Origin of the sequence: Vibrio tritonius, assembly GCF_001547935.1 — a bacterium.
In the GTDB taxonomy this organism is placed as follows: domain Bacteria; phylum Pseudomonadota; class Gammaproteobacteria; order Enterobacterales; family Vibrionaceae; genus Vibrio; species Vibrio tritonius.
The window spans coordinates 1,441,789-1,499,459 of the sequence record NZ_AP014636.1; the positions used below are offsets into that span (position 1 = coordinate 1,441,789).

Annotated in this window: 48 protein-coding genes and 1 pseudogene (2 of these 49 only partly in view); 25 read left to right on the top strand and 24 right to left on the bottom strand. The window is 44.0% G+C overall.

Annotation, left to right across the window (positions count from 1 at the left end; translation table 11 throughout):
• Nucleotides 1–1,142 carry the 3' portion of a beta-ketoacyl-ACP synthase II gene (gene fabF / locus JCM16456_RS21735; protein ID WP_068718411.1) on the top strand. 124 nt of this gene lie to the left of the window's left edge, so the window shows 1,142 of its 1,266 coding nt (coding positions 125–1,266); its start codon lies off the left edge, out of view; its stop codon occupies nucleotides 1,140–1,142.
• 92 nt (nucleotides 1,143–1,234) lie between these two features.
• On the opposite strand, the gene JCM16456_RS21740 is transcribed toward fabF, so the two are convergent.
• The gene (locus tag JCM16456_RS21740; RefSeq protein ID WP_068718413.1) at nucleotides 1,235–2,056 is read right to left on the bottom strand and encodes a transporter substrate-binding domain-containing protein; all 822 of its coding nucleotides are present in this window, start codon (nucleotides 2,054–2,056) and stop codon (nucleotides 1,235–1,237) included.
• Nucleotides 2,057–2,474: 418 nt separating this feature from the next.
• Here JCM16456_RS21740 and JCM16456_RS21745 point away from each other — a divergent pair, with 418 nt between their 5' ends.
• The 3 genes from JCM16456_RS21745 to JCM16456_RS21755 all read left to right on the top strand — a co-directional run bounded on the left by JCM16456_RS21745 (nucleotide 2,475) and on the right by JCM16456_RS21755 (nucleotide 4,961).
• On the top strand, nucleotides 2,475–2,840 hold the full coding sequence (locus tag JCM16456_RS21745; RefSeq protein ID WP_068718415.1) for a hypothetical protein: 366 nt from the start codon (nucleotides 2,475–2,477) through the stop codon (nucleotides 2,838–2,840).
• Nucleotides 2,841–2,958: 118 nt separating this feature from the next.
• On the top strand, nucleotides 2,959–4,332 hold the full coding sequence (locus JCM16456_RS21750; RefSeq protein WP_231894461.1) for a sensor histidine kinase: 1,374 nt from the start codon (nucleotides 2,959–2,961) through the stop codon (nucleotides 4,330–4,332).
• Nucleotides 4,329–4,961 carry a response regulator gene (locus JCM16456_RS21755; protein WP_068718419.1) on the top strand — a complete coding sequence of 211 codons (633 nt, stop codon included), beginning with the start codon at nucleotides 4,329–4,331 and terminating at the stop codon, nucleotides 4,959–4,961. Before JCM16456_RS21750 ends, JCM16456_RS21755 begins: the two co-directional genes overlap by 4 nt.
• 77 nt (nucleotides 4,962–5,038) lie before the next feature.
• On the opposite strand, the gene JCM16456_RS21760 is transcribed toward JCM16456_RS21755, so the two are convergent.
• A complete protein-coding gene (locus tag JCM16456_RS21760) occupies nucleotides 5,039–5,551 on the bottom strand; it encodes a nicotinate-nicotinamide nucleotide adenylyltransferase (protein ID WP_068718421.1) in 513 nt (170 codons plus the stop codon).
• Between the two features lie 105 nt (nucleotides 5,552–5,656).
• On the opposite strand from JCM16456_RS21760, the gene nadE reads away from it, so the two are divergent.
• The gene (nadE, locus tag JCM16456_RS21765) at nucleotides 5,657–6,487 is read left to right on the top strand and encodes an ammonia-dependent NAD(+) synthetase (protein WP_068718423.1); all 831 of its coding nucleotides are present in this window, start codon (nucleotides 5,657–5,659) and stop codon (nucleotides 6,485–6,487) included.
• Between the two features lie 292 nt (nucleotides 6,488–6,779).
• Nucleotides 6,780–8,111 (top strand): anaerobic C4-dicarboxylate transporter, encoded by a 1,332-nt coding sequence (locus JCM16456_RS21770; protein ID WP_068718425.1) that lies wholly within the window; start codon nucleotides 6,780–6,782, stop codon nucleotides 8,109–8,111.
• An 89-nt stretch (nucleotides 8,112–8,200) separates the two neighbouring features.
• Here JCM16456_RS21770 and JCM16456_RS21775 read toward each other — a convergent pair whose 3' ends face one another.
• Together JCM16456_RS21775 and ompW are read right to left on the bottom strand one after the other, a co-directional pair.
• Nucleotides 8,201–9,109 (bottom strand): aldo/keto reductase, encoded by a 909-nt coding sequence (locus tag JCM16456_RS21775; RefSeq protein WP_068718427.1) that lies wholly within the window; start codon nucleotides 9,107–9,109, stop codon nucleotides 8,201–8,203.
• A 215-nt stretch (nucleotides 9,110–9,324) separates the two neighbouring features.
• Nucleotides 9,325–9,966, bottom strand: coding sequence for an outer membrane protein OmpW (ompW, locus tag JCM16456_RS21780; protein ID WP_068718429.1), 642 nt, complete (start codon nucleotides 9,964–9,966; stop codon nucleotides 9,325–9,327).
• Between the two features lie 309 nt (nucleotides 9,967–10,275).
• On the opposite strand from ompW, the gene JCM16456_RS21785 reads away from it, so the two are divergent.
• The 3 genes from JCM16456_RS21785 (at nucleotide 10,276) to JCM16456_RS23935 (ending at nucleotide 13,208) form a co-directional block, all read left to right on the top strand.
• Entirely contained in the window at nucleotides 10,276–10,698 is a 423-nt protein-coding gene (locus JCM16456_RS21785; protein WP_068718431.1) for an Hsp20/alpha crystallin family protein, read from the top strand.
• A 299-nt stretch (nucleotides 10,699–10,997) separates the two neighbouring features.
• Entirely contained in the window at nucleotides 10,998–12,962 is a 1,965-nt protein-coding gene (locus JCM16456_RS21790) for a glycoside hydrolase family 3 protein (RefSeq protein ID WP_068718433.1), read from the top strand.
• 78 nt (nucleotides 12,963–13,040) lie between these two features.
• A complete protein-coding gene (locus tag JCM16456_RS23935; RefSeq protein WP_156430590.1) occupies nucleotides 13,041–13,208 on the top strand; it encodes a hypothetical protein in 168 nt (55 codons plus the stop codon).
• Between the two features lie 89 nt (nucleotides 13,209–13,297).
• On the opposite strand, the gene JCM16456_RS21795 is transcribed toward JCM16456_RS23935, so the two are convergent.
• The 6 genes from JCM16456_RS21795 to JCM16456_RS21825 form a co-directional block, all read right to left on the bottom strand.
• Entirely contained in the window at nucleotides 13,298–14,467 is a 1,170-nt protein-coding gene (locus tag JCM16456_RS21795) for a response regulator (RefSeq protein WP_068718435.1), read from the bottom strand.
• A gap of 48 nt (nucleotides 14,468–14,515) precedes the next feature.
• Nucleotides 14,516–19,309 carry a PAS domain S-box protein gene (locus JCM16456_RS21800; protein ID WP_082712412.1) on the bottom strand — a complete coding sequence of 1,598 codons (4,794 nt, stop codon included), beginning with the start codon at nucleotides 19,307–19,309 and terminating at the stop codon, nucleotides 14,516–14,518.
• 282 nt (nucleotides 19,310–19,591) lie between these two features.
• Nucleotides 19,592–20,062, bottom strand: a complete 471-nt coding sequence (locus JCM16456_RS21810; protein WP_068718441.1) for a hypothetical protein — start codon at nucleotides 20,060–20,062, stop codon at nucleotides 19,592–19,594.
• 93 nt (nucleotides 20,063–20,155) lie between these two features.
• The gene (locus JCM16456_RS21815) at nucleotides 20,156–21,043 is read right to left on the bottom strand and encodes a hypothetical protein (protein WP_068718443.1); all 888 of its coding nucleotides are present in this window, start codon (nucleotides 21,041–21,043) and stop codon (nucleotides 20,156–20,158) included.
• Nucleotides 21,044–21,265: 222 nt separating this feature from the next.
• On the bottom strand, nucleotides 21,266–23,137 hold the full coding sequence (locus JCM16456_RS21820) for an Lnb N-terminal periplasmic domain-containing protein (protein WP_068718445.1): 1,872 nt from the start codon (nucleotides 23,135–23,137) through the stop codon (nucleotides 21,266–21,268).
• Nucleotides 23,138–23,265: 128 nt separating this feature from the next.
• A complete protein-coding gene (locus JCM16456_RS21825) occupies nucleotides 23,266–23,751 on the bottom strand; it encodes a DUF3015 family protein (RefSeq protein WP_068718447.1) in 486 nt (161 codons plus the stop codon).
• A 190-nt stretch (nucleotides 23,752–23,941) separates the two neighbouring features.
• Between JCM16456_RS21825 and JCM16456_RS21830 the strand changes: the two genes are divergently transcribed.
• From JCM16456_RS21830 to JCM16456_RS21835, 3 genes are all read left to right on the top strand, one after another.
• Nucleotides 23,942–24,808: a TraB/GumN family protein gene (locus JCM16456_RS21830; protein ID WP_068718449.1), complete on the top strand. Its 867-nt coding sequence runs from the start codon at nucleotides 23,942–23,944 to the stop codon at nucleotides 24,806–24,808.
• Between the two features lie 32 nt (nucleotides 24,809–24,840).
• The gene (locus JCM16456_RS23940) at nucleotides 24,841–25,008 is read left to right on the top strand and encodes a hypothetical protein (RefSeq protein ID WP_156430590.1); all 168 of its coding nucleotides are present in this window, start codon (nucleotides 24,841–24,843) and stop codon (nucleotides 25,006–25,008) included.
• Nucleotides 25,009–25,247: 239 nt separating this feature from the next.
• On the top strand, nucleotides 25,248–25,931 hold the full coding sequence (locus JCM16456_RS21835; protein WP_082712413.1) for an expansin EXLX1 family cellulose-binding protein: 684 nt from the start codon (nucleotides 25,248–25,250) through the stop codon (nucleotides 25,929–25,931).
• Nucleotides 25,932–26,036: 105 nt separating this feature from the next.
• Here JCM16456_RS21835 and JCM16456_RS24515 read toward each other — a convergent pair whose 3' ends face one another.
• Both JCM16456_RS24515 and JCM16456_RS24520 read right to left on the bottom strand, forming a co-directional pair.
• Nucleotides 26,037–26,540: a methyl-accepting chemotaxis protein gene (locus tag JCM16456_RS24515; protein WP_231894483.1), complete on the bottom strand. Its 504-nt coding sequence runs from the start codon at nucleotides 26,538–26,540 to the stop codon at nucleotides 26,037–26,039.
• Between the two features lie 33 nt (nucleotides 26,541–26,573).
• Nucleotides 26,574–27,347: pseudogene (locus JCM16456_RS24520) on the bottom strand (PAS domain-containing protein); the annotation flags it as partial.
• Nucleotides 27,348–27,719: 372 nt separating this feature from the next.
• On the opposite strand from JCM16456_RS24520, the gene JCM16456_RS21845 reads away from it, so the two are divergent.
• Together JCM16456_RS21845 and JCM16456_RS21850 are read left to right on the top strand one after the other, a co-directional pair.
• The gene (locus JCM16456_RS21845) at nucleotides 27,720–27,938 is read left to right on the top strand and encodes a hypothetical protein (protein WP_068718455.1); all 219 of its coding nucleotides are present in this window, start codon (nucleotides 27,720–27,722) and stop codon (nucleotides 27,936–27,938) included.
• Nucleotides 27,935–28,384 carry an NUDIX hydrolase gene (locus JCM16456_RS21850; RefSeq protein WP_068718456.1) on the top strand — a complete coding sequence of 150 codons (450 nt, stop codon included), beginning with the start codon at nucleotides 27,935–27,937 and terminating at the stop codon, nucleotides 28,382–28,384. The genes JCM16456_RS21845 and JCM16456_RS21850 overlap by 4 nt, the downstream gene beginning before the upstream one ends.
• Before the next feature lie 63 nt (nucleotides 28,385–28,447).
• Here the strand turns inward: JCM16456_RS21850 and tdh are convergent, their stop codons facing one another.
• The 3 genes from tdh to exaC all read right to left on the bottom strand — a co-directional run bounded on the left by tdh (nucleotide 28,448) and on the right by exaC (nucleotide 32,454).
• The gene (gene tdh / locus JCM16456_RS21855) at nucleotides 28,448–29,479 is read right to left on the bottom strand and encodes an L-threonine 3-dehydrogenase (RefSeq protein WP_068718458.1); all 1,032 of its coding nucleotides are present in this window, start codon (nucleotides 29,477–29,479) and stop codon (nucleotides 28,448–28,450) included.
• An 11-nt stretch (nucleotides 29,480–29,490) separates the two neighbouring features.
• Nucleotides 29,491–30,684 carry a glycine C-acetyltransferase gene (locus JCM16456_RS21860; RefSeq protein ID WP_068718461.1) on the bottom strand — a complete coding sequence of 398 codons (1,194 nt, stop codon included), beginning with the start codon at nucleotides 30,682–30,684 and terminating at the stop codon, nucleotides 29,491–29,493.
• 249 nt (nucleotides 30,685–30,933) lie between these two features.
• Nucleotides 30,934–32,454, bottom strand: coding sequence for an acetaldehyde dehydrogenase ExaC (gene exaC / locus JCM16456_RS21865; RefSeq protein WP_068718463.1), 1,521 nt, complete (start codon nucleotides 32,452–32,454; stop codon nucleotides 30,934–30,936).
• A gap of 248 nt (nucleotides 32,455–32,702) precedes the next feature.
• Here exaC and JCM16456_RS21870 point away from each other — a divergent pair, with 248 nt between their 5' ends.
• The 3 genes from JCM16456_RS21870 to gloA2 all read left to right on the top strand — a co-directional run bounded on the left by JCM16456_RS21870 (nucleotide 32,703) and on the right by gloA2 (nucleotide 35,888).
• Entirely contained in the window at nucleotides 32,703–34,457 is a 1,755-nt protein-coding gene (locus JCM16456_RS21870) for a sigma-54-dependent Fis family transcriptional regulator (protein ID WP_068718465.1), read from the top strand.
• A gap of 104 nt (nucleotides 34,458–34,561) precedes the next feature.
• Nucleotides 34,562–35,494 (top strand): LysR family transcriptional regulator, encoded by a 933-nt coding sequence (locus JCM16456_RS21875; RefSeq protein ID WP_068718467.1) that lies wholly within the window; start codon nucleotides 34,562–34,564, stop codon nucleotides 35,492–35,494.
• Nucleotide 35,495: 1 nt separating this feature from the next.
• A complete protein-coding gene (gene gloA2 / locus JCM16456_RS21880) occupies nucleotides 35,496–35,888 on the top strand; it encodes an SMU1112c/YaeR family gloxylase I-like metalloprotein (RefSeq protein ID WP_068718469.1) in 393 nt (130 codons plus the stop codon).
• 60 nt (nucleotides 35,889–35,948) lie between these two features.
• Here the strand turns inward: gloA2 and JCM16456_RS21885 are convergent, their stop codons facing one another.
• Together JCM16456_RS21885 and JCM16456_RS21890 are read right to left on the bottom strand one after the other, a co-directional pair.
• On the bottom strand, nucleotides 35,949–36,308 hold the full coding sequence (locus JCM16456_RS21885) for a cytochrome b562 (RefSeq protein WP_068718471.1): 360 nt from the start codon (nucleotides 36,306–36,308) through the stop codon (nucleotides 35,949–35,951).
• Between the two features lie 76 nt (nucleotides 36,309–36,384).
• Nucleotides 36,385–37,131 (bottom strand): phosphatase, encoded by a 747-nt coding sequence (locus tag JCM16456_RS21890; RefSeq protein ID WP_068718473.1) that lies wholly within the window; start codon nucleotides 37,129–37,131, stop codon nucleotides 36,385–36,387.
• Between the two features lie 280 nt (nucleotides 37,132–37,411).
• Between JCM16456_RS21890 and JCM16456_RS21895 the strand changes: the two genes are divergently transcribed.
• The 5 genes from JCM16456_RS21895 to JCM16456_RS23945 all read left to right on the top strand — a co-directional run bounded on the left by JCM16456_RS21895 (nucleotide 37,412) and on the right by JCM16456_RS23945 (nucleotide 44,563).
• Nucleotides 37,412–40,285: an HD domain-containing phosphohydrolase gene (locus tag JCM16456_RS21895; RefSeq protein WP_068718475.1), complete on the top strand. Its 2,874-nt coding sequence runs from the start codon at nucleotides 37,412–37,414 to the stop codon at nucleotides 40,283–40,285.
• A 332-nt stretch (nucleotides 40,286–40,617) separates the two neighbouring features.
• On the top strand, nucleotides 40,618–42,120 hold the full coding sequence (gene zwf, locus JCM16456_RS21900; protein ID WP_068718477.1) for a glucose-6-phosphate dehydrogenase: 1,503 nt from the start codon (nucleotides 40,618–40,620) through the stop codon (nucleotides 42,118–42,120).
• Complete coding sequence (gene pgl, locus JCM16456_RS21905) at nucleotides 42,117–42,833, top strand: 6-phosphogluconolactonase (RefSeq protein ID WP_068718478.1); 717 nt, start codon at nucleotides 42,117–42,119, stop codon at nucleotides 42,831–42,833. Before zwf ends, pgl begins: the two co-directional genes overlap by 4 nt.
• A gap of 10 nt (nucleotides 42,834–42,843) precedes the next feature.
• Entirely contained in the window at nucleotides 42,844–44,292 is a 1,449-nt protein-coding gene (gene gnd / locus JCM16456_RS21910; protein ID WP_068718480.1) for a decarboxylating NADP(+)-dependent phosphogluconate dehydrogenase, read from the top strand.
• A gap of 118 nt (nucleotides 44,293–44,410) precedes the next feature.
• Nucleotides 44,411–44,563, top strand: a complete 153-nt coding sequence (locus tag JCM16456_RS23945) for a hypothetical protein (RefSeq protein ID WP_156430625.1) — start codon at nucleotides 44,411–44,413, stop codon at nucleotides 44,561–44,563.
• Between the two features lie 113 nt (nucleotides 44,564–44,676).
• Here JCM16456_RS23945 and JCM16456_RS21915 read toward each other — a convergent pair whose 3' ends face one another.
• Nucleotides 44,677–46,416, bottom strand: a complete 1,740-nt coding sequence (locus JCM16456_RS21915; protein ID WP_068718482.1) for a methyl-accepting chemotaxis protein — start codon at nucleotides 46,414–46,416, stop codon at nucleotides 44,677–44,679.
• 142 nt (nucleotides 46,417–46,558) lie between these two features.
• Nucleotides 46,559–46,726 carry a hypothetical protein gene (locus JCM16456_RS23950; protein WP_156430581.1) on the bottom strand — a complete coding sequence of 56 codons (168 nt, stop codon included), beginning with the start codon at nucleotides 46,724–46,726 and terminating at the stop codon, nucleotides 46,559–46,561.
• A gap of 685 nt (nucleotides 46,727–47,411) precedes the next feature.
• Between JCM16456_RS23950 and JCM16456_RS21920 the strand changes: the two genes are divergently transcribed.
• Both JCM16456_RS21920 and JCM16456_RS21925 read left to right on the top strand, forming a co-directional pair.
• The gene (locus tag JCM16456_RS21920; RefSeq protein ID WP_179946810.1) at nucleotides 47,412–48,338 is read left to right on the top strand and encodes a homocysteine S-methyltransferase family protein; all 927 of its coding nucleotides are present in this window, start codon (nucleotides 47,412–47,414) and stop codon (nucleotides 48,336–48,338) included.
• A gap of 456 nt (nucleotides 48,339–48,794) precedes the next feature.
• A complete protein-coding gene (locus JCM16456_RS21925; protein WP_068718485.1) occupies nucleotides 48,795–49,898 on the top strand; it encodes a CdaR family transcriptional regulator in 1,104 nt (367 codons plus the stop codon).
• 72 nt (nucleotides 49,899–49,970) lie between these two features.
• Here JCM16456_RS21925 and garD read toward each other — a convergent pair whose 3' ends face one another.
• A complete protein-coding gene (gene garD, locus JCM16456_RS21930; RefSeq protein WP_068718487.1) occupies nucleotides 49,971–51,518 on the bottom strand; it encodes a galactarate dehydratase in 1,548 nt (515 codons plus the stop codon).
• 559 nt (nucleotides 51,519–52,077) lie between these two features.
• Between garD and JCM16456_RS21935 the strand changes: the two genes are divergently transcribed.
• Nucleotides 52,078–54,114: a methyl-accepting chemotaxis protein gene (locus JCM16456_RS21935; protein ID WP_068718490.1), complete on the top strand. Its 2,037-nt coding sequence runs from the start codon at nucleotides 52,078–52,080 to the stop codon at nucleotides 54,112–54,114.
• 78 nt (nucleotides 54,115–54,192) lie between these two features.
• Here the strand turns inward: JCM16456_RS21935 and JCM16456_RS21940 are convergent, their stop codons facing one another.
• The 4 genes from JCM16456_RS21940 to hutW form a co-directional block, all read right to left on the bottom strand.
• Nucleotides 54,193–55,839, bottom strand: a complete 1,647-nt coding sequence (locus tag JCM16456_RS21940; RefSeq protein WP_082712414.1) for a methyl-accepting chemotaxis protein — start codon at nucleotides 55,837–55,839, stop codon at nucleotides 54,193–54,195.
• 230 nt (nucleotides 55,840–56,069) lie between these two features.
• Entirely contained in the window at nucleotides 56,070–56,603 is a 534-nt protein-coding gene (hutZ, locus tag JCM16456_RS21945) for a heme utilization protein HutZ (RefSeq protein WP_068718493.1), read from the bottom strand.
• Between the two features lie 3 nt (nucleotides 56,604–56,606).
• Nucleotides 56,607–57,122 (bottom strand): heme utilization cystosolic carrier protein HutX, encoded by a 516-nt coding sequence (gene hutX, locus JCM16456_RS21950; RefSeq protein WP_068718495.1) that lies wholly within the window; start codon nucleotides 57,120–57,122, stop codon nucleotides 56,607–56,609.
• 18 nt (nucleotides 57,123–57,140) lie between these two features.
• Nucleotides 57,141–57,671, bottom strand: the end of a protein-coding gene (gene hutW, locus JCM16456_RS21955) for a heme anaerobic degradation radical SAM methyltransferase ChuW/HutW (RefSeq protein ID WP_068718497.1). Its footprint extends 831 nt past the window's final position; the window shows 531 of its 1,362 coding nt (coding positions 832–1,362); its start codon lies off the right edge, out of view; its stop codon occupies nucleotides 57,141–57,143.

The window sequence follows — 57,671 nt, forward strand, 5'->3', positions numbered from 1 at the left end:
CTGAAGACCTTCCAGTCACCGTCGCAGGACAAGTACCCACCATAGATCAAGACTCCATCGGTGGATTTGACGTTGATAACTATATTGAAAAAAAAGAACAGAAGAAATTAGACCGTTTCACCATGTTTGCGCTTGCGGCTGCACAACAAGCGCTAACTCAAGCTAATTGGTTTCCGCAAGATGTTGCAGACCAAGAAGCAACCGCAACAATTATCGGTTCGGGGATTGGTGGTTTTCGCACGATCACCCAAGCGCAAGAAACCATGAAATCCCGTGGCTACAAAAAATTGTCTCCTTTTACGGTTCCCGCCTTTCTAGCCAATTTGGCGGCAGGAAACATCTCCATTAAATACGGGTTTAAAGGCCCCATTGGTTGCCCGGTGACCGCCTGCGCAGCCGGTGTTCAAGCGATTGGTGATGGCATGCGCATGATTCGCAATGGCGAAGCAGAAGTGGCCGTCGTCGGAGGTGCTGAAGCCTGTATCGACCCTTTATCACTAGCCAGTTTTAACGCGTTAAAAGCGTTATCAACCAACACAGAACCTCAAACCGCTTCTCGTCCATTTGATCAAGACCGCAACGGTTTTGTCATGGGGGAAGGCTCTGGTGTATTAGTGATTGAAACTCTCGAACATGCACTTAAACGCGGTGCAAAACCGTTAGCCATCATCAGTGGCTATGGCACCAGTAGCGATGCACATCATATTACCGCTGGACCTGAAGATGGTTCAGGTGCTGCACATGCTATTCGCCGTGCACTTCGCTCCGCAGATTTGACTATTGAAGATATCGATTACGTGAATGCTCATGCCACTTCAACCCCAGTGGGTGACAACGCGGAAATCGCCAGCCTACGCAATGTGTTTGGCGCGCATTTACCCAAGGTTCCTATTTCTGCGACCAAATCCGCAACGGGTCATTTACTCGGTGCGGCTGGTGGTGTGGAAAGTATCTTCACTGCCATGGCGGTTATTCATGGCGTGATACCTGCGACGCAAAACCTTGAACATGTAGATGAATCGATGCAAGACTTAGATTTAGTACCATTACAAGCTCGCCATCAGCCAGTATCTCACGCATTGTGTAATGGATTTGGCTTCGGTGGTGTAAATGCCGCGGTACTCATTAGCCGTTATGAATAAGGTAAAATCAGGGTTAAACGTGTAATTCGAAAAGACTAACCTACAATAAAGCCGGACACGGTCCGGCTTTGTTATAAGGTCATTTAGGTAGATTACTGGACTTTAGAAAGCCATTTATCTGATTTAAACCATTTTGCATAAATACGGTCGTAAGTACCATCACCACGAATCTGTTTCATATAGTTGTTAAGCAGATTCAAAAAGTCATGATCGCCACGGCGAATTGCCCAGCCCATCGGTTCAAAAGTGAATGGCTTATCAAGGTGAATCACTTGGTCTTTATGTTGCGCAGCGTACATCGCGTTATAAGGTAAGTCGTACACAAACGCGTCCGCTTTACCATTCATCACCTGAAGAACCGCATCAGCCGAAGTGTCGTAAAGGTCGACACGAGCATTAAATAGGTACTTTTCTGCACCAATTGCACTGCTGGTTCCCATTTGAGTGGCTACTGTGTAGTTCTTATTGTTCAAATCTCGGTAAGAGTGGATTTTATCTTTAAGTTTTGGCGAGATAAGAATAGTTTGCCCCATTTTCAAATAGTCGTCGGCAAACAATACGCTTAAGTTACGCTCTGGTGTCACTGTCATGCCAGCAATAAAGTCACATTTATTGGTTTTCAACGCAGGCACAATCCCATCCCATGCCGTATTCACTGGAACAAATTTAACGCCTAATGAACGAGCTAAGTGCTTTGCAACATCGATATCAAAACCAACGTATTGCCCATTTTTAGCGGTCATTTCAAAGGGGATATACCCTGCTTCGAAGCACAATCTTAGTTCACCTGACTTAAGGATTTGATCAACAGTATTTGATTCCGCAGAGGCTGAAACGCTAGTTGCAGCAGAGGCGATAAGCGCAGCACCAATAAAAGTACGACGAATTGCGGTTGTTATTTTTTTAGATGTCATGTTTGTTAAATTCCATTCTTGCTCTGTATTCCTCATTGAGTGCCCATAAACTAACGAAATTTGCGTACTAATAAAAGAGAGAACTGCTCTAAAAACGAGCAGTTGAAAGAGTGATGCTTATCGATATTGTGCTTGTGTTACAGTCATCCGTCGGATATAGACAAGCCGTTCCTCTCTTTTATGCGAATTTAATTGCGGTTAGCTCACAATAAATAGAGGAGAAAGTCATTAGAGAGGAGTAAACAAGTCCCAAAAACGTGATATTTGCATCAAGTTTCACTAAAACTGTATGTAGCATCGCATTCCTTGGGATTGACCAAGTAAATGCATATGAGTGCACCTATGCTCAACAAAAGGTTAGAAAACATTACGCTAACCCATCGTATTTCTAAGTCCTGCAACAACACTTGGGTATCTTATGAATATTCATACTAAATTTACTATCGGTACCATTGATTCTATTTTGAAACACATTGGTAATGATACATGCCGTTTTTTTAGTCACTCCTCCTTTCGTCTACTGCCCGCAGAAGACAAATTCAACAAATATGCAGGTTTAGAAATCCATCTCGGTAATGGCTACTCTTTAGTTATTACATCCTCCACTTGGCAAGACAACGAACACTCTGTGATCGGTTTTGATGACGAAGAATCCGTTTTTCGCCGCCTCTACTTAAAAAATCTAGGTGGTGACATGTTTGAGTGTGACCGAGAAAATTTGTGTTTTTTCATTGACGGTGTTATTGCCAAACTGGCGGAAATCGACGAGCTAATCGTCTACTAAACAAAAAGTTACCCTGACATAGCGTGATTTAACCGCAGGGTGAAATCTAACTTACTGAATTTGTTTATTAGCACCCATTGATAGTGAGCAACGGCTCGATTAAACTCGCGCCATGGACATGCTGATACTATTCAAGTTTTACCTCATTTTTGGCTTGGCGTTTTTCGCTATCTTTTTTGCAATCTTTTTTCGCAACTTAAAAAATAGCCGCATCACCATCGCGCGTTACCTGCCTATGTTTGCCGTTTTCGGTTTACTTCAGGGATTTCATGTTTGGTCTGATTTCTACCTCGTACTTTATGAGCATGAACTCGTATCATCCAAAGGGGTTGACACATTTCGTGCGCTAAAAGTATGGGGATCGTTTCTTACCTTAGGCACTTTTGCCTGGAGGATGATGGATCACACCAATTGGAAACGAATCGTCTTCATCCGTCTAACCATGATCATCGTCTTAGCCACCTTCTCTTTAGGCTTGTTATATCGCTATACGCAGATGGACTATGCAGCCTTTATCAATCAAACCCTGAATCAAATTCGCTGGATCTTTGGCATGGGGTCGAGTGTGTTAGCCGGAGCAACTGTTTACACCTACGCAAAACGCATTGAGGGTGAGGGCTTTGGTAGTGCTCAACCGTTCCAATGGTTGGGTATCTCACTCATTAGTTACGGTTTCAGTGTTGGCTTTATCGATTCTGGCATGAGTATTTGGTTCCAAACCTTACGTCTGCTGTGCGCCTATGGCATGCTGCTTGCGCTATGGTATGCGCTGCGCGTGTTTGATGAAGAACGCGACAATCAATTGCAATCGACAATTCAACTCTCTCAACAAGAAGCGAAATTAATCGAATTAGGTGAGTTAACTTCGGCCGTCGCCCACGAAATAAAAACGCCGATAAGCAGTGCTATGATGAGTTGTGATTTGCTTGAAATGCAGCTTTCGCACGACGATAAATGCAAAAAACAGATCGACAGAATACGATACGGTTTGACTCGTGCTTCCGAAATCAGTCAAGAAGTTTTAAACTATGCGCATCACAAACAGATTAAACGCGTACCACTCGAGTTGCATGAAATTGTGGCATCAGCCCTTTCTTTAAATCAATTTCGCCTCGAAACGTTTAATCTAGATATAGCGATAGATAACAAACTCCAAATTTCCGGCGATGCAGGATTACTTGAAGAGGTGTTTAGTAACATCATCAGTAATGCTGTTGATGCAAGTAGCAGCGAAAAAGTTCTGCATATTCGTGGATATCAGGACAAATTGTTTGCCATTATCACCTTTTCTGATCACGGCGGCGGTATGCCTGAACAGGTGCTGAAAAAAGCAACACAACCCTTCTTTACAACGAAAACCAAAGGGGAAGGTACGGGAATGGGATTGGCTTTGTGCAAACAAATCATTTTGCAACACAACGGTGAACTTCGTCTTTATAACCAAGATCAAGGGTTAACAGTCGAAGTAAAACTACCAAGGAATACTCAATGAATTTACAACTACTCCTCGCGGAGGACGATCCTCAATTGCGCGAAGTGTTGATAGAAGCACTCACTATAGAAGGTTTTGACGTCACCGCGTGTGATAATGCTGAAGACGCACTAGATAGCGCGGCGAATCAGCATTTTGATTTAGCTCTTTTTGATGTCGTCATGGGTGGGATGACCGGCATTGATGCGCTAACGACCTTACGTCGATTGCAGCCCAATATCGGGATTATAATTACCACCGCTTTCGCCACAGTGAATATTGCCGTAGATGCGATGAAAAAAGGCGCCGATGAGTTTTTGACCAAGCCTTTCAATCTAGCGGCACTGTCCGTTACGTTAAAACGTGTTCACGCTGAACATGCGCCCAAAGCCGCTATTGACGAAAGTGAACATGACCTGATTTTCAGTGCGTTATCCAACCCCATTCGTCGTTCCGTTGTCAAACAACTTAAAGTACACCGTAAACTCAAATTTATGGATTTGTGTCGCGTTGTTGGGATAGAAGATCACACCAAGTTCAACTTTCATTTACGTCAATTAGTGAATAGTGGATTAGTGGTCAAAGAAGAGGGGCGGGTCTATTCACTAACGACACAAGGTCAGCAAATCTACTCAAGTTTACTGCAGTAATTCCATTCAAAGGCATGTTCGCCTTTATGCTCGTAACGAGGGAGCACTCTCCCTCGTGCTATTTTGGCCAAAACGACTTAATAGAATTTGTTCTGTAGCAGCATCGCTTCCACAGAAGGAGTGGTTAGCCCAGTGATCGATTGATGCTGGCTCAGTTTGTTGCGAATATCTGTGCTGCGTATCGCCAAACGCTGCGGACATGCCATTACAGACCAGCGTTCTAATATTTCTTGCGCACGATAGAATTTGCCAAAACTAAACAGATTGTCAGGACCCATTACAAAAGTCAGCTCTGCATCTGGATTTTGGGCTTGCAATGCATCAAGTACAGCGTAGGTGGTTACGCCCTCTTTGGGCTGCATGAGTGATGACTCAATGTTTGAGATCTCCAACTTACCCCACTGAATGTCTTGAATAAAAGCCTGCAGAAGTTGGCAGCGTTCTTGATAATCCAGCATATTTTTCCCCCAAGCATGGGAGATACTGGGCACCAACAAAATGCGATCAAAGTGTCCTAATGAATCAATGACACTTTTATGCCCCAGTGTTGGTGGGTTAAAAGCGCTACCAAAAACAGCAATTTTCTGCATATTTTCCTCTATTCGATGAGAAATCTATCTTCTCGTTTTTCTAATTTACTGATTAAGGTATGATACTACGATAGTTTTGTATTGCTTGCAGGAAAAGGAACCGTAATGGAACAAATTATTCGCGAACAGATGCATGTACTGGCGAGCATCGACCCAAAATTCGAAATTGAACGCCGTATTGGCTTTATAAAACGCAAATTACAAGAGTCAGGCTGTAAATCATTGGTGCTAGGTATTAGTGGCGGTGTTGACTCAACCACATGCGGCCGTCTAGCTCAACTGGCAGTAGAATCACTGAATGAAGAACACAAAACTGACGCTTATCAGTTTATTGCCGTTCGTCTACCTTATGGTGAACAAAAAGACGAAGATGAAGCACAACTGGCACTCTCTTTTATCAAACCAACTCACTCTGTTTCCGTAAATGTGAAAGCAGGTGTAGACGGCATTCATGCTGCAACACATGACGCATTAGGCGATACAGGCCTGCTACCAAAAGATGAATCAAAAGTTGATTTCGTAAAAGGCAATGTAAAAGCGCGAGCGCGTATGGTGGCACAATATGAAATCGCAGGTTACGTAGGTGGCCTAGTGCTAGGTACTGACCATTCTGCAGAAAACATCACTGGCTTTTATACCAAATACGGTGATGGCGCATGTGACCTTGCCCCTTTGTTTGGCTTGAGCAAACGTCAAGTACGCCAAGTTGCTGCAACCCTTGGTGCACCAGAGTTATTGGTACACAAAACACCGACTGCGGATCTTGAAGAACTCGCCCCACAAAAAGCCGACGAAGACGCTCTTAACTTAACTTACGACCAAATCGATGATTTCTTAGAAGGTAAACCAGTACCAGCCGAAGTCAGCGCACGAATCGTGGCCATTTTTACGGCGACAGAGCATAAGCGTCAACCGATTCCAACCATCTACGACTAATGAATGTTTTTCTATTCATGAACTAGATGAGTATTGGAATACCAAAGCACGTAATAGCCAACCAAATAGGTTGGCTATTTTTTACCCTAAACAACGAAGAAATAAACAAATTCACAACAAAATAGATCGAATTAATTCACTAATCAAAACAATAACGTGAAGTCATTCATAAACGCTGAAAATACTTTTTTATACATTATTTTGTGTGAACAGTACTTCATATTTTTTGTTATCAACATCGCAAAATGGTCTCAGATTTTTCATTTAACTCCTACCCTAGAGAGCAATGCTTATGTTGTATTTGGAATTTTTTTTCCTTTTGCTGATGTTGTATACAGGTTCCCGTTATGGTGGTATCGGACTAGGTGTCGTGTCCGGTGTTGGTCTGGCAATTGAAGTCTTTATCTTCAAGATGCCACCTTCTAATCCACCGATTACGGTGATGCTAATCATCTTATCTGTTGTCACCTGTGCATCCATTTTGGAAGCCGCTGGTGGTCTAAAGTACATGTTACAAATCGCAGAACGTCTACTGCGTAAAAACCCTAAACGCGTTACCTTAATTGCCCCCTTTGTTACCTACGCCATGACCATGATGCTCGGTACAGGCCATGCGGTTTACTCCATCATGCCCATCATTGGTGACGTCGCTCTGAAAAACAACATCCGCCCAGAACGTCCTATGGCTGCGGCTTCTGTTGCTTCTCAAGTGGGGATCACCGCCTCACCAATCTCTGCGGCTGTGGTTTACTATTTAGCTCAAGTCTCTGAAATCAATCATAACATTACTCTTCTTTCCATTTTGATGGTTACGATTCCAGCGACACTGTTTGGCGTTCTCTTAATGGCTTTGTACAGCATGCGCCGTGGGAAAGAGTTGGACGACGATCCAGAATATCAAGCACGCTTGAAAGATCCTGAATTCAAAGCTCGTATTGAAAGCACAACCGCAACAACACTGAATGAAAAACTGCCATCTTCAGCACGCAATGCTGTATTGCTGTTCATTCTTTCTCTGTTAACCATTGTCTTTATCGCCATGTTCCCTAGCGTGCGTACCATTGATATTGCGAGCAAACCAATTTCAATGACGGTGATCATCCAGATGATGATGCTCTGTTTTGGTGGTTTGATTTTGCTGATTACCAAAACTGATCCGAAAAACGTACCAAACGGTGTTGTGTTTAAATCGGGGATGGTGGCTGCGATTTCTATCTACGGTATCGCTTGGATGTCGGATACGTATTTCCAATACGCAATGCCTTCTTTCCGCGAAGGTATTATTGAGATGGTGACCGCCTACCCTTGGACCTTCGCACTGGCACTCTTTATTGTATCGGTTGTGGTGAACTCTCAAGCCGTGGTCGCTCGTATGATGCTACCGGTAGGTTTAGGCCTAGGTTTATCACCAGCGCTAGTGGTTGGTTTGATGCCAGCGTTGTACGGTTACTTCTTTATTCCTAACTACCCATCAGATATCGCTACGGTGAACTTTGATATCACGGGCACCACCAAAATTGGTAAGTGGTACTTTAACCACTCCTTCATGTCCATCGGTTTAATCGCCGTGATTGGCGGTTGCTGTATGGGGTATGTGTTAGGCCAGATTGTGATTGGCGGCTAATTAACCTTATCAAGAAAAGCAAAGGCGAGCCTAGCTCGCCTTTTTTATTACTCTTTGTTGTCTATCTTTCGCGCGTATCTAAGCACTGGTTAAGCCACATCTTGCCCCGTAGATGCACGCCAAACACGATACCACTGCTCACGAGTCAGCTCTAATGAAAGCCCATCTACCACATTTTTCACTCGTTCAAGATTACCTGAACCAATAATTGGCAGAGGTTTCGATGGGAAACGACGTACCCAAGCGTAAATTACCTGTTCACGATTAGCTGCCCCAGTTTCTTCTACCAAAGCATCAAGTTCAGTGAGTAATCGGGCTGTTCTCTTATCTGTGGCTTTAAAAAGGTGCCCACCAGCCAAACATGACCATGCCATTGGACGAACGCGTAAACGCTGCAACTGATCCAATGTGCCATCGTCTGCCACAGCAAAGTTAAGCGGGTTAATTTCGACTTGATTGGTGATAAGACCATTTGGCATGCGTGATTGGAGTAACTCAAATTGGCTTGGTGTGAAATTAGACACACCAAAATGAGCCACTTTGCCACTCTGCTGCAAGCGTTCAAAACATTGCGCCACTTCATCAGCATCCAAAAGCAGATCTGGACGATGGATTAAAAGCGCATCGATCTGTTCTACACCAAGGCTAGCAAGAGAACGTTCGACCGAAGCGGTGATATGAGCCGCTCCCGTATCATAATGCTTAATTTTGCTGGTCGGAAAGGCATCGCATGGCACGATAATATCGCATTTGGTGACAATCTGAATTTGCTGGCGAAGCTCTGGTTTTAACGCCAGCGCTTGACCAAAATTGGCTTCACAGTGGTACAACCCATAAATGTCGGCCAGGTCGACTGTCGTAATACCCAGATCAATATGTTGTTCTAAAAAACGAGTTCGTTCTTGAACCGACATATTCCAGTCATCTAAACGCCAATATCCTTGTACTAACTCTGAAAACAATGGGCCTGACGGCGCCATTTTTACCTGTTCAACCATATGAATCTCCTATTTTTTCCAATAGTAAAGACGCACACGAACAATCACAAAACCAATCAATAACTCTGCTTGTTAACTCACAATTTCACTTTACACCACACATTTTGTTACAGCGTCACTTAAAATTGGCATTTATTGGAATTTATCACCCACAACAAAAAAGCGTGCCCTAAAGGCACGCTTCGACATTGCTCAACATATTCGTTGAATAAGACTTAGAAGGTGTAACCAACCGACGCCATAAAGACAACAGGGTTGATGTCTACGTCAGTTGATACTTTCGTGCTACCAAGCTTGTAGTGCGCAGTGGTATCAATGTCTGCGTACCAAAGTGATGCGTTCACAAACCATGTGTCGTTCACTTGATAATCAACACCGATATTCGCTGCTAGACCCCAAGAATCGTCTAGATCCAAGTCTGATAGACCTGCTGTATGACCATTATTGTTAAAATGAGCGTCATAAAAGTTAGTGTAATTCACACCCACACCCGCGTATGGCTGCCATTTTGCCGCAGGTTCATTGAAGTAGTATTCAACCATCAATGTTGGTGGCAACTGTTTAGTCGTTGCGATATCGCGATTTAGCAGGTCAGTAGAAATATCGTGTGAAAACGGTGTTGCTGCTAAAAGAGAAAGACCAACATGATCAGTTAGCATGTAATCAAACGTTAAACCAAGTTGAGTATTGGTGTTAACAGCAAGTTTACTTGTTGTACCTGTGATGTCATCACTATCGTCTAGAGGGATTACTGATGCGATACCCGCACGCATAAAGAAATCACCTTGTTGGTGAGCAAGTACGTTAGTTGATGCTAGGGCAGAAAGGACTGCTAATCCACATAATGCTTTTTTCATTTGTTATTTTCCTTTATCAGGGCTAGTAATTATTTTTCTGCGCGCAGAGTAGCACACCAAAAACACGCCGTTTTGACTGAAATCAATTTGTAACAATCCAACCCTATAAAAATAACTATATGCAACTTCCATCACCATTTTTCGAACAATATTCAACGCTATTACAACTAGTTATCAATTGGTTAATTTATTTTTATTTTCTGTTCTTGAAAAGACATAAGTGAACCCTAATATAGAAATTGGGTTGGATATAACACCAACCCATACAATGTGACTAGAAAGCACTAATTCTCAAACAGGAGGTATATTATGAGCTTGATTCCACGTGATTCTTGGTCAGACTTCAATCGTTTGTTTAATAATGCGTTTCCGTCTATTCGACCACGTTTCGAAGCCGAATTCTTTTCTCCACGCGTTGATGTAATAGAAAAAGAAAACGCTTTTGAAATCATTGCCGACTTACCCGGAGTCGCCAAAGAAGACGTCACAGTCACCTGCCACAACGGCACCTTGACTATTGAAGCCCAAACCAAAAAAGAACAAGAGAAAAAAGAAGGTGACCAAATGATTCACCGTGAACGTTATCACGGGAAAATGGTTCGCAGTTTCTCTTTGGGTGACAATATTAATGACAAAGAGATATTTGCAGAATTCAACAATGGTGAATTACATGTGAATATCCCTAAAATGGAAGCTCAATCAGAAAACGCGAGAACCATTACCATCAACTGATAAATACGTCATTGGTCCGCGCAATAGAGAGGCATAATAATAATGCCTCTCTGCTGAACAGCTAATACTAATAATAGAAGGCAAGCCTACAATATGGGGCTCGCCTTTTTTTTGATTGCGAAGCGTGATCGCGGTTGCATATTAGTCCGCTTAAACTCTTTAAACTCGTTCGTACTGGATTGTTACTGTTTCGACAGGCAAAACCTGGAGGCTTTCTTAACGCCCCCAGGTTTTTTTATGTCCAAATTTTGAGTTCTAACCATTGGTTACACCATTAACGATAACAAAGAGACCCTACGATGATAAAACCACTAATGGCACTGCCTCTTGCCCTATTACCTTTGAGTATTATGGCTGCTACACAGCAACCCAAGTTGACCTATGAGAACGCACCTATCCTTACCGTCAATCAGCTGCAATTCAAAGATTTAAATCGTGACGGCATCCTCAATCCATATGAAGATTGGCGCCAATCTATTGAGGTTAGAGCTAAAGATTTGGTTGCACGCATGACGTTAGCCGAAAAAGCAGGCGCAATGATGCACGCCTCAGCGCCCTCACCTGAAAGTGTACTCGGTCGTGGTCCAGTCTATGACTTCACACAGCTAACCAAGATGATTCAGCAAGACAATGTGAATGCCATGATCACTCGTCTTGATGGCGATGATCCAGCCCGCTTTGCCACGCAAAACAACAAACTGCAAGCGCTAGCAGAACAGAGCCGTTTAGGCATTCCCGTTACCGTCAGTACCGACCCTCGTAATGCATACCACTATTCAACCCACGATGATATTGATAGTGCCGCGGCGGGTAAATTCTCCCAATGGCCTGAATCACCTGGCTTCGGTGCAATTAACGACCCCGAACTTACCCGCCAATACGCTGATATTTTACGTCAAGAGTATCGTGCAGTTGGCATTACTGAAGCCCTATCACCTCAAGCCGATATAGCTTCAGAGCCTCGTTGGGCGCGCATTAATGGCACCTTTGGCGAAGACCCTCAAGTCATTCACGATATGGTAGAAGCGTATGTTGAAGGAATGCAAAACGGCCGCACCGGTCTAAATGCGGGCAGTGTGATTACAGTGGTGAAACACTGGGTTGGATATGGCGCAGCCAAAGATGGTTGGGATAGCCATAACTCCTATGGCCGCTTTGCTGACTTTGAAGATAACAATCTGCAAGAGCACATTTATCCGTTTGAAGGCGCATTTGATGCAAATGTTGCCAGTATCATGCCTACTTACTCGATTTTGCAAGGGGTGAAAGTTGATGGCAAACCGATTGAACAAGTGGGTGCTGGTTTTAGCCATTATTTACTCTCTGAGCTATTGCGGGATCAATATCACTTCAAAGGCGTAGTACTGAGCGACTGGCTAATCACAGCAGATTGTAATGACTCTTGCCAACAAGGAGCCCCAAAAGGAAAAGAGGGCCGTCCTGAAGATCTTGGCATGTCATGGGGAGTGGGCGAGCTTTCCATCGAACAACGCTTTGCCAAAGCCGTTAAAGCGGGCGTCGACCAATTTGGTGGCGTAGCCGATCCACAGCCAATCATTCAAAGCGTCAAAGATGGTCTACTGACTCAACATGACATCGACCATGCCGTGACTAAAATCATGGAGCAAAAATTTGCTACTGGCTTATTTGAAGCCCCATTTGTCGATGCGAGTATCGCTAGTAAAAGCTTAGGCGCACCACAAAATCAGGCGATTGCTGATGAGGCACAAGCTCGCTCATTGGTTCTACTGAAAAATGATCATTTGCTACCTTTAACCTCTGGCACCAAAGTGTATCTTTACAATATTGAACCCGAAGCCGCCACAGCAGCCGGTTTAACCGTTGTAACCACACCAGAAGCCGCTGATGTAGCATTAGTCCGTGCAGAGGCGCCATTTACTCATCCACATCCAAACTATTTCTTTGGTGTGCGCCAACACGAAGGACCATTGAATTTCGATAGTAGCAATCCTGATTACAAGATGATTCAATCACTAAGCAAAAAGTTACCTACTGTTGTCAATATCTATCTTGATCGCCCTGCCATTTTAAGTCAAATCCAACCTTCCTCTAGTGCAATTTTGGCGAACTTTGGTGCTAATGATCAGGTGTTAATGAATGCGATAACAGGCAAACATACCGTCTCAGGAAAACTGCCTTTTGAATTACCAAGTTCAATGAAATCAGTTAAGGCGCAACATTCTGATAAACCGCACGATTCAAGCAATCCTCTCTACCCGATTGGGTTTGGATTAACCTTGTAAGTTTATGGATAAAGTCGCTATAGGGGCGCTCCGCGCCCCTTATGAGGTCATTTGGGTATATACCCAAATGACCTCAAGATGCAGACTTCAGAGCTTCATCAACAAGCACAGGTCAAGCTCAATGACGGAAGGAATGGTCATTCCCTTTCAACGTCATTGGGCGCTGAAATGGGCTTGTTGATGAGCTCCCAAAGGGCGAGTTGTATTCGCTCCTATGCTGCGTTACCGATTTTCTACGTAGAATAACTAGGTATTCAAATCGGTGCCTTGCCTATGAGCGAATACATTCTCGCTGAAACCGCATCTTGAGGTTACTTGGGTATATCATGTTAATATCACTCGGCAGCGACGATGTATGGTGTTATCTTACGGATTAAGATCTCCGCATTGGTCGGTTTGACAATATAATCCACCGCGCCAGATTTAATCGACTTGCTAAACACTTCCTTGTCTGAAAAGCTGGTGAGCATAATCACCGGAATGGTGGCTAGTGCAGGCGTGCTTTTTAGGAGAGTTAATGTCTCAAAACCATTCATGACCGGCATATCAATATCGAGCAAAATAAGGTCTGGCTCTGTGGATTGGGATTTAAGCAGCACTTCAACCCCATGATTGGCCAATTCCACTTGATAACCTCTAGGTTCTAAAATCGAACGAATAATTCGCTGCATTACCGGTTGGTCATCAGCTACGATAACCACTGGCAAATTCATTTTATCAACGTGAAGCTTGGGTTTTGCCCGTTCGATACTATTTTCAAAACTGGCAAACATTTTTTGTTGAAAAGCCATCAATTGAGACAGTTGTGCCTTGTTATTGTTGGGGGGCAACAAAGTATTTAAATTAGACTTATCTTTTTCCGTCAAGCCATCAATAACCTCAGAAAACAGGTTTTCCCAATATTGGTCACCGAGTGTCTCCGTATTAGGTTCTCTGTCTAATATACTCTGTAACAGCAGAGCGCTTTCGTTGCGATGAGTGATGGTACTCTCCAATAGACGATTGAGTTCTTCATTGCTTTTCGCAATCTCATTGGTCATCGTACGACTTTCTAACTCCGCATAATAAAGGTCAGCACGGGTCATGGCATGTTGACTAACTCGATTTAGCATCAACTGAACTTTACCCAAATCGTAAATCGGGCGCATCGTCTCATAACTGTAAAAAAGATTATTGCGACACATTGTAAACGCCGATGCCCGTTTGTGTTTGTCACAAATCAGTACTGCTTCACTAGGGTACTTCTTCCAAAGAGAGGGGGACTCTTCGTCTTGGTTTTCGACAGCACGAATAAAATTCAATGCTGTAGTTGGCGACCCACACGCAAAGACGAAAACAGCGCTGTAATGGGCGTCCTTCATCAATCTAAAAAAGCGTGGCATGTCGTGCTCCATACTCAATTCATAGATAGAGTGAAAACACGGCATTACAACCGGCTTAATAATATCGAGCACATCCAGTGTGTCATAAAACAAAAATGCACTTAATTTGGCATCAGCTTTCATCACTTCTCCTAATACACTGGTTGTTTATCATGGCGTAATATTTTGAGGTCATTTAGGTATAACCCCTTTGCCCTTCAAATGTAGTTCAAGTTGTGACATCTGTTCATCAAGTTGTTTTAGCCAACCAACAATCTCTTGAAAAGAGTCAGATTGCTTCTCGATAAAAGCAAATAATTGACTCATACCAGCTACGCAACTCGAAGCAGCTGCACCTTTACAACCATGAGCAATGCGACGAATTTTTTCTTGATTTTGGTCGGCCAACGCTTGCTCTAGCAGTTCTCGCTCAATTAGTAAATTATCCCAAAACATCAATAAAATAGCGTCAATCAGCTCCTGATCATCAGAGCCAATAACCTGAGTTAACGCAGTATAATCCACCGGAATGGCTAAGCTATCATGCTCTACTGATGCGACCACTGGAGCCTTGATGTCACTCGCTACGTGGTCATCCTCCAACGAAAACAACGTTGTAGATAATGTATCATCAGCTTTTACTTCATTTAACCGCATGACCTGCTGATTAAGCACTTTACGCAAAACTTTCAATTCAACAGGCTTGCTGATGTAATCATCCATCCCTTGAGCCAAACAACGCTCTGCTTCCCCTGCCATGGCATTAGCAGTTACGGCAATAATAGGAATCGGCGTTTTATTATGCTTATGTTCCCAATCACGAATTGAACGAGTAAGCTCATAACCATCCATCACCGGCATATGGCAATCGGTTAACACCAAAGCAAAATCACCTTGAATAAAGGCGTTAAAAGCGTCTTCGCCATTGCTTTCCATTTGATAAGAAAAACCGAGTTGTTCTAGTTGTTTTGCAAGAACCAATTGGTTGGTCGGCTGGTCCTCAGCACATAAAATCCGCACATTCTGACTATGCTTAATTGGTATTAGCTGCTGAGTCTCTTTTGGCTCTTCACGCCATTCCACATCTGGGCTTTCCAATCCACATAAGACGGCTAAACCAAATTGCAATTCTGAAGGCTTAAGTGGCTGACTTTCAATATGATAATCACTATTTGTTTGCGTCTCTTCCTTAGCAGAAATGCACAAACGATGACCGAGAGAGCCATCCACAGCTCTGTCATGGTCAGTGATCAAGATGTCTGCTCCATTGTTCCCATACAGCACCATGTCAAAACCAAGCAATGCCGTCATACGTTGACACAAACGCTGCCATACAGGGTTATCACAATCAATCAGAACGGATTTCTCAGGGAAAGAATACGCTGGTTTACTTTTTTCATGCTCTCGAACAGGCAACACCACACTAAACGTACTGCCAATATCAAGCTCACTCTCCACTAAAATTCGTCCGCCCATCATTTCGGCAAACGATTTAGAAATCGTCAAACCTAATCCTGTACCACCATATTTACGCGTAGTTGAAGAGTCAGCTTGGGTAAATGGCTTAAACAAACCAGCAATTTGGCTATCCGTCATACCAATGCCATTGTCTTGTACGTTAATCCATACTTCACCTTGCTCATCATCGTAGTGACTACTTACTTCAATACAGCCACGCTTGTGTAATGCCCCTGAAAACTTAATGGCATTACCTAATAAATTCATCAAAATCTGTCGTAGACGTACCGCGTCAAGTTCAAGCAGTTCGGGCAGATGAAAATCGTGCTCAATGTAGATATCAACATTCTTGTTGAGAGCACTTACCCACAGAGCTTCTACGCTTTTTTCCATAATGCGCAAAACAGACGTAGGTGACATATCCAGATCCATCTGTCCTGATTCAATCTTAGAAAAATCCAATACGTCGTTAATCACTTCAAGCAATGAGAATGATGAATCCCGAACGGTGCGAACCATACGTTTTTGCTCATCATCTAATAACGTGCTTTGCAACAAATCAATCATGCCGATCACCCCATTCATTGGCGTGCGAATTTCATGACTCATCGTCGCCAAGAAACGAGATTTGGCGTCGTTCGCCTGTTTAGCTGAACGGGTTTCATTCTCTAATTCACCACGAATACGATGCTCTTCAGTCACATCCACATTTAGGCCATACACATGCTGAGGTTTGCCTTCATCATCTGTTACCACATAAGCTGCAGCTTTTACCCAATGCTCTTTTAAGGTGCGATTGTTGATAATACGAAATTCGTATTTATACGTTAGTCCCTCACCTTGACTCAAAGTGTATTGAAACGCCTTTTCGGCGCCTGCTCGGTCATCCGGATGAACACTATGACGCCAATCGTCGTTTGTGATGGTTTTACTCGAGTCAAAACCATACAAACGATACATATTTTCATCCCAAATAAGTTCGTTTTTGGCAAAATTATAGGACCAATTACAAATCCCCCCAGCCTGAGAGGCGAGCTCAAGACCTTTAAGTAATGTATAGCGCTCGTCGTTTGCATCTTTTAACTGCTTTTCAAAGGCCTTACGTTCCGTGATATCTTCTAACACGGCAATCGCATACAAAGGATCGCCATTGCTGTCTTTCACCATGGATACGGACAAGGTTGCCCAAAACGGTTCTCCACCTTTTCGAAGATACCGTTTATCTAAGCTAAAGTTCGTCACTTCACCGGCCATCAATCTATCTAAATGAGCATTAACCACATCGAGATCTTCTTCATAGGAGAGTAAGCGCAACTTTTGTCCTAATAATTCATATTCTTGGTAGCCAAAGCTAGCACACAGTTTACTGTTCACCTCGATCAACTCACCGGTTAAGGTCACCCGAGCAATCCCTATCGCTGCATTACTAAATGCAGCACGGTAAATAACTTCTCTTTCATACAGTTCCTGTTGTAATTGCCTTTCGCGAGCTGCGATACACTCTTGCTCGGTGATATCACGAATAACACCAACATACGTCGTCTCACCGTTATCAAAACTCGCACCAAATGTGACTTCAACAGGGAATTGTCGTCCTGACCGATGTCGTGCTGTTAGCTGGTGCAAAATACCCAAAGTTTTCTTGTCAAACAGTGTCATTTCCGTTGTCGCTGTTAAAGCATTCTCATCTAGTCCTATCGACGGCAATAATAGATCCAGTTTTTCTCCGATGATCTCATGTCGTTGGCGACCAAAAATCAGCTCTAACGCTCGATTAATTTCCAACACTTGCCCCGCTTCACTGACAACCACCATGCCATCAATTGCCGTATCAAACACAGCACGTAAGCGGTTTTCAGCTTCACGACTCGATAGTGTTCGCTCTTCAACCTCTCGTTCTAACTCCCATTTTCGCTGGTCTTCTTGGCGTTTAAATTCCGTCATATCATGTGAAACACCAATGTAATGGGTAATGATGCGCTCTTCATTAAAGACGGGGTCGAGACGCAAATGGTTGTAAAACAGTGAGCCGTCTTTTTTGTAGTTACGCACAATCACAGTACAGGACGAGCCTGTACTGATCGCATGTTTGATCTGAGCTAACTCCTCTTGATTTGGATCTTCCCTATGCAAGAAACCAATGCTACGACCAAGGAACTCATCAGCACCATAACCAGTAAGCATCTCCATCGCTCGGTTAACAAACACCACTGGGTGATGTCGCTCCGTGACATCACAAATCACCATGCCCGAAGTCGTAGAGTCCATTGCGCGCTTTTGTAGACGCATCACTTGCTGTAATTGGTCGTTAATCAACATTTGTTGGTCTTGCGATCTCAGTATCATGTTGATTCCAGCCATAGCTCGGCTTAAATCACCAATTTCGTCGGTTCGTTCTGTACCATCAATAGGTAATTTTCGTTGCCCCTGCTCCATCAAACGACTCGCCGTTATTAATTGTCGAAGAGCCAGTGAATGGTGAAAAATGAGATACGCGACCGTCAGCAATATCGCGAACAGTATCACCAACAAAATCACTAGGGAGTTAGATTGTAATTGCTGGGTTTTGGCAAATGCCTCAGAGCTATTAATACGAATCAAGGCAGACCAATCCAACCCTGGGAAATCCATCACCCCCTGATTATGAGCGTACCCCGTCACCTGCTCCAGATGCTTACGAGAATTGATAGAAAGGTTGGCTCCGGTCAAACCAGCCACCGCCAACTTAGCACCTTCAACCCCTTCATCTGCCAAATTTAACGTACTGAGGACAGCAAAGTCCCTCTGATAATCCGATTGGTTCTGCGAAAGTGGATCCATATCGACAAGCACTCGACCTTCCGCATCAAGTAAGGTAATTTCAGTGCTCGGCAATCCATCTTCAGAGAGGATTTGATAAGTGCGATAGATGAGGTCTTCTATGGCGGAAAAATCCATTAAATTAACCCATACGCCAAGAATTTCACCATTTGCAGAGGTAATTGGCTTAGCAAATAAGAGATCGTAATAACGGGATTTTTGCCTTAACACATCGTGCAAAGGGCCTGTGACATAAACAGCTTCTGCAGCAGACCTATCCAAAGCCTCACCACTTAATACCGCTTTAAACCAAGGCATAGCCGCAATTTCTTGCGCGCTTATTTGTAATGGCTGTAACCTTTTTCCATGGCTATTCATCGTATTCGCAGCCAATAATTGACCTTTTGTATCAAACAAAACAATACGGCGATATACTTTGTAATTATCGACAAGAGCATTGAGGTTACGGGTTATTTCCTCTTCGGCCGCACCAATATCTCGAGTACTGGTCATATGCTGTATCGTCAGAGGGAACGTGGTGGTGTCGTGATAACGTTCAAAAAGGTTACGCTCAATCAATTCCATTAAAAGCTGAGCTTCTCGCTCGACACGATAAAGCATATTTTCTTTGAATAGCTGTTTTCCCTTAATACCAACACTGTAAATGCCGACAATAGCAATGAGACCACTTATGGCAAACAGCAAAGGGATTTTAACGGTTAATCTCATTCAAGGACTCGCAAACGCCAACCAAACTTACATCATTTGGAAAAATCAAATGATAGCGAAGCACACGCTAACCAAAAACGTCGAGATGCCAGATAACAGGCTCACACGAACCTATCTGCAATTCAGGTGGGAGCAAAATAGGCGATGTTTATAATAAAAATCGTCAGACTTAGAATACGGCATTCATATGATTTGATCATCCGACGAACACTAATTATTGATAAAACACCTATTAAGTGTTAGAAAACAGAGCCATACGGCTCTGTTTAATGGTACAGCTTGTTATTTTAACTTTAACTGCTTTACTGCCTGAGCAATATTAAACACTGGTACCTCACGCGCAAAATGAGCAACCTTATCCGCATCAAGCCCAGCTATTAGATTTTCGTTTGGCTTTTCAAACACATTGACGCTAGTGAAAAAATTCAAAAGCGTATCATTGCCATCTTTGATCAGTGCTTTTTTTAGCGTTTGAGTTTCTTGCGCGGAGCATCCATACATCTTGTCTTGATAGAGATAGATAACCACATTTTTTTGTTGGGCAGGCTCAAGTGAGTTAAACCATTTGTTGTCTTTAGGGAAGGCATACTGACTCGTCCTTGCTTGTTGAATGCACTCTCCGTACGCATCATCCCAAGTCGTTAGTGCTTGAACACTGTTCGTGTCTTGCACCGGTGGTGGTGTCTTAGATTGGCTCGCACAGCCTACAAGTAAGCTAGTAGAGCAAATAGCGATTGTGAGTAATGGTTTCACTGACAAACCTCCAAATCAATTAATGTGTCTGCGAGTTAACCATTTGAGATTTAGAACAGTGTAAATGGCGAGTCAGAGTTATGAATATTCTAATTATAGAACGCTCGTTTTTTCAAAAAGTTGAGAAATAGTTGGCGCTTGCAACCAAGTCCAATCTTGAGGTAGCGCAACATCTGGGTTGTGTTGAGTAACCACGCGAGCATTTGCCTCATCACCACTTTCACTGTACGTAGCCAGTTGGGTGATTAACTGTATTTCACGGTCATCTTTAAGCGGGTTTTGAAACTGCTCCATTATCCCCCAGCCTCCATCCCAAGGCAGCAACTCCACACTACTCAAAGCAAATAGATCACGAATAATATTGCCTCTGATGTAGACAAGCCCATGAAAATGCAAGCTACCAAAATGGTCTGGACGAACCAATCCATCAATGCAGTGCTTCCATGCTCTACCAGCCGGAATAAAACTGTCTGAAGGGAGATCATAAGGGTTAAAAGTGATCGCTAAACGATGCATCTGCCTTTCATCAAGCATGGCGTCCACACCAACCCATCGCTGCTGTTGTTCATGCCAGTATTCACAAATCCAATGGTCTTCATACACATCAGGAACGAGGTAATCGGCATACCCACAACGAACCCGAGCTGGCGTATCGTGCATTCGAATTAACGCACATAACATTAAGGCAAAATGACGGCCCACAACAATAACTCGTTTATCTGGTGTGAGGTTATTGACCAGATCAGCCGATTGTCTTTGGGATAACACACTAAGAATATCAAGTGCACTGCGCAGTTGCATTTCTCTGTGGGCCGTAGCTAAACTGGTATAACAATGATAGCTTTCCAACCAGTAAGCATGGATGAGATGGGATTGGATCCACTGACATAATGCGGGAATATCAGGTGCAATTAAGCTAAGCTCGTTTTTGTAACTTCCTAGGTCAGTGTACTCGCTATAGAGATCGTTACTCCAGTCCATAGTGGGTCATCTCCTTTACTGCCATCACGAACTTTTGAGCAACTCAGTGATAGCTTAATGTTCCTAGCAAACCATTCGTTCAACCTCTGTGATTGGCTTACGTTCATGCAACATACATGATCGTTATGGTAAAAAAACGCCTAATTAATATTTGAGATAGAACACTCGTTTTAACACTAGTACACGGAAGCATTCCCCTAATTCTCGAATGAGTCACTTTTTTTAGTAATAAACATACGCGGTTATTTTTCCGATCATCTCCTCCCCATACCAATGCCGATAACCCATTTCACTGCGCAGCGCAGTATTGGTTGTGATACTCCAATTCCACGTTGCTTTAACACTCGAACGAGATAAAACATCATCACTTAACAACCGTAGCCAATCACCTTCTAGCCCGATTCGATGACCTTCACTGAGCGAGTAAAGCATCCCCATTCGAGTCCCAATACCCGCCACCCATTGATAGTCTGTAAGTGGCCCTTGGTTTATCTCACCACTTATCAGTCCATAGATATGTAGGTCATCTGCTCGCCCCCACGCCTTGCCGACCCCAGTGTTAATAAACAAACGATGACGATTACTGATATCTGGTCGATCAAAACCGAATTTCACATTCCATGCCACACTATCGAAAACTCGGTTACTCGGCGCCAGCGCCATCGCATCAACAATATACCAGTGGTCTAGTCGAGACACGCCCTTATCATCTAGGGTCACTCCGAGGTCACCAAAACTAATTTTTGCGCCAGGAATAAAGCCCGGCTGCGCATCATAGAGATCATGGTAAGAAGGTCGCCATTCAAACTCAGTAACATGGCGGCGATCCTGATTCATCTGGCGAGCCAACCCCAAACGCGCCGAACCATGACCTTGGTCAGGGGACGTATGCGGTTTGGGCACATCGGAAAATGGAGAAGGGGCATCCAATTGGCTGCGTGCAATAAGGATCTTAGTGAGCTGTTTAGCGGTGATGTTGCGTGCTAAACCTTCATCATAGAGTTCGAAATTGAGCCATTCATAAGCAAATTCCAAAATCGCTGCTCGTTCACTAGGTGAAAACTCATCTGAAGTCGGATAGATCCCCTCGTCTTTTAGGCGACGTGTCGCTGCGTAAATTCGCTCGTCAACAGAATCTGATTCATGTAACAACCGCGTACCAAATGCAGCGCGATAAGCAGGTGGAGCGGTTAAGTTAGCGTCCACCAGCGCTTTTACCGTATCTGAGGGCGTAGCGGCATACGGGAATTGACTAACCAAATCCAAATCTTGGTTGGCCAACTGTAACAAGGCTAATAATTGGTAAGAACAATTTTCATCTAAAAAGTAATAATCAAATTCGGCCTGCTCTAGCTCCCATAAATGCAAAAGGACACGCTGCACTTCCCCATGGGTAAAACGCAATGGATACTCCCAAATATCGCGAGATTCAATATCGTTATATTCTCGTACTTTTTTGTAATACGGCATCACGGTAAAACGTCCCGGATATGAGCCAACCATGCCCTTAAACGCATAAAGTGCCGCGTTATCGTCGGTTTGTGGCTGCGCTGCGAAATTTATCGCATAAGCAACCAGTTCACTGTTCTTGTTTTGGTTTAGAGCATCCACTCTTAGTAATGTATGCCCAAACATCGACGATGGATTATTCATAAATGCGGTCGGAAAAACCAACGTCAGTTGATCTGGCGCCATCGCTTGTTGCCATTTGTTCAGCTCCGCACACAGTAACTTAGGAGCAGCATGGCCAAGCTGTTGCTCTAGCCAAGTGAAACGGGCAGGAAAAGTGCAGCGCATGATTTGTCTTTTACTCGGCTCTGATTGATATAGCGCGGCAATGGTAGCAACCAATTCTTGTTGGGGGTCGAACTTACCGTTTGGCGAGAGAAAAAAAGAGTCGGAATCAATCGTGCTTTTGTATTGATAGCGCAGTGCGGGCAAATAATGGCCTAACTTTAGCCAATAGGGATCTTGGCTAAGTCTTGTGATATTAAAATCAGGTACTTCGCTTGGAGCATTGCTTTGCGCTTGTGCCATCCCAGACACACTAAAAAGCAGTATAACGAGAATCGCGGTCCATCGACGACTTAACATACTGTGGTGTCACCTCGAAAAGCCAATTAAGCGGGAATGTATGAGCGCTTTATTATGAATTGAGCAGTATTAACACATTTTTTGAGATAGAAAGTGCCTCTCCTTGAGGCACTTAATAGAATAACAAGTTAAATTGCGTAGCTAGATAGTTGAGTGTCTTGCGCAATCATCACATTCAGATTATTAAGAACTTCATTAGACGTGACATTTTCAGAACTAAATACCGCGGCAAAATTCTGTTTTGCCATGGTGTTGAAACTAGCTTTATCTTCGTCTTTTATGCCCCATACTTCAGACAAGGTATTGAGAGTTTCCCCCTGACCTTTGGCAATGTCGCGTGCCAAATTGTCCATATTGCCATCAATAAACATGGCGAGTTTCTGTGCAGAATCAATAGTTCCGGTACCATCACAACCTAATGTGCCGAAGGTAATACCAAAAGTTTGGTTACCGGAGGTGCTATTGGTTGTCGCGCCTAAAATTTTAAACACTTTACCGCTTTTTCCGTCAAATATCATGGTACCCAAACCACAACCAATATCTTCATCGGCCATCGCCATATGAGAAAAAGGTAATGCTGCTGTAAGTGCGACCACTGCAAATAATTTTTTCATGAGTTAAATCCCTAACCAGAATGTATAAACGGATGATCTGAACGACATGATCTTTTTTAAGCTAGAACAGTATTGAGAAATTTACCAATATGTGACAAAGAATTTGGCCGGATAATTAAATAAAGTGCGAGCATTGCACAATATCTGAACGGCAAATATGTTACAAAGTGACAGACTAAATGGAGCTAGTATGTCATTACACAACGTCGAAATTCCAAATCCACGCTCACCCAGCCACAAGAGTACGCAACCCATCTTATTGATTGGGGAAGCTCTGCATGGTGTGAAGGAATTTGGTCAATATAAACTGGACTTGATTAAGCAGTATTTTACGCAAGGAAAACAGTTTGCAGTCGGGTTTGAAGCCGATGAATTGGGATTCGCATCGCTGCTAGATTCACAACATGTGGATGAACTATTATTGGCATTTCCCAAAATTTTCCGAACTCAAGAAACCGCGAATATATTACTATTCTGTTTAGCCAATAATATTCCCATGTTTGGCTTTGATAGCCGCATTCGCATACCAGAGCATAAGATGTCTCCGAAACTAACGGAGCAAGCCGCGTATTATCACCATATCTATAATACCTATTTTGGCACCTCGGAATATTATGCAATGCGAGACCAATTAATGGCACAAGCCATTGAACGTAATCTAAAACATCACGCAACTCAGTTATTATGCCTCACTCATAATTTGCATATTCGTAAAAATGGATCACAAGAATCTCAAAGTACAATAAAACTAAAATCAATACGTGAGCATTTAGACGATTCCAACATTAAGAGTAAATCCGTGGCATTGGTTGCTCATCATGGGGACTATTTAACTATCGACCTGACACCCGCCAATTTTACTGTCACAGATCCCAATGCGATTGAGGCATTGAGCGTTCCAAATAAAATCTCCTCTTTTTACCCCTTAGACCATCAAGCCAAAAAACACTGTTATTTATTAGGCACCATAAAAGAATCTTCCCCAATTAAAGAGAGTTACGATCACGTAGTTCTGTTTCACCAAGTGCATCAACCACAGATTATTGAACCCAAATAAAAACAACCGCATTATACCCAAATGACCTCAAGATGCAGACTTCAGAGCTTCATCAACAAGCACAGGTCAAGCTCAATGACGGAAGGAATGGTCATTCCCTTTCAACGTCATTGGGCGCTGAAATGGGCTTGTTGATGAGCTCCCAAAGGGCGAGTTGTATTCGCTCCTATGCTGCGTTACCGATTTTCTACGTAGAATAACTAGGTATTCAAATCGGTGCCTTGCCTATGAGCGAATACATTCTCGCTGAAACCGCATCTTGAGGTTACTTGGGTATAACGTTACTTTAATTCTTGAATACGTTTCCCAAAGCGCATGCTCTTAACACAATCAATACTGATTTTTGACTTGCCTTCATCCATAACTATCACACTTACATATGAAACTATATAAATATGTGTAATTGACACATATATCACTCAAACACATGTAAGAGGTTATGATGAAATTATCCATGTTATGTACCACAGTTGGCTTAGCGGTTTTGAGCGTAGGTGTTAACGCTGCTGAAACTACCCATACCGGTAAAGGAACCTTCTATGGTTATGGTGGCGGTGGTAATTGCAGTTTTCCTGTCCCTGACTCTTCTATCTACACCGCAGCGATGAACAAAACAGACTATAACAACTCTCAAGCTTGCGGCGGATTCGCTCAAGTAACCAATACCGATACGAACCAAACTGTCATTGTTCGAATTGATGATCAATGTCCGGAGTGCGCCAAAGGGTCTATCGATTTAGACCAAAAGGCATTTGCTCAAATTGCAGCAATTGAAACCGGTATTATTCCGATTTCTTGGCATTATATTGCAGACCCTAATGACAAAAATATGAAGCTCTATTTCAAAGAGGGGTCAAGTCAGTGGTGGACGGGGATTCAAGTTCGTGACCATAAATATCCCATTACCAAATTAGAATATCGTATTAGCGGCTCGGGAGAGAGTTTCACTGAAGTCACTCGCCAACCTTACAACTATTTTGTTAAGAATGACGGTTTTGGTGTTGGACCTTACGATTTCCGCATTACCGATAGCAAAGGTCAAAAACTCACTGTTAGATCCGTCGCATTAACTCTCAATTCTGAAATAGACACCGCGATGCAATTCCCTAATGCAGATGAGTAATCTACATCATAAGCACTAGCGATAGGCAATGGTCTATTGCAAAATTTAACGTGATAAAAAACAAAAAGCGCCCATTGGGCGCTTTGGTAGATCCAAGAGCATTACCTACATCGTTTTGTTAAGGTCACTAATCATACTAACAACTTGATCTGCGCCGTTTTGAATATCCTTAATCACGTCCCCAGCTTCTCGTGAGAGTGTGAGGCTTTCATTCGCTTGATCTTCACACTTAGAAATTAACCCCACCGCGCTCTGTGTTTTTTGGAGGTTTTCCGACACCATAGCAACGATCTGCTCTGTTGTCGTATTAGTTCGAGACGCTAATTGACGAACTTCATCGGCAACAACAGCAAATCCACGTCCTTGCTCACCGGCACGAGCCGCTTCAATAGCCGCATTAAGAGCCAACAGATTGGTTTGATCAGCGATACCACTGATACTTTTTACTAATTCACTGATTTTTTGTGAGTGCTCATTAAGCGCATCAATTGCACCTTTTGCACTATCCATCAGTTCAGAAAGCTCTTCCATGTGCTTCACGGTTGAGACGATGATTTCCTCACCATGCTCCGTTTGGCTTCTCGTCTCTTGAGAGATAGAGCGAGCCATATTTGCAGCATCTCTCGCCGACTGCTCTTGAGCAACTTGATCGGTGATAAGTGATGCAAATTTAACCACTTTATACAACTTGCCACTATCATCATGAATCGGGTTATACGAAGCTTCTAGCCATAGTTCCTGTCCATGGGCATCTACACGCTTAAAACGTCCCGAAACAAATTGACCAGAACCCAATTTTTTCCAGAAGTCTCGGTACGCAGCTGACTCAGCTTCTTCACTTTCACAAAAAATACGATGGTGCTTACCAACAATGTCATTTAAGCGATATCCAACAGCGGACAAAAAGTTGTCATTAGCTGTCACGATGGTGCCATCCAAATTGAATTCGATAACCGCCATTGAGCGATTAATCGCTACCACCATATCTTGCTGAGCGCGAGAACGCCCAATCGTTCGAGTTAGCTCGGAAGCCAACATAATAAAACTTTTTAACTTATTATCGCTGCTCTTAACTGGATGAAGGATTGCTCGTAACCACCCTTCTTCGTTATTCCCTTTTAAAATCTGAAAGGCACCGTTCCAGTGTTTTTGCTCTCTTATGGCGTCAGCAGCTCTTTTGAAATGCTCTGTATCGCGAGCATCTTGCGGCACCAAATCCGTAATGCTCCTACCGACAACATCTCTCTCAGCTAACTGCAGTTCTTGAGTCACATTTGCGTTAACGGATGTTATCTTACCATTGACATCCAAAGAAAACCTGAGCATATCCTGCTCTAAACTTTCGCGAATGTCATTGAGAGCAAAATTTTGTTCTTCTAAGATTGATTGCTCATTTCTTTTCTTGTTAAAAAACATACGACCCCTTTCAGCCCTTACACATTCGCATTAGCACGACGGTTTCCTTGGTTATTCAAGAATAGTATAGAATCACAAATTATACGCAACTAGTAAAAACAATTAACATGTGTGACAGAACCGACATTTTTGTTATTTAAAAAACATCCCTTTAGCAACACTGTTTTCCCAAAATAATCAGTACATTACTACTAAATAAGCACTTTACGGATTGCCCAACAAAAGTCATTATTGGCATCCACTATAGCTTGGTCGGTTTTCAAGCCAAAGGAATCGACTTCGAACAATATATTTCCCGACTAATTATCTATAAACGAGTTAGACCAATTTATCAGACAATATTAGCCTAGCTTACTGAGTAATCCAGAAGTAATGTCGGATGAACTGAATGCCAAGCAGCCTCAAGCGATTGTCGGATTTAAAATTGTGATTGATGACATTCAGGCCAAAGAAAAACTAGAGCTACACCTAAGCCCAGAAGATCAAGCAGGTGTTTATCAAGCACTCAATGAGAGTGAGCACTTGCCTGCCAAGATGCTTGCCAACTACATGAACAAACGAACGACGAAAAGTGAAGGAAAAGATCAATGATCAAAGTGAATACCACCGTTGTTTCCGGCGTGGCATTATCACAAATTGATGGTGAAATGAAACTGCTGCTAATGAAACGAGTAAAAGGTGGCTTTTGGTGTCACGTTGCAGGCTCAATCGAAGCGGGAGAAACCGGGGTTGATGCGATTGTGCGTGAGTTTTCTGAAGAAACTCAGATTCAAGTAACTCATTTATATAACGCGCAGTTTCTAGAGCAGTTCTACGTTGATAGTGCCAACCTTATTGAACTGATTCCCGTCTTTGCCGTGCTGTGCCCAGCCAATCAAAATGTCACGCTTAACGACGAGCATACCGAATACAAATGGTGCAGTTTACAAGAAGCCCTAGAACTTGCTCCCTTCCCTAATCAACATGCCGCATACAAACATATCTGGCACTATTTCGTCGAAAAGCCCATCAATGAGCTTTATCGGGTGAACATCTAGTTTTTTGCCAAACAAAAAGCGCCCATTGGGCGCTTTCGTTTTGTAAATATGGCACTGAACCACTTATTGCCAATCAAGAATCACTTTACCCGATGCGCCGCTGCGCATGGTGTCAAAGCCTTGTTGGAAATCATCGATACTAAAGTGGTGCGTAATGATTAGGGTAAGATCCAAACCAGATTGGATCAGGCTTGCCATCTTGTACCACGTTTCGAACATTTCACGACCGTAAATGCCTTTAATGACCAAGCCTTTGAAAATCACTTGAGTCCAATCGATCGCCATATCTGATGGTGGAATACCCAATAGCGCAATACGGCCACCATGGTTCATGGTTGTTAGCATTGAACTGAATGCACTTGGTACGCCAGACATCTCAAGACCAACATCAAAGCCTTCGGTCATACCTAGCTCTTTCATCACATCTTCCAGTTTCTCATTGGCAACGTTAACCGCACGAGTCACGCCCATTTTACGAGCGAGTTCTAGGCGATATTCGTTCACATCCGTAATCACAACATGGCGAGCACCAACGTGTTTAGCGACAGCGGCCGCCATGATACCAATTGGGCCAGCACCAGTGATTAAGACATCTTCACCCACGAGATCAAACGACAATGCGGTGTGCACTGCATTACCAAATGGGTCAAAGATAGAGGCAAGATCATCAGAAATACCCGCTGGAATTTTGAATGCGTTAAACGCTGGAATCACTAGGTATTCGGAAAAAGCGCCAGTGCGGTTTACCCCCACACCAACGGTGTTACGACAAAGGTGAGTACGGCCACCACGACAGTTACGGCAATGACCACAGGTAATATGACCTTCGCCAGAGACGCGATCACCAACCGAGAAACCACGCACATCAGAACCCACCGCAACAACTTCACCTACGTATTCGTGGCCAACCACCATAGGAACAGGGATGGTATTTTGTGACCATTCATCCCAGTTGTAGATATGCACGTCGGTGCCACAAATCGCGGTTTTACGAATTTTGATTAACAAATCATTGTGACCTGGTTCTGGCTTGTCCACTTCGGTCATCCAGATACCCTGTTCACGTTTTAATTTGGCTAATGCTTTAATTTTCATGTGATTACGCCTTAAATAATGCCCATCTCTTTACCCACTTCAATAAAGGCATCAATCGCCTTATCCAACTGCTCACGGCTGTGTGCCGCAGACATTTGGGTACGGATACGTGCCTGACCTTTTGGTACCACTGGGAATGAGAACCCGACAACATAAATGCCTTTGGCTAAAGCGCGTTCAGCAAATTCGGCCGCCACTTTCGCATCACCCAACATGATTGGAATGATTGCGTGGTCAGCGCCCGCAAGCGTAAAGCCTGCGTCTGTCATACGAGTGCGAAAATGCGCTGCGTTGTCCCATAGGTGGGCACGCAAGTCATCACTTTCACTTAATAGATCGAGTACACGTAGCGATGCCGACACGATCGCTGGCGCTACCGAGTTAGAGAACAAATAAGGGCGAGAGCGTTGACGTAACCAGTCAATCACCTCTTTTTTACCAGCAGTGTAACCGCCAGAAGCGCCGCCCATCGCTTTACCCAGCGTACCGGTAATGATATCGATGCGGTCAATCACATCATGATATTCGTGAGTACCGCGACCGTTCGCGCCCATAAAACCGACGGCGTGAGAATCATCCACCATCACTAACGCATGGTATTTATCTGCAAGGTCACAAATAGCAGGCAGGTTAGCGACCACACCATCCATTGAGAACACACCGTCTGTCACGATAAGTTTATGACGTACACCCGCTTTATCGGCCGCAATCAATTGTTCTTCCAACTGTGACATATCGTTGTTGGCATAGCGGTAACGTTGTGCTTTACACAAACGAACCCCATCAATGATCGACGCGTGGTTCAATGCATCAGAAATGATCGCATCGTTTTGATCAAGTAGAGTTTCAAACAACCCCGTGTTGGCATCAAAACATGAGGTGTAAAGAATAGTATCTTCTTTACCGAGGAAGGCTGAGAGTTTTTTCTCCAGCGCTTTATGCGCGTCTTGTGTACCACAAATAAAACGAACCGATGCCATACCAAAACCATGCTCATCCATCCCCTCTTTTGCCGCTTCAATCAGCGCAGGATGGTTCGCCAGCCCAAGATAGTTATTGGCACAGAAGTTTAAAACTTCCTCTCCAGTGGAGATTTGAACCGCTGCTTGTTGCGAAGAAGTGATGATTCGTTCTGATTTGTACAGTCCTTCAGCTTTGACTTCCTCAAGCTGATTACGGATCTGTTGATAAAAGGCAGAAGACATTGCATGTTCCTTTTTGAGATACCAAGTTCTATTACCCGCCATTTTTCAATGGTGGTGTTCATTGTGTTAAGTGTAATCCATGCCATCACAAGCGATTATCCTGTGCTGCGGAAAAGTATTTGTGAATATGAGGAACAAATGGATATTAAGGTACACTTTGAGGCAAAAAAACCGCTGACCAAATCAAGTCAGCGGTTGGAATAACAGCAGGTGGCATTGCGCCGCCCTTTGGTTCAACTCATTAGAACGCTAGAAAAATCCGAGTGGATTCACATCGTAGCTGATGAGTAGGTTTTTGGTGTTTTGATAGTGCCCCAACATCATCTTATGGGTTTCACGACCGATACCGGATTTCTTATAGCCGCCGAACGCCGCATGCGCAGGATACATATGGTAACAGTTGATCCATACACGTCCGGCTTCGATACCACGCCCCATGCGATACGCAAGGTTAGCATCACGAGTCCAAACGCCAGCTCCGAGGCCATATTCGGTATCATTCGCAATCGCGAGTGCTTCAGCTTCATCTTTGAAAGTGGTAATCGCAATCACAGGGCCAAAAATTTCCTCTTGGAAAACGCGCATTTTATTGTGACCTGCCAACATGGTGGGTTGCACATAATAACCATTGCTGATCTCGCCACTTTGCTCAGCCTTATCACCACCGAAGATCACTTTTGCCCCTTCATTACGACCAATTTCAAGATAGCTTAGAATTTTTTCATATTGCTCTTCAGATGCTTGAGCCCCAACCTGAACGTCAGTGTCTAATGGGTTACCTTGGCGAATCAATTTGGCACGTTCTGCTAACTTATCTACAAATTTCTCGTAGACCGATTCTTGCACCAATACCCGTGATGGACAGGTACACACTTCTCCTTGGTTGAAGAAACCTAACAACGTACCTTCTAAGCATTTTTCCAAATACGCATCTTCGTGCTCAAACACATCGGCAAAGTAAATATTTGGCGATTTACCACCTAGCTCAACAGTCGATGGGATGAGGCTGTCTGCAGCACATTTGAGGATATGGTTGCCAACGGAAGTTGAACCAGTAAAGGCCAATTTATTAATTCGACGGCTGGTTGCCAGAGCTTGCCCAGCCTCAGTACCAAAACCATTAACAACGTTCACCACACCTGGTGGTAGAAGATCTTGAATCGTTTCCATCAAGATCAAAATAGACACGGGGGTTTGCTCGGCAGGTTTCATCACCACGCAGCAGCCAGCCGCAAGTGCAGGTGCTAATTTCCACGCAGCCATCAACATAGGGAAGTTCCATGGAATAATTTGCCCTACCACGCCAATGGGCTCATGGAAGTGATAAGCGGTAGTCTTGTCGTCAATCTCTCCGATGGATCCTTCTTGCGCTCGGATACAACCAGCAAAGTAACGGAAGTGGTCAACGACTAAAGGGAGATCAGCAGCGAGCGTCTCACGAATGGGCTTGCCATTTTCCCAAGTTTCGACGTAAGCCAAGGTTTCCAAATGCTGTTCAATACGGTCGGCTAGTTTAAGCAATAAATTGGCGCGTTCTGTCACACTGGTTTTAGACCAAGTGGTACGCGCTTCGTGCGCAGCATCTAGGGCTAGTTCAATATCGCCTTTATCTGAACGGGCGACCTGACAATAGACTTGCCCATTAACCGGTGAGATATTGTCAAAATATTCGCCACCTACCGGCTTAACCCATTGTCCCCCAATGAAATTATCGTAATGTGATTTGAAATTGAAAATCGCTTTTGCAGTTCCTGGTTGAGCATAAATCATGGTTCTATCCTTTCCACTTTCTCATTCATGTTATGGGTACATACCGCGCTTTATTTGCAGCGCTCACAAAAGATACAACGCAAATCACAAGCCAAGATTATTTACCTTGTTGTTAATAAGTTGTAACGATATGATTAACAAATAATTAAAAACCCACACCGAACAGATGAACTTAACTGAATGGACTGCCTGCCATTGTTCATCTGTTCCAAAATGGAACAGTGTCACTGTGACAAGGTGGAACACTTATGCAAATTCAACCCAATAATAAGGATTGGCTCAGCTCATCTTGGGAGCGCAGTAAAGAGGCGGGACTCATCCAACGTCGACTGCCCGATGCGATTCGTCTGCCGAATTACGAACTGAAAGAGAGGCAATGGCGAGCAACGACCATGATTGAGGCTGTTGAGCAATTCGTTCTCCCTCTATTCAATCAAATATGCTCTCATACCGACAGTCGCCTAATTCTGACCGATGCCGATGGCGTTATTCTCTCATCTTGGGGACAGTCTCATTTTCGTGAACAACTATTGCAAATCGCCCTCGACAGTGGCTGCTGTTGGCAAGAGAAGCTCAAAGGCACCAACGCTATCGGTACGGCATTAATTGAATCTAGACCTATTTCTGTCATCGGTGAACAACATTACATTCGCCAGCATCAATTTATCAGCTGTTCCGCTAGCCCAATTCAGGATTACCAAGGAACCACCGTGGGTATTCTTGATATCACCAGTGAGCAGCAAAAACATGACATTACATTGCAAGTGCTAGTACAAAACATGGTGCAGTTAATTGAAAACCATCTAATTTCCTCTTTGCCAAACGGCGTTACCCGCATCGATTTAGCGCTCGATCCCACCCTGATTCATAGCGGTTGGCAAGGCATAGTGATCGCTGATCAAGATGGCAAAGTGATGGCTTATAACCCTATTGCAACGCATTTACTGGAGCAAAAACATTTGTTGGGCGTCGATCTCGACCAAGTCATAGAGCAGGTCCCTCGTCGAGTCATTTACGAAAGCCACACCATGAACAACAATGCCCCCAAAGTAAGGGGGAAAACGCCAGTATCAAGTACTCATTTGCACTTTGGCGATGCATCCGTTGAAAAGGCATGGCAACAGGCAACGAAATTGCTCAATCACGATATTCCTATTTTATTGATGGGCGAAACCGGTGTGGGCAAAGGCGAGTTCGTGAAGGCGTTACACCAACATAGCAATGCAAAACAGCCACTCATTAGCGTTAACTGTGCCGCGCTGGCCAGTGAATTGATTGAATCTGAGCTATTTGGTTATGCCCCTGGTGCCTTTACTGGCGCCAGCAATAAAGGCTATGCAGGGAAAATTCGCGCAGCAGATAATGGCATTCTGTTTCTTGATGAAATCGGTGATATGCCTTTAGAAGCACAAAGTCGTTTACTGCAAGTACTACAAGATAAAGTCGTAGTACCGGTTGGCTGCACCAAAGAGTATCCGGTTCACCTGCAAATCATTGCTGCGACTCATCAATCTCTAGAAAAAGCCGTCGAAGCGGGAACTTTTCGTCAAGACCTCTATTACCGCCTCAATGGTTTGGTGCTCACTCTACCAGCATTACGTGAACGCTCTGATCGCAGTGCACTTATCACTGAACTGCATAGAAAATACCGTAAATGTACACAAACAATATCCACACAGCTGCATAAAAAACTCGAACTCTACTCTTGGCCGGGTAACTTACGTGAACTCGATAATGTGATGAAAGTGGCGTGTTTACTCGCTAGCGAGGAAAATGAGCTCAAACTTGAGCATCTGCCCACCAACGTTGTTCATTTACTAAAACCTAATCACGATCAGCTCAATTCCGTTCCCCCAGCTCAAACCTTGCGTCATACTCTAGATAACCAATTGATTGAAACGTTTCATGCCCATCGTGGCAATGTGAGTCAAACAGCGAAGCAATTAGGAATTAGTCGCAATACTTTGTACCGTAAATTGAGGGCGATCGGACTTTTAGCATAAGTTATTGACACATAGAACAAGACAATTGCAATGATAAGTTTTATCTGCGAAAGTCCGCTCTACTTATAATAAATAGACAAGTGTAAACCTTTACACCACACAATATGGTTCATCCAAAATTAATCGCGTTACTGCCTGACCTTGCCAGTTTTATATTGGTGGTTAATGAAGGCAGCTTTACTGGTGCTGCTCATCAATTAGGTGTCACTCCATCAGCGTTAAGTAAACTGATTACACGCCTAGAAAAAGCATTGTCGGTAAAATTATTTGAACGCTCTACTCGGCAACTGCATATCACTCAAGCGGGCCAACAGATTTACGACCAATGCTTGGTCATGGTCAATGCGGCCCAACAAGCGATTGAGTTATCTCACCATGATCATAGTGAGCCTTCAGGTGCGTTGACTGTCGCCGCACCTGAAGCCTTTCTAAATTCAGTGCTACAACCTTTCGTGCTGCCTTTTCTGCAACAATATCCGCACATTGAACTCAAGCTTCGTGCGGCAGATGGTCAGATAGACTTATTCCGCAACAACATTGATATCGCGTTTAAGCTTACCGATAAGCCGGATGAGAGCTTGGTATTAAAAGAGCTATGCAAAACCAACTTAGTTCTTTGTGCGAGCCCTGACTATTTGCAGCGTAGAGGTCACCCAGCTCACCCTATCGAGCTCAGCCAGCATGACTGCCTATACCTAGCAGAAAACGCGAAAGACCATGTGTGGGACTTTTTAAAAGATGATGAGTTTCATACGGTCGCAATTTCAGGTCGTTACGCCGTTAATCAATCACAGATGCGCCTCAATGGGGTTAAATATGGCTTAGGGATCGGGATCTTCCACGACTTTGTGGTACAAGATGCCTTAAGTGCTGGCGAAGTGGTGCAAGTGTTACCCACATGGACAATCAAAAGTAACTATCACGGGGCGGTCGCCATGCAATACCCACAAACCAAATACATGCCTGCGCGCTTAAGAGTGTTTATCGACTACGTGATAGCCAATGTGCAACCCAAATTACTCGCTAAGGATAAGTAATATGCTTAAACGTTTTCATCACGTTGCGATCATTTGCTCTGATTATCAACGTTCGAAAGAGTTTTACACACAAGTATTGGGATTAACCGTCATCAGCGAGCATTTTCGCGAAACTCGTCAATCCTATAAATTGGATTTGGCCTTACCTGACGGCAGCCAAATTGAGCTGTTTTCCTTCCCTAATCCACCAGTACGCCCTAACCATCCAGAAGCACAAGGTTTGCGTCATCTCGCTTTTGTAGTCGACAATGTGGCAGAAGAAAAGCAACGATTGGAAAGCTTAGGGATTGAAGTAGAGCCGATTCGTATTGACCCATATACAGAACGCTGTTTTACCTTTTTCCAAGACCCTGACGGCTTGCCACTTGAACTCTACCAAGAAGCGGAACGCTGAGGCTGTAAGGCCAACATCCAACGTTGGCCATTACATCTTTCATCGTATCGTGAGATTACATCAACGTGTCTTTCTGTGGTACTCACGACGTAAATCATCCACTTTTCGTAAATCGTTTTTTGCTTGTTCAAGCTGATTATTATCCAGATCGCTTTGTACCGTATCGAGCGCCTGAGTTAACTCTTGCAGCCCTTTATGGTAAGCCGCCAAATCATCACCATCATATTCATGATGTTTTGATTGCTCAACTAGCGTGGAAAGGTCCGCCACCGCAGCTTTCATACTAGCCACACTTTTGGCTTGTGCTGCATCACGAAAGGCTGACTTCATTTGCTTCATCGTGTCACCTAAATCACCATGAGCCCAGACATTTGAGGCCATCGTGATACCAATGAGAAACACGGTCATTGCTCTTATCATTAAACATTCCTTATTATTTTTTACTCACCATGACTTAAACAAAGTTCCTGATTGTCAGTCATATACCCAAGTAACCTCAAAAGTGTAGTTCAAATTCCTCAATTGGTTCATGGCCACGCAAGCGCAAAAAGTTCAAAAAATCACGAGCAGAACGAGTTATTACCTTATCTTCATCAACCCCTACACTTTCCAGTAACGGCAGTGCTGACTCAAACCCACCAATATAGGTACAGAAATGCGCGTCACTGCCGGTTGTAATGTAAGCGCCCGCTTGCTTCGCCACTTCTGCAATCGCATAACAGCGCTCTTTACTACCGACTCGGCTCTGACCTTCCAAACTGCTGTTGTTAATTTCAATGGCAACATGATGTTTGGCGGCACTCTCTATTACCGCCTCAAAGTCAAAATCAAAACGTGGATTTCCGAGATGACCCAATGCATCAATTCTTCCTTGTTCAATAGCATTAATGAGCATTTGAGTGTGTTCTGGTTTGGTACTCGGAACGAGCACTGGCTCATGCAGGCTACCGATCATCCAATCGAGGCGCAGTTCAATTTGAGGCGGAATATCAATATCTCCAGCCAGGTTCAGAATATTCGCTTCAACGCCTCGGATAAGCGCGACGCCCTCGAGAAATCGAGGCAACATCTTTTGGTTACCGAAAAACCAAGGGTGAGGCGCATCAGGCATAGACTGAGCATGATCTGTGGTACAAAACATTTCCAACCCGCGTTCGTTGGCACTGCGAGCATTTTCAATAATCGTGCTGTAAGCATGTCCACTCGCGTAGGTGTGAGTATGGGTATCGACAAGTATTTTCATTTTTTAGAATCCTTCCAGTGTATACCCAAGTAACCTCAACACACTGTTTCAGCAAATACAACTCGCCCTTTGGGAGCTCATTTGGGTATATGAATAAAGTTTAACAGTCATACCAACGAGATACCACGATACGAACGTGAACACCATCAAATGCCATTGCCGATTTGCCACGTTAAAGGCTTGCAGCGAAGCGTGGCAAGACTCACTTTTTAAGCGATTGCTATTGCAACATTACGACCTTGAACAATACTTAAATCGGCATAAAAATCAGGGACGTTTTATGAAAAAGCATCGTTATTCGCTGAGTATTCACATTAGTAGCTTATTTTTGGCACTCACGACACTCATCGGCGTTATATTGATTCTGGTTAGTTACCAGCACTCTCAACAGCTGTTACTTGGCAGTGCTAAAGCGGTCAGCCAAGAAAATAGCCAAAAGCTGCAATCCGAGTTCCAGCGTAGTACGGCGCCTATTTTCTCCGCATTAGACTTTATGGCCAACAGCTCATTTGTCCATAACGATAAGCCCATTTACGAGGAGGCGCGCTGGCTCTCATCGCTAAAAATGACCTTTGAACGAAACCCACATCTAGTAGCGCTTTATTTTGGTGCCAATAACGGCGACTTCACCATGATTCGGCCACTATTTACAGAGGATGCGCGTAAAAGATTTGAGGCACCAGAAAACGCGAGGCTATTCGTTAATCAAACCAAAACAGATGGGACAAATGACACCTACTTTCTTGACAAAGACTTTCAGGAAGTTGGATTCCACAAAACGCTGGATAATCAATATGACCCTCGTCTTCGTCCTTGGTACAAATCGGCAGAAGCAGATGGAAAAATTCGCATTACTGAACCGTACTTTTTCTTTTTTCTAAAGACATTTGGAATTACGCTATCGCGCGCCTCTAACGATGGATCCCATGTTATTGGGGCGGATTTCACTCTAGGCTCGTTATCCGACCACCTTGCAACACTCGGTACAGCAGAACACTCAAAACTCGTGATCTTTGACAGTCAATTTCGTTTACTCGCTCAACATAATACGGACTTGTCACTTTCTGATGATGCCAAAACCATTGAAGGAAAGCTTCATAACAGCGTATTTGGTTCCGTTGCTGGTCGTATCAGCAGCCAAACCCTTTATGAAACTCAGAACTATGATGATGAAGATTGGTCTGTTACGTTAACGCCAATCAACTTAAGTGAGCATGTACAAGTACGTTTGGCAGAAGCCAATTTACAGAAGGAACTGCTCAAAGACCTTATTTCCATGCGTAACGAACAGGTTTCTATTGCAATTGGGTTGCTTCTAATATCCTATGTCTTGGTATGGTTTATTTCACAACGACTCGCCCGCCCACTGGTGCATTTGGTTGAACAAACACGCAATATCACTCGGTTTGACTTCAAAAAAACCCGTTACCCCAGAACCATGATTCGTGAGCTCGGCGACTTAACCCAGTCGATTCAACTCATGGAGCACACGTTAACCGACTTATTAAAACTGCTGCGCGAAACAGCATCCAATAGCCAGTTTGATGTATTAGCAAAAACAATAGCGCGTCAAAGTTACATGATTACTAAAGCTGAAACCATTCAGCTTTATACCTTTGATCAACAGGATCTATCTTTCTCGGTAGTCACCAATCATGCCATTATTCCATTTAAAATAGATCTCAATCAATTGATTGCAGACACGCCTTGGTTCATGTCAGAACTTCGAAGTGGCAACACCATACATTTGCATCGTGAAGATAACTGGCTACGTAAATACCATAAGCAAATCTATAATTCTGATCTCTATTTTTTCCCGCTGCTTAACCGTGACCGACAATTAGTGGGTTTGCTGAACTTGGGCTATGAACGAGCAATATCCCAAAGCCAACTTGATAAACACGCTTTCTTACGTGAGCTGTTAAGTTTTGCCGAAATCGCCAAAGACAACATCGACAAAATGCAGCAACAAAAAGACATGCTCAACTCGTTTGTTGAACTCATTGCGTCCTCGATTGATACCAAATCGCCTTACACTGGCGGACATTGTCAGCGGGTGCCAGAACTAACGAAAATGCTGGCTAAAGCAGCGGTTGACGACAAGCAATATTTTGCCAATTTTGCAATGAACAACGAGCAGTGGGAAGAACTCAACCTTGCCGCTTGGCTACATGATTGCGGCAAAATCACGACCCCTGAATACGTGATAGATAAAGCCACCAAACTTGAAACCATCTATGACCGAATTCACGAAGTTCGCATGCGCTTTGAATTACTGAAGAGCGAAGCAGAAGTCGAATATTGGCAGCAAATGGCTCAGGGCGGGGATGAAAAAGCTCTGAAACAAGCCCTCACTCAGCGCCATCAACAGCTCGACGATGACTTTGCTTTCATCGCACAATGTAATGTGGGCAGTGAAGCGATGTCCGAAGAAGCGGTTAAACGTCTTAATTCGATTGCAACGCAACAATGGAAGAGAACGATTGACGACTCATTAGGTGTGTCTTGGATGGAAGCAGCGCAACATGGATATTCTGGCGAACTGCCTGTCATGGAGCCTTTACTTGCAGATAAGCCTCATCACAAAGTACCGTGGGCGAAAGACGAACATCGCTATCAACATGGTGACCAGTTTACCCTTACGCCAAATGAATATCGTTTTAATCGAGGCGAGCTTTATAACCTCAGTGTGCGCTACGGCACCCTAACAGAAGAAGAACGTTTCATCATCAATGACCATATTGTGCAAACCATCTTGATGTTAAATAAGCTTCCTTATCCAAAACACCTGCAACAGGTTCCAGAAATCGCAGGAAACCACCATGAAAGGCTTGATGGTACTGGATACCCAAGAGGTTTAAATGAACAGCAACTGAGTTTGCCAGCTAAAATGATGGCCATTGCTGATGTATTTGAAGCGCTCACATCAGCCGATCGCCCATACAAAAAAGCCAAGAAGCTCAGCGAAGCAATCAACATCATGACCAAGATGGCCACCAGCGGCCATCTAGACCCTAAACTCTATTTGCTGTTTTTAGAACAAGATGTCTATCTCGAGTATGCATCGAGGTTTTTGCGCCCAGAGCAGTGTAATAACGTCGAAAAATCTGACCATGTCCGTCAAATAAAAAGCTATCTTAACACGCCATTCTAGCCGCACCTCTAGCGCAACGCCCTAAAATAGGGCGTTGCCAGCCACCACTACCGCAAGAAATATTGATCAAATAACAAGAAATGCTGTAATAAAGCACCATAAGTGAGCATCAATAGTTGATGTATGTCAAAGAGTCGTAGACAATAGGACCTTAGCTCTGTTTCAGAGATCCGCGTGAAACAAATGAAACGAGCCATACCTCTGACGTAAGGGTATAACGGTTCTATCTATTAGTTTTATCGATTACAGTAATAGACGTAGCCTACTTTTTATTTGTGTATTGCGCTGCTAGGGTGTGCGCATACAAAATACCTCGTTTTAAGGGAAAGATGATGGTAATACCTGAAAACAGTAGCATCGTAATTTTCGGTGCTTCGGGAGATTTAACTTACCGTAAGTTAATTCCCGCTTTGTATCATTTGTACGCTAACGATCAACTGCCAAAATCATTCGCCATTCTTGGTGTAAGCCGTACTGAGTACAGCGATGAGTCCTACCGTGATAAGTTGAAAAAATCACTACAGGAATTGGAAAAAACCGAACCAGCTATCTTAGACGCATTCTGCGAACACCTTCACTATCAACCCGTTAATACTTCCGATGTTGATGACTATGCAAAGCTGAGTTCCCGTCTAGACCAACTGGCAACAGATTATCAATTTGAACAGCGTAACACTCTGTTCTACCTCGCTACTCCTCCAAGCCTTTATGGCGTCGTTCCTGGTTGTCTTGCCGCTCACGGCCTTAATGATGAAACCCACGGCTGGAAACGCATCATTATTGAAAAACCATTTGGTTACGACCTTGAGTCCGCTCAAGCGCTGGATATTGAAATTCACCGCCACTTCCAAGAACATCAAATTTATCGTATTGACCACTACCTCGGCAAAGAAACCGTGCAAAATATGCTGGTTTTCCGCTTCGCCAACGGTATGTTCGAACCACTATGGAACCGCAACTTCGTTGACTACGTGGAAATTACTGGGGCTGAGTTCCTAGGCGTAGAAGAACGGGGGGGCTACTACGATGGTTCGGGCGCAGTACGTGATATGTTCCAAAACCACTTACTGCAAGTGCTTGCCATGATGACCATGGAACCACCAGCGGCAATTAATGCGAACTCTATTCGTAACGAAGTGAATAAAGTGCTGCAGAGCCTGCAACCATTAAGTGAAGACGACTTGCGTAACAACTTAGTGCTGGGTCAATACACCGAATCTGAAGTTCGTGGCAAATTCCTTAAAGGTTACCGTGATGAACACGGAGTTGCTGATGATTCACGCACTGAGACGTACATGGCGTTGAAAATGTTCATCAACAACTGGCGTTGGAATGGCGTACCTTTTTACGTGCGCTCAGGCAAACGATTACCAACTCGCGTAACGGAAGTGGTGATTCACTTCAAACCTACGCCACACCCTGTGTTCGCACAAACCGCTCCAGAAAACAAATTGATCCTACGAATCCAGCCGGATGAAGGTATCTTGATGAGCTTTGGTTTAAAAGAGCCAGGCGCAGGTTTCAACGCTAAAGAAGTATCAATGGATTTCCATTACGCCTCTTTAGAAGAAACCCAAATGCTGACCGCTTACGAACGTCTACTGCTAGACGCTCTAAATGGTGACGCAACCCTATTTGCTCGTACCGATGCGGTAGAAGCATGCTGGAAATTCGTGCAACCAATTCTCGACTTTAAACAGGACCCACAAGCGCTATATGGATATGCTTGTGGTACTTGGGGCCCGAAAGAGTCTGACGAGTTACTCAAACGTGATGGTCGAGATTGGCGTTACCCATGTAAAAATTTAACTAATACGGATTATTGCGAATTATGATTAAGCCTAGAATCTTCCCTTCAGCAACCGACGTTGTTGAAAGCATTGCTAATGACATGAAAGCCTACAGTGAAAAAGGTCAGCCGGTTCATATCTCACTGTCTGGTGGTAGCACACCTAAAATGTTATTCAAACTATTGGCGACAGATGCTTACGCAACATCCATTCAATGGAACAACCTCCACTTCTGGTGGGGTGATGAGCGTTGTGTAGCACCTGACGATGCTGAAAGTAACTTTGGTGAAGCCAATACACTCTTGTTCAGCAAAATCGACATTCCTGCGGCGAACATTCACCGTATTCTAGGTGAAAACGAGCCTGAACAAGAAGCAGAACGTTTTGCTAAAGAAATGGCAGACGTGATCCCATGTGTTAATGGCACGCCTGTTTTCGATTGGATTCTACTTGGCGTTGGCCCTGACGGCCACACTGCTTCTCTTTTCCCTGGTAAAACCGATTACACCGATGAGCGTTTAGCTATCGTGGCATCTCACCCTGAGTCAGGCCAACTACGTGTATCAAAAACCGCGAAAGTACTAGAAGCAGCCAAACGTATTAGTTACCTTGTGCTTGGCGCAGGTAAACAAGACATCGTTTATGAAATTCACACTACTCCTGCTGAGCAGCTTCCTTACCCAGCAGCAAAAGTTCAGTCAAAAACTGGCGATACAGAGTGGTATTTAGATATTGACGCAGCAGCAAAAATTGCGTGAGGAGAAAAAAATGAAAGGTGATATCGGCGTAATTGGCCTAGCAGTAATGGGTCAGAACCTGATCCTAAACATGAACGACCACGGCTTTAAAGTGGTAGCGCATAACCGTACCGCTGCGAAAGTGGATGAGTTCCTAGAAGGCCCAGCAAAAGGCACTAACATCATTGGTGCTCACACTCTGGAAGAGCTTGTAGAGAAACTAGAAAAACCTCGCAAAGTAATGCTAATGGTTCGTGCTGGTGCTGTTGTAGATACTTTCATCGACAACCTAGTTCCTCTATTAGACAAAGGCGACATCATCATTGATGGTGGTAACACTAACTACCCAGATACTAACCGTCGTGTTGCTGCACTTCGTGAAAAAGGCATCCACTTCATCGGTACGGGCGTTTCTGGCGGTGAAGAAGGCGCTCGTTTCGGACCTTCAATCATGCCTGGTGGCGCACCTGAAGCTTGGGAAGCAGTTAAACCTATCTTCCAAGGCATCTCTGCGAAAACTGACGCTGGCGAGCCTTGTTGTGACTGGGTTGGTAACGACGGTGCTGGTCACTTTGTGAAAATGGTACACAACGGTATCGAATACGGTGACATGCAGCTTATCACTGAAGCTTACCAATTCATGAAAGATGGTCTTGGTTTGAGCGGTGACGAAATGCAAGCTGTGTTTGCTGACTGGAACAAAACTGAGCTAGACAGCTACCTAGTGGAAATCACTGCGGACATCCTTGGTTACAAAGATGAAGCAGGTCAACCACTTGTTGACAGCATCCTAGATACAGCTGGTCAAAAAGGTACTGGTAAATGGACTGGTATCAACGCGCTAGACATGGGTATTCCTCTAACGCTGATCTCTGAATCTGTATTCTCTCGTTGCCTATCTGCACTGAAAGACCAACGTGTTGCTGCTGAAGAACTATTCGGCAAAAAAGACACTAAAGTTTCTGGTGATAAACAAGAGTGGGTTGATGCACTACGCCAAGCGCTACTTGCATCAAAAATCATCTCTTACGCACAAGGCTTTATGCTAATGCGTGAAGCATCAAACGAAAACAACTGGGATCTAAACTACGGTAACGTAGCCCTAATGTGGCGTGGTGGTTGTATCATCCGCTCTGCATTCCTAGGTAACATTCGTGATGCATTCGCTAACAACCCTGATCTTGCGTTCCTAGGTTCTGATGCTTACTTCAAAGGCATCCTAGACAACTGCCAAGCAGCATGGCGTAAAGTGGCAGCGAAATCGCTAGAAGTAGGTATTCCAATGCCTTGTACTACTTCTGCATTGAGCTTCCTAGACGGTTACACAACTGCTCGCCTTCCAGCAAACTTGCTACAAGCTCAACGTGACTACTTCGGCGCGCACACTTATGAGCGTCTAGACCGTCCACGTGGTGAGTTCTTCCACACTAACTGGACTGGTACTGGCGGCGACACAGCGTCTACTACTTACGACGTATAATCTTAGTGTAAAGGTTTCCACCCCGACACTACGCCTCAAAAATACGCCAAAAGGAGGATGTTAACCTAGTTAACATCCTCTATTTTTTACACGGTATCGTAACGAGGAGATGTCCACGATGTTTAACCATTACTATGCTCTGACCGCAGAAACCGCTGCCTTAAAACAGATTGATCAAGAGCAAGAAAAGGACACGCCAAACGAAACGGAAATTCTTCGCCAATTATGGGTGAAGCAGGCGCAGGAAGATGGTGGTTTGAAAAAAAACTAACCAAGTCTTTTTCAGGGATAAAAAAGAGCACAACTGCATGTGCTCTTTTTCGTTTCTGTATTCAGTGTGATAGTCAATTCACTTACATCACCGAAATGGCCATTATTCGATGATTATTGGACTCTAAATCGCCCTACCACTTCAGACAAGTCGCTCGATGTTGTGCCTAAATCGGTACTGATCGCATCGGTTCTTGAGGCGTTTTGGTTCAGGCCTTCAATCAACTGTTGAATCTGCGCCATGTTACGGCTGATTTCTGAGGTCACGTGGCTTTGCTCTTCCGCAGAAGTTGCCATTAACGTATTCAAATCGTTAATCTCCACCACCGATGACGTCATCGTATTGAGTGACTCCATCACCTTATTTGTGTTATCGGCTGTCGCTTCACAGCTGCGACGAGTCGATTCCATCTTAGTCACCACATTATCTGTAGTTTGGCGAAGCTTAGTCAGCATCTCATTAATTTTGCCGGTGCTCTGCTGGGTACGACTCGCAAGAGCGCGTACTTCATCAGCCACCACCGCAAAACCGCGACCTTGTTCACCAGCTCGGGCCGCTTCAATCGCCGCGTTAAGAGCCAATAGGTTAGTTTGTTCAGCGATTTCACCTATCACTTGCAGCACACCTTCGATTTGACGTGTATCTTCGCTCATGGCTGCGATTGTACCCGCCATATCGGTAACGTCGGTTTCCAATGCATTGACACTGCCAACCGCGTGATTAATTACCACTTTCGATTCACTCGCATAACTGCTTGCCGTTTCCGTTAATTTAGCCGCATCGGTTGCACTTTGAGCAATAGACCCCGCCGTAGCATTCATCTCTTCAATCGCGGTAATAACCTGTTCCGTTTCTACGGTATGAGCATTTAACGCTGTTACGTTTGAACGAGACTGCTCTCCCAACAATGCAATTGCTGAATCAATTTGCGATGAAGATTGAGACACTTCAATGAACATCCCTTGCAGTTGTTCAATAAAGCGGTTAATTGACGCACTAATTTGTCCAATTTCATCTTGTGAGGCAACATCAAGACGCTGAGTTAAGTCACCGTCACCTTGTGACAAATCGGCCACCAAGGCTTTCAAGCGCATTAAAGGTTTAAACGCTAAGTTAAGAGAGACAATGCTTAGTGAGATAACCACTGCAGCACAAATCAGCAGTGCTAGTGTGATCTTCCAGTTCAAACGGTCGGTGTTCGCCTGAATGCGATCTTTATCGATGTAGCCATTAAGCTGCCATTGATTCTCCGCCACACTGATGGTTTTGCTGATTTTAGTAAGGTTGTCACCTTTTTTATTCGAGTAAATCGTTGTGCCATTGCCTGAAATTAACTCAAGGTAACTTCCCTCTAGCGCATACTGCTGGAGTACGTTTTGCAGGCTGGTTAAATCAATGACAAAAAAGTCGACGGAATCGTCTGGACGACGTTGAGAGATGGTAATGGTAGGACGCTCACCCTCTAGTGTCACAGAACTAATTGCGGGCTTCTCTGTTTGCTTTTCTGCACTTGAGACATAAGCTTCTGCTTTGTCATCGTCCATATTACCGCTTTCATCGAACGCATATCCATTGACGACTTTAACAATGCGATAAAAACCGGTGCTAGTTTTAGTATCAGCAATATCCATCATGCTGAAGTTGAGGCTTTTAGCGAGGTTAATTTTGGTTTTTAGCTCGCTCTCTAGTTTTTGATCAACTAATTCGATGTTGTGTTCAATATTTTTTGTATCGGTTTGCGCGATATAGTTACTAATAAAATAGTTAACGCTCATATACGCCACCAAAATGGTCGCAGTAATAATCGCGATAATTACTAGTATTATCTTATTTTTAAACGAAAAGCTTCGCATGACACCTTATATCCTTAAAAGTGAATTGACTGTTTTGTCCACTAAATGCAGTGCTTCTAATGACTATACCCAAGTAACCTCAAGATGCGGTTTCAGCGAGAATGTATTCGCTCATAGGCAAGGCACTGATTTGAATACATAGTTATTCTACGTAGAAAATCAGTAACGCAGCATAGGAGCGAATACAACTCGCCCCTTGGGAGCTCATCAACAAGCCCATTTCCGCGCCCAATGACGTTGAAAGGGAATAACCATTCCTTCCGTCATTGAGCTTGACCTGTGCTCGTTGATGAAGCTCTGAAGTCTGCATCTTGAGGTCATTTGGGTATAATAAACGGCATATTATTTTTGGTCTTGTTTTTCCAACGGCCGCAACTGTCTGTTCATCCTTGGCGGACAAAACACTTCGCTAAACTCGTCAAAACATTCACTTAAAAGAATTGATCTTAAGAGACATGCATTTTCCGTGTTCACTTGGCATTTCCCTGCGCAATATCTGAACATCAAATTACAATGTTGGGGGAGTTACTTGGTATATATCCTATTAAAGCTTGCGGCTTGTTGCAATTACTAAAGTTTAATATTCTACCTATTTTGGGTGATTCACTCGCCAAGGATAAGAAAAAACAGACAATTTGAATTTAAGCAGCAGATTATGCTGCAAATTTTATGCACCCAATTGCAATGTAATAGTTTCTTATCTTTAAGAATCGCAAAATGGTATTTATTCAAATATTATCACTTCCATGCATCAGAAATAAATGCAAAGGGTCTCGTGTCCAAAGCGCATTGACGACAAATAACGATTAAAAAACAAACATCAAATGCAACTAATTTGTTATGCAGCAGACAAGTTTGCACAGGATTTATCCGAAAAACTCGCTTTTTATGGCAAGCTATTAATTCTTTATTGCAACCAGACGTATTTCAATTTAGGTTATTGGACGTCTAAACGTCTCTGCGTTTAAACATCTGTTTTTATAAGAGGGTCTACCATGTTGAATCAAGCTGTTAACATTCTCGATGGCGGTATGAGCCGTGAATTAGAAAAGCGCGGCGCTCCATTTCGTCAACCAGAATGGTCAGCGCTCGCATTAATTGAAACGCCAGAGATTGTACGCGACGTGCACCAAGCTTTTATCCGTAATGGTGCTCAAGTGGTCACAACCAACAGCTATGCTTTAGTCCCTTTCCATATCGGTGAAGAGCGTTTTAACCAAGAAGCGCAATTATTAGCATACCGTGCCGGCGACATGGCTCGCCAAGCGGTACAACTCACCGGAGACAATGCACAAGTCGCAGGTTCACTGCCTCCGTTATTTGGTTCTTATCGCGCAGATTTATTCGAAGCTGAGCACGTTGAAGAGATTGCAACACCACTTATCCAAGGTCTAGCGCCCCATGTGGATTTCTGGCTTAACGAAACCCAAAGCCTGATTGCCGAACCGAAAGCGATCAAAGCATTGCTCACTAAACTGGGTCACGATGATAAACCTCTGTGGGTCTCTTTTACTTTAGAAGATGATCAAGTCACAGATGTACCACGTCTACGCTCCGGTGAAACCGTGGCAGAAGCTGCCGCTGAAATGGCAAAAATCGGCGTGGAAGCCATGCTATTTAACTGCTGCCAACCAGAAGTAATAGAAAGTGCAATTGCAGCAGCACAACACGTATTTACAGAAGCAGGCGTGCCAAACATCAAGCTTGGCGCTTATGCCAACGCCTTTGCCCCACAACGTAAAGATGCGGCAGCCAATGAAGACTTAGATGAAGTGCGCGCCGATCTAACGCCACCCGCTTACGTCGTATGGGCCGAGAAATGGGTACATGCTGGAGCCTCGTTGATTGGTGGTTGCTGCGGGATTGGCACGGATCATATCGCCGAGTTAAGCCGTCACTTTACGCCATCAAACATTAAGTAATCACAACCTCTTAACTTACTGCTCCTAAATGTAAGTCATTTAGGCAAATGCAGAACGCAAATTCGCATAACCCCATCCTTGGGGTTACGCTTTGCATCCCTAGCCCTCAATGTTTGAGGGCTTTTTGTTGTCAGCCCCAATCCAGTACTGACGGCTACTAACGGGACACACACCCTATTTAACTCTATACCCCCACTCCAGAAAAAGAATAATATTTAATTTAAATCAATACGTTAAGATTAATTACCACGCACTTTTCAGGTTGAGATAGCGATCTCATACGCTGTGATTAAATATCTATACTATGAAAAGCTATTCACTCTGTAGCCAACAATGATGCGTTGATTTGGTTCTCAATTCCTAAGCCAATTTCATGTTATTTACGCTGCCTAGACAGTGCCCTACAACAAGGCTACAGACTTTTTAAACGATAAATTCAAATAACGAAGTGTGAATATGCAATTACGAGAGCAGTTAGCTGAACGTATCGTGGAACGTGCACAAAAGATCATAAAATATCCACTCAATGTGATGGACGAAACCGGAATCATCATCGCTTCGACAAATCCAGCACGCAAATATCAAAAACACGGTGGAGCCGTCTTAGCCTTAACTGAATTAAAACCGATTGAAATTTCTGACACCATGTTGCCAGAATTTCCTAACGTTCAACCTGGGGTTAATTTGCCTATTATTTTCAATAATGAAGCGATTGGCGTGATTGGCATTTCAGGTCCATTAAAAGAAGTTCGCCCTTTTGGCGAGCTGGTTAAAATGTCGGCAGAGATGATCGTGGAATACACATCAATGGTCGAAATGACGCGCTGGAGTGAGCGCAAACGTGAAGAATTTTTACTCGAATGTATTGACCCTCATTCTTCACAAGATCATCTTGTCGATATGTCTGCACAGCTGAAAGTGGATATTTTTCAGCGTCATGCGATGGGAATTATTGAGGTAACCGATGCAGAGCACCAAAAAGAGGTTGACCGCGTACTGGGCACTTGGTCACGCCAACGCCTGAAAGCGGAAAACTCCTATAAAACCACGATCGTATTATTCAACGCCAGTGACATTGATACAGAACATCCCAGCCGCACTGTCAATGATTGGCAAAGCTTGCAAGCTCATTTGAAGCAAGAGCTGCATGTGCCATTTCATTGCGCACTCGGGCATGTCTATGAACAACCCAATCAGATCCCATTTGCTTACCAAAGTGCCTTAGCGGTATTGAAATCGGGTATGCGTTTAGCTCCAAACTGTCGGTTCTACTGTTATCAAGATTATGAGATTCCATCACTGTTTGAAGGCAACTTACAAGCCTGGCAAAAAGACAAGTTAACAACCCAACATTCACAATTGGAGTTAGCCGATCCAACCTTAATCCACACATTGAGAACCTGGTTTGATAACGATTGTGACGTAAAGCAAACCTCGGAAATGTTATACATCCACCCCAATACCCTGCGCTATCGCTTAAAACGGGTAGAGGAAATCTGCAATATCAACTTGCATCATTATAAAGATGTCTGTCGGCTCTACTTTAGTTTGATTTTATAACGAGCAGTGCCTGAACAAACTCAAGGTTGACTGGGCATCACTTAACCGTGATGCCCAACACCTGACAGGTAATCAAGTGACCGGCGCAGGATTAAACACAGCTAAGGCATTATGTAGCCCCCACTGATCAGAGAAGGTCGATTTACGACCACTGGCCACATCCAAGATGGTATTAAATATTTCCCATCCTTTATCCTCAATGGAGTGCTCACCGGTTGCCACAGTTCCCGCATTAATATCCATTAAATCAAACCACCGGCGTGCCAAGGAGTTACGTGTTGCCACCTTAATCACTGGCACAACTTCTAATCCATAAGGCGTACCACGCCCCGTGGTGAACACCTGCATGGTGATCCCAGAAGAAAGTTGTTGCGTACCACAAACAAAATCACTCGCTGGGGTTGCAGCAAAGATCAGCCCTTTGCGCGTTGGGCGTTCTCCAGGAGAAAGCACCTCCACAATGGCGCTACTGCCAGATTTAGCAATCGAACCTAAGGCTTTTTCAACCACGTTGGCCAACCCCCCTTTCTTGTTACCAGGAGATGGGTTTTCACGTCGATCCGTCTGCCCAAGACTTAGATAATCATCATACCAGCGCATTTCTTCTTTTAACCGTTGGCCGACCTGCTGATCAACACAACGTGGGCCAAGCAAATGCACCGCGTCTCGCACTTCGGTCACTTCTGAGAACAACACGGTTGCACCGCAACTGACCAAGAGATCGGTCGCATACCCCACTGATGGATTGGCGGTTACGCCAGAAAAAGCATCACTACCACCACATTGCATGCCGACTACAAGGTCTGCCACTGGGCAAGGTTCGCGGCGACGTTGATTAAGCTTTTGCAAATGCTTTTCTGCGGTTTGCAGTATATCGGTTACCATGGATTGGAAACCGACATGCTCTTCGCTTTGTAAAGAGATGATGCTGGCATCCTCAAGACTTATCGGCTGTTCAGTACCTGTGCCTTGCAGCAGTTTCTCTGGCTGTAATTTTTCGCAGCCCAAACCGATCACCATCACCTCACCACCGAAATTGGAGTTGAGCGCTAGGTTATGAATGGTACGAATGGGCACCACTGACGCAGGTGCATTAATGGCAACACCACAACCGTACAAATGGTTAAGGCCGACCACACCATCCACATTTGGATAATGAGGCAGTAATTCACGCTTGATCATGTCGACCATATAATCGACTACCCCAGCGACACAGTGAACACTCGTCGTGATACCTAACAAGTTCTTAGTACCCGCGCTACCATCGGGATTACGGTAGCCCATAAAGGTGTAGTCGGTCATTGGCGGTAATGGTTTAGGAACGCGTGTGGCAATAGGAATGTCATCTAGTGCAGGCGCTTGAGGGATATCCACCACAAATTGGCTTATCCAACCACCTTGAGGAATATCTTTATTGGCATACCCTATCACTTCACCGTAGCGATGGATGGCTTCACCAGTGATAATGGGTTCCAGTGCAACCTTGTGTCCCTCTGGAATATCTTCGGTAAGGGTCAATCCTTCGTATAGGAGCGTGCCCGCAGGCAGCCCGCCATCATTGACGATAATCGCCACATTATCATCCGGATGGACTTTGATGTATCTCGGTATCGTTTTCATTGGTTTAGGATTCTCGTTATTGGATAGTTCCAAAATACCCCCGTCACCAATACCTCTGCATCGGCAAAAAGCTCAAATAATCAGCAAATTTCACCATAAAAATTGTGCACTTTTACAATCGTATCGATGTTTATCACAATCAGCGAATGGATAACGCTTCACATTTGACCCACCGCCTCTCACTACCTACCACCAAAGGATTAGTTTAACTAATGCAAAATTAATAACATTTTTAACAAAAAACTTCATCTTCTTACATTTCGTCTTGGTCCATGAGAAAAGATTTCTCTCCTTTCACGTGATAAACTGTCATTTTATGAATAGAATATTCATATTTTATTATCACAAAAATGTCGTATTAACCGACATTTATGTGATATCAGTCACCAATGAGATTGTATTAAAAAATAAAAAAGTTAATTTCAAGCTAAATATCTAGCAAGTTACGTTAATTAACGTAAACAATATTAATCAAAATCAAAGTTGAGACACTCTGTTTCATGTAGTTTCCATAGGCATACTAATAGTAATCCAAACAAGCCAAACTTTAGGAACAAACATGATCCTTTTATACAAAAACAAAAGTGTCGGTTTTCAGCTCCGCCTCATCATGACGATCTGTCTATTCGTCGCCTTCGCAGCGATTGCAACTATGGTGTATCGCAACGCTTCATCGGTTTTGTTGCAGTCAACGCTAAACGAACAACAATCACGCGTTGAAGCGCTAGCCAAAAGTATCGCTAGTCAGTTCGACGCGTATTTATCAACGAGCCAAACATTAGAGTCGACATTTCAGCACGGCTATTTAAAAGGACTTACTCGGTCACACGACACCGTTAATTTCAAAGGACACACCCTGCGTAACCTTACCCTACACGGTGAGAGTTTAATTGGTGGTTTCTCGGTAGTTGATCGCTTTACTCGTGATACCGGCGCAGTGGCGACCCTATTTGCTCCAGTTGGCAACGATTGGCTTCGTGTTACCACATCGCTAAAAGACAAAAGTGGACAACGTGCCGTTGGCACAATGTTAGGTACCAATCACCCGGGTTACCAAAAACTGATGCAAGGCCAGCCTTATTACGCTGCTGTATCTTTATTTGGCATTCGTTACATCACCTACTATTCACCGATAAAAGATGCCTCTGGCACTATCATTGCGATCTCTTTCGTTGGTGTACCTGTCGAAAAAGCAGCACAAGATACGTTCAATGCGCTCAGTAAAGTGACGTGGGGGAAAACCGGTTATTCTATCGTTGTGGATAATCGCCAAGATAATCTTGGTCACTACCTGCTGCACCCAACCTTTAATGAAACTGATCCTTCCATTATTGATGTGCAAGACGCCGACGGTAATACGCCATTTAAACAAATCTTCGACAACGACAATGGCACTATTGTCTTCCCGTACATTTACAATAATGTACGCGGCAACAAATACTTAGTGTTTGCTACCGTACCTGGTTGGAATTGGAAATTACTTGGTGGAACATTTATCCACGAAGTCACAGAAGATACTGAAACCTTGCTGACTCAGATCATTATCGCTTCAGTCGTGGTAGGTAGCATTACCTTAGTTCTTATCTCGCTATTTATTGCACGCACGTTGAAACCACTGACCGCTGCCGCTGGGTATATGGAGCGACTAGGACAAGGCGAAGTGAGCATGGAGATTGAGCAAGGTAATCCTGACTCGGCAAATGAAATGATCCGTTTAACCAACAACGTCGCTTCCATGGCAAGCCGTTTACGACATCTCGTTGCGGATATTCAACAAACCGGCGATGAAGTACAGCGCAGATCTCAAAGCGTAATGAATGATGCAGACAGCAGTCTACGTCAATCAGATGAACAGCAGACACAAATTGACCAAGTTGCGACCGCAATCGAAGAGATGGCCACCTCAGCACAAGCCGTGGCACAGCAAGTTGAACACATTGCCGGTAACGTACGAGAAGCCGACAGTAGCACGCAATCTGGTTTAAGCATGGTGGAAGAAGTGTGCATCGACGTTGCGAAACTGAATGAGCAGCTCGATCAATCTGCATCGGCCATTGAGCAAGTGAGTTCAGACAGTGCAAGCATTCAAACCGTAACGAAAATGATCGATGAAATCGCAGAGCAGACCAACCTATTAGCCCTCAATGCGGCAATTGAAGCAGCTCGTGCCGGTGAACAAGGTCGGGGCTTTGCGGTTGTGGCAGACGAAGTTCGTACACTCGCACACCGCACGCAAGTGTCAGTAAAAGACGTAGTGGCGATTATCGAAAAACTGAAAGGGTCCACACAAAACGCAGTTGAATTAATGCATCAAAGCCAATCCAATGCCAACCGCGTTCTTGAGCGGGCTCATGAAGCAGGCAGCTCTTTAGAAACCATTGCCGGACAAGTTCGTGACATCGCGTGTCAATCCGATGCTATTGCCGCAACAGCAGAAGAGCAAGCGCAAGTAACCCAAGAAGTGGCTTCAAGCGCAACACAAATCAGTGAACTGAACTCTGAAACACGAGAAATCAGCGCACAAACCAACGACAGCGCGCGAGCACTGACTCAGCAGGCAACCACATTGAAATCGCAAATCGATTTCTTCCATTAATTATGGTCCTGCCCATAGCGTCATCGCTTCCAATAAAAAAGCTCACCACGATGGTGAGCTTTTCATTAAATTCAAGTGTTACACTTTAAATTGAGTCATACGCTGAAGCATGGTACGCGCAATTGTGGTCACGACATTACCAGAGTCGGCCACCTTGGTTGATGCTTGGCGAGACTCTTCAACAAGCCCTTGCAAATCGGACACACTCGCATGCACATCACTGACAACCAAGCTTTGTTGCTCAGTCGCCGTCGCTACCTGTAAGTTCATATCTTGAACGGTAGCAACCAAATCTTGAATATGAGTAAACGCACCACTCACCTCATCAGTCATACTGACTGATTTAGTCATTAGATCGCTTCCACTAGACATAGCTTGTTGCGTCTCTTTCACGCCATCAATGAGCCCACCGACCATACTTTGTATATCTTCCGTAGACGCTTGAGTACGCTGAGCTAAGGTGCGAACTTCATCAGCTACCACTGCAAAACCACGACCTTGCTCGCCTGCTCGAGCTGCTTCAATTGCCGCGTTCAGCGCCAGTAAGTTAGTTTGATCCGCGATGCCACTAATAATGTCCAATACAGAGGTTATTTTGTCTGTATCAGCCGCTAGAGAAGCAATTCGTTCAGCGGCAGAATTGACACTATTCGCTAGTTGGCTATTCAGGTTACGGTTGGAATCAATCAATTTTTGGCCTTCATAGGCCGCTTGCTTCGCTTCTTCACTCTTAGCCGAAGTGTGCTGAGCACTGGATGAAATATCCTGTACTGCTTGGTTAATTTGCTCAAAAGACGTAAACATTTTTGCTAGATGATTCTGCTGCCTTTCACTAATTTTCCGCGTTTGATCGGAGACAGACTGTAACGATTGACTGTCGCTATTCAGTGTTTTTACGTCGTTAAGCACACCACTGATTAGTGTTTGTAGCTGGTCCAGTAACTGGTTCATACTCTGGCTAAGCTGTCCGAGCTCATTATTCGAGTCCGCAGGTAAACGACTCACTAGGTCTCCTTTTCCTTTCACAATATCATCAACCACATTACGAATCGCGGTGATTGATTTCACGATAGAATTAGGAATAACAAGTAGCATGATTAAACCAATAACGACTGAGAGCACGGATATACCCGTTGTCCAATACTCCCGTGTCAATGCTAATTTAGACGCTTGCGCATGTATTTCCTTAGCTCTCGCATCCAGTAACTCTCCCGCTTTATCATATTGGTCGCGTAAGGTTCCAAAATGTTTAACTGAAACAGCAAAAACCGCAACGGCCTTAGCGTCTTCACCATTTTTGATTAGTGAAAAAACTTGGTCAGCCTCATTACGCCACTCTGAAAAGACAGTATCAAAGTTTTCGAACTGCCCAATCATATTAGGGTATTGTTCCAATAACTTTAGATATTTGTGCATACGGTCATAGGCTTGTTGAGCATTTTCATCAAATGATGCTTTAGCATCATCTAACACTTCTCGCTTAAAAATAATCGCGTCTTGCTGGCCTTTCAGTGCTTGGTATAGATCTCGGTCAGCATTGATTACTGCACTTTGCGCCACCATTAACCGACTAGCAAAGAGATTTATTGAACTATCAAGGCTCTTAACCGCCATGTAATTAAGTACACTTACACAGAGCAAGAAGAGTGTGAGCAGCAAGAGCGCAAGCCCAATCTGTGCTCGAATAGTCAGCATTTTTAGCATGTTATCGTCCTGTAAATTCATGAATCGCGATTCTCAAATACAGAGAATCACACCTCAATGTTCTAAACCAAGCCAAATGCATTTTTAGTATTCGTTCTTGTATACACTTCTCAAAGAATGGAGGATTGAGAGCTGTCGAATATGAGAGATGCTAACTATATCGTAGTCAGGTTGGGGGCTTTTACCAATTAAAGGTAACAAGTATTCAAAAAATGATAAGTCCCCCACCAAAAAGCTGGGAGACTAAGAAGCTAAGAAACGCTAGACAGCGGTTGGTGACCTTCATCAAGGTGAACAACATCCACCATATCATCACCAGAAACTTGGTACGCTTGACCAAATCCCTTCACATACAAGCCTTGATTAACCGTCAACTGATAGAGGGTAAAGTCTTTCAATTGGGAGAGGTTATCAATGATGTCACCAAAGCGAGCTTGCATCTGTCCAATTACTTGAACCCAAAGCGCTGTTTCACGTTCAACTAGCTGTGCGGTTGCATCAAAGGTCAGACGTTTGCGGGCGTAAATCTGCCCTGCTTCGCCTTCATCTTCAATCATCATCAGTGACACATTCGGATTCACATCTAAGTTACGTGCATGTTTCGCAATATGAGAAATCAGGACAAAGTAACCATGTTGATTTTGTACAAACGGCGCGTAGCTAACGTTAGGTCGTCCTTCGGCATCCACAGTGGCTAATTGCAGGGTGCGGCGCTCTTGGCGAAAGGCTTGAATCTCTGGCTCTAAGCGGCTTTGTAGTCGCTCCTGCTTTACTTTTGGATCCATACACTATTCCTCATCTAATGACTGATATTTTTGTTTTAATTGAATAAATTTTTCTACTTGCTCTGGGAACAGACGACGCTGTTCATCACGCCCAAGATAGATTTTAAAAATCGAATCCCCTTGTTTCGAGAAAAACCCAAAGTAGTGGCTCTCCTTACCCATGAATGGGCGACTTAACAAAGCGATATAAGCCATCGCATCCAATTTCAAATGGCCGTAAAGCTGCCCTTCCTCGCCCATCAAATTGTAGTAACCGCGAGCAACTTTCCCGCGTGGTAACGGTGCTTTAACTTCGAAAATAGAGCCACCAGATTGGACAATAACCGTTACCGGGCCCCACTGAGCAATGGTTTCCAGTAAAGATTGAGCTTCTTTAGCTGGCATAACCGACACCATTTCGTGCGGGAAAGCACAAACGACGTCATATTCACTGACCCCAAGGCGAATCGCCATGTCTCCAGGCAGCAAATTGGGCTCATCCGTCATCAGTTGGGTGATTTTTTGCCGTAATACTTGCATGGTCATTTCCTTTTAGGATTATGCGATTTTTAATTTCTCTGTCTGATGTGACAGCACTTCAATACAGGCCTGAGCTAATGTCACAGACCAAAAACGACCGGCCAACGTCGCAACAATGTAATCCGGCTCAATCGTGACTAATCCTAGGTTTTGCCAGCGTTCAAACAGGGGGGTTAGATACTCAAAAGCGTCTTCTAATCCAAGAGTTTGATAATCTGAACGACGTAATACTCCAGCATCGAAACCCGATTTTAGCGTCGCAAACATAGGTTCTAGTGGGTGCTGACTAAACATCATCGCGATGGGCATCTGCTTCGCTTCCATCGCTTCCATGTATTTATCCAGTTGGCGATGCTGCATTAAGGTGTAGCCACCCAAATTACCACCAGCGCCACATCCAATCGGTAATACCTCAGCGTATGTTTTTGCCAAGCTGTTGTACTGACTGCGCTCGCGGTTGTCTCTCGCCCAGTGGTTCACACTCAAGGTTTTTAAATGGTGCTTATCGAAGAACTCCACGCCCAAAGCAAACATGCTCGCTTTATAAGG

What these genes read in the sequence shown, in the direction of transcription:
- gnd (WP_068718480.1), top strand. Translation starts at nt 42,844, where the DNA reads ATGAAAGGTGATATCGGCGTAATTGGCCTAGCAGTAATGGGTCAGAAC.
- JCM16456_RS21895 (WP_068718475.1), top strand. Translation starts at nt 37,412, where the DNA reads ATGAAAAAGCATCGTTATTCGCTGAGTATTCACATTAGTAGCTTATTT.
- JCM16456_RS21820 (WP_068718445.1), bottom strand. Translation starts at nt 23,137, where the DNA reads ATGTTAAGTCGTCGATGGACCGCGATTCTCGTTATACTGCTTTTTAGT.
- JCM16456_RS23945 (WP_156430625.1), top strand. Translation starts at nt 44,411, where the DNA reads ATGTTTAACCATTACTATGCTCTGACCGCAGAAACCGCTGCCTTAAAA.
- JCM16456_RS21915 (WP_068718482.1), bottom strand. Translation starts at nt 46,416, where the DNA reads ATGCGAAGCTTTTCGTTTAAAAATAAGATAATACTAGTAATTATCGCG.
- JCM16456_RS21755 (WP_068718419.1), top strand. Translation starts at nt 4,329, where the DNA reads ATGAATTTACAACTACTCCTCGCGGAGGACGATCCTCAATTGCGCGAA.
- JCM16456_RS21760 (WP_068718421.1), bottom strand. Translation starts at nt 5,551, where the DNA reads ATGCAGAAAATTGCTGTTTTTGGTAGCGCTTTTAACCCACCAACACTG.
- JCM16456_RS21775 (WP_068718427.1), bottom strand. Translation starts at nt 9,109, where the DNA reads ATGGTTGAACAGGTAAAAATGGCGCCGTCAGGCCCATTGTTTTCAGAG.
- JCM16456_RS21795 (WP_068718435.1), bottom strand. Translation starts at nt 14,467, where the DNA reads ATGAAAGCTGATGCCAAATTAAGTGCATTTTTGTTTTATGACACACTG.
- JCM16456_RS24515 (WP_231894483.1), bottom strand. Translation starts at nt 26,540, where the DNA reads ATGGCTCGCTCTATCTCTCAAGAGACGAGAAGCCAAACGGAGCATGGT.
- pgl (WP_068718478.1), top strand. Translation starts at nt 42,117, where the DNA reads ATGATTAAGCCTAGAATCTTCCCTTCAGCAACCGACGTTGTTGAAAGC.
- JCM16456_RS21940 (WP_082712414.1), bottom strand. Translation starts at nt 55,839, where the DNA reads ATGAATTTACAGGACGATAACATGCTAAAAATGCTGACTATTCGAGCA.
- JCM16456_RS21750 (WP_231894461.1), top strand. Translation starts at nt 2,959, where the DNA reads ATGCTGATACTATTCAAGTTTTACCTCATTTTTGGCTTGGCGTTTTTC.
- JCM16456_RS21790 (WP_068718433.1), top strand. Translation starts at nt 10,998, where the DNA reads ATGATAAAACCACTAATGGCACTGCCTCTTGCCCTATTACCTTTGAGT.
- JCM16456_RS21830 (WP_068718449.1), top strand. Translation starts at nt 23,942, where the DNA reads ATGTCATTACACAACGTCGAAATTCCAAATCCACGCTCACCCAGCCAC.
- JCM16456_RS21885 (WP_068718471.1), bottom strand. Translation starts at nt 36,308, where the DNA reads ATGATAAGAGCAATGACCGTGTTTCTCATTGGTATCACGATGGCCTCA.
- JCM16456_RS21815 (WP_068718443.1), bottom strand. Translation starts at nt 21,043, where the DNA reads ATGGACTGGAGTAACGATCTCTATAGCGAGTACACTGACCTAGGAAGT.
- JCM16456_RS21875 (WP_068718467.1), top strand. Translation starts at nt 34,562, where the DNA reads ATGGTTCATCCAAAATTAATCGCGTTACTGCCTGACCTTGCCAGTTTT.
- JCM16456_RS21890 (WP_068718473.1), bottom strand. Translation starts at nt 37,131, where the DNA reads ATGAAAATACTTGTCGATACCCATACTCACACCTACGCGAGTGGACAT.
- zwf (WP_068718477.1), top strand. Translation starts at nt 40,618, where the DNA reads ATGGTAATACCTGAAAACAGTAGCATCGTAATTTTCGGTGCTTCGGGA.
- tdh (WP_068718458.1), bottom strand. Translation starts at nt 29,479, where the DNA reads ATGAAAATTAAAGCATTAGCCAAATTAAAACGTGAACAGGGTATCTGG.
- JCM16456_RS21825 (WP_068718447.1), bottom strand. Translation starts at nt 23,751, where the DNA reads ATGAAAAAATTATTTGCAGTGGTCGCACTTACAGCAGCATTACCTTTT.
- hutX (WP_068718495.1), bottom strand. Translation starts at nt 57,122, where the DNA reads ATGCAAGTATTACGGCAAAAAATCACCCAACTGATGACGGATGAGCCC.
- JCM16456_RS23950 (WP_156430581.1), bottom strand. Translation starts at nt 46,726, where the DNA reads ATGCAGACTTCAGAGCTTCATCAACGAGCACAGGTCAAGCTCAATGAC.
- JCM16456_RS21740 (WP_068718413.1), bottom strand. Translation starts at nt 2,056, where the DNA reads ATGACATCTAAAAAAATAACAACCGCAATTCGTCGTACTTTTATTGGT.
- JCM16456_RS21785 (WP_068718431.1), top strand. Translation starts at nt 10,276, where the DNA reads ATGAGCTTGATTCCACGTGATTCTTGGTCAGACTTCAATCGTTTGTTT.
- JCM16456_RS21845 (WP_068718455.1), top strand. Translation starts at nt 27,720, where the DNA reads ATGTCGGATGAACTGAATGCCAAGCAGCCTCAAGCGATTGTCGGATTT.
- gloA2 (WP_068718469.1), top strand. Translation starts at nt 35,496, where the DNA reads ATGCTTAAACGTTTTCATCACGTTGCGATCATTTGCTCTGATTATCAA.
- JCM16456_RS21870 (WP_068718465.1), top strand. Translation starts at nt 32,703, where the DNA reads ATGCAAATTCAACCCAATAATAAGGATTGGCTCAGCTCATCTTGGGAG.
- JCM16456_RS21800 (WP_082712412.1), bottom strand. Translation starts at nt 19,309, where the DNA reads ATGAGATTAACCGTTAAAATCCCTTTGCTGTTTGCCATAAGTGGTCTC.
- JCM16456_RS21920 (WP_179946810.1), top strand. Translation starts at nt 47,412, where the DNA reads ATGTTGAATCAAGCTGTTAACATTCTCGATGGCGGTATGAGCCGTGAA.
- JCM16456_RS21745 (WP_068718415.1), top strand. Translation starts at nt 2,475, where the DNA reads ATGAATATTCATACTAAATTTACTATCGGTACCATTGATTCTATTTTG.
- JCM16456_RS21770 (WP_068718425.1), top strand. Translation starts at nt 6,780, where the DNA reads ATGTTGTATTTGGAATTTTTTTTCCTTTTGCTGATGTTGTATACAGGT.
- ompW (WP_068718429.1), bottom strand. Translation starts at nt 9,966, where the DNA reads ATGAAAAAAGCATTATGTGGATTAGCAGTCCTTTCTGCCCTAGCATCA.
- hutZ (WP_068718493.1), bottom strand. Translation starts at nt 56,603, where the DNA reads ATGGATCCAAAAGTAAAGCAGGAGCGACTACAAAGCCGCTTAGAGCCA.
- JCM16456_RS23940 (WP_156430590.1), top strand. Translation starts at nt 24,841, where the DNA reads ATGCAGACTTCAGAGCTTCATCAACAAGCACAGGTCAAGCTCAATGAC.
- JCM16456_RS21850 (WP_068718456.1), top strand. Translation starts at nt 27,935, where the DNA reads ATGATCAAAGTGAATACCACCGTTGTTTCCGGCGTGGCATTATCACAA.
- JCM16456_RS21935 (WP_068718490.1), top strand. Translation starts at nt 52,078, where the DNA reads ATGATCCTTTTATACAAAAACAAAAGTGTCGGTTTTCAGCTCCGCCTC.
- garD (WP_068718487.1), bottom strand. Translation starts at nt 51,518, where the DNA reads ATGAAAACGATACCGAGATACATCAAAGTCCATCCGGATGATAATGTG.
- JCM16456_RS21860 (WP_068718461.1), bottom strand. Translation starts at nt 30,684, where the DNA reads ATGTCTTCTGCCTTTTATCAACAGATCCGTAATCAGCTTGAGGAAGTC.
- JCM16456_RS23935 (WP_156430590.1), top strand. Translation starts at nt 13,041, where the DNA reads ATGCAGACTTCAGAGCTTCATCAACAAGCACAGGTCAAGCTCAATGAC.
- nadE (WP_068718423.1), top strand. Translation starts at nt 5,657, where the DNA reads ATGGAACAAATTATTCGCGAACAGATGCATGTACTGGCGAGCATCGAC.
- JCM16456_RS21925 (WP_068718485.1), top strand. Translation starts at nt 48,795, where the DNA reads ATGCAATTACGAGAGCAGTTAGCTGAACGTATCGTGGAACGTGCACAA.
- JCM16456_RS21835 (WP_082712413.1), top strand. Translation starts at nt 25,248, where the DNA reads ATGATGAAATTATCCATGTTATGTACCACAGTTGGCTTAGCGGTTTTG.
- exaC (WP_068718463.1), bottom strand. Translation starts at nt 32,454, where the DNA reads ATGATTTATGCTCAACCAGGAACTGCAAAAGCGATTTTCAATTTCAAA.